Consider the following 42,596-nt stretch of genomic DNA (forward strand, 5'->3'; position numbering starts at 1 on the left):
AATCCGTAGCTGGAGTAATGGGAAACCCAACCAGATAAGCGCTGGATACCGGAGGAACGGTATCATTGGTTCCCGTTAAGGTCAGCCCGACACTCTCCAGGGTTGGCAAGTCAAGAAACACACTGGTAACTCCTGAGGCCAGTTGAAAGGTTGCAGCCTTTGCTGGCGCAGGCATGATCACCGTAGAAACTACGGTTGCGGTCGTTAAACCGAGGACGACAGAAAGCGGACTGAATTTCATGGAAGGCTCCTGATGATTGCGTGAGAACAACGAATCCGTACAATTCCTGGAAGCTTCATCAAGTTTTTAAGCAATCCGGGTGACTTTTTCATAAAACTACAAACTTCCTGGCTGGAGAAATGCCTCTCTCTGTGTCTTTACGGAATCTTTAAACTACTGAAATCCTTGCATAGACTAAGCTCTATGCACTTGAGTAAAACCTTTGGCTTTTAATGCTTTATGAAGAACTGTAAACTGTAACCTTCTTGCAAATTAGAAAAGACCTGCTGCTGACAATTGAGCCTAAATGTAAGAGTTCCTATCTCTTGTCGCTTCTATCAACGATCCTGCTTCAGAGGATTTTTTTAAGGGCCAGCCTCTTTTTCACCCTGGTGACTGAAGTCATGGCTATACCGAGAAAACCTGCCGACGCAGGTTACTGAAAACCTGGATTGTATTGAGTCTGCGTCGGCAGACTGGGTGAGTGTAGTCGCGGTTTTAACCGCCAGATACTTTTAAAACACCCTTTCAGGCTTCCTTTGAAGAATTGGTTGAAGTTGTGGATTTACATCGGCAGTGTAATTCAGAGCTCTTCTGCCAATTATGAAATGGCCAGAAAGGGAGGCCGATTTTGAGATATTCTTCTGTAACTCCGGGGTGTCAATTGTTTTCAGCGATTTCTTGTTGTTTCAACTCCCGACATTTCCCTTCAGCCGCTTGATAGGCCGCTTGATATTCTTCTCCACCTAGCATCAGATCTCCGTAGTATGCATAGGGTGCGGTGCCATAAATGGGTAAGGAAGGATCTTCGGGATAGTCTTCCTTGGCTTCTTCGACGGCAGCTTTTAGTTGTTTCACGCTCAATCGCTGTGCCGGGAAATAATACAAATCCTGACTGCCTCGATTTAAGTAGGGCAGGGAGGGATCAATCAAGCAATCGTCCAGTTCCAACCAGGCGTGTTCTAGAGGTTTTCGTCTCCCTGGAATCACTAAAAAGCCCTGAACATACGTTGCTGTTTTAGTCGCTAAGGCTCCTCGATAGGCATTGTCAAAAGTGGCCTTGGTTTTGCTTTTAACGTGCTGGGCTAATTCCTGCGATCGCGCTTCATCCAGTGGTTTATTCATCTCACTCTATCAACCGGAAAAATACACCGACTCCATAGTTGTAGCATCTCCGCGATCGACCCACACCGGGTTCCCAATCTTCAATCCAAAATCCACCAGCCACTTATAGATCTGTCCCAAGGCGAATAGGCAAACCCTGAAACCAGGACGATGATGAAAAGTGTGAGGAGTGAATATCAAAACACAAAAGCCCCTGAGGTCGAAACACGGACAGACTCTCAGGGGCTTTTGATTGGGATGATCACTAGAGAACAGTAGACAACCTTCTGGTCCACCCAATTGGCTCTGGCATTTTTCAGATTGGTTTGCAAAAAAGGCCAGGATGTAACTTGCAGCCCTGCAGAGATTCCAACCCTGAATTATGTCTTGATTGGGAGAGACAATGTGAGTCTGAGCACCGGCCGCTTCCAAAGCTTGTTTAAAGCCAGTCAGTTCAGTTTATCAACTTATTCGAATCCATCAGCGACCAGAATTGCAACTTTCTTCTGATTAAGCTGTTGTTGATTTTGCTGTTGTTGAGCCATGATTCAGTGATCTCCTGATTACTGTACCTCCAGGGTAAGAAATCATACCGATCATTTACCCTGATGTAAGTGTGAGATCTAGTACTGATAGGCTAAATATGAAATCTTGTAGGCTGTGTTAAGCGTTAGCCGTAACGCATCAAGCATTAAAGCTTAACTGAGTATGTGTAATCATTGCAGCGACTATGTAATACAGCCAAACTTGAAAGATCAGGTGTTACGCTGCGCTAACACGTCCTACGGGAGAATCAGGAATTCTTAAATCTAAGATTCTTAGTACTGATAGCTTAATGCCAGGGGAGAATTTAGGGTTAGGGTGAGATCAGAGTTGGGTTTAATTACAATCACTTCAGCTTTATTCCTACCAAAAATTAGTCCTCCCAGAGCACCTGCTCCAGCACCTGCCAGAATTTTGCCGATCGTAATCCGACGGCTGCCCAGCACACCGGATAAAATCGTTGCAGCTCCTGCTCCGATCGCCGATCCCTTAATCAACGCATCCCCATTTACACCAGGTTGCACTTCCTGAGTACGAGTCACCACGTCGGAAACTGCATTCAATCTCAAACGAGAACCATTCCGCAAAATTAGCGTATCAGCAACAAATTGTGAGCCATCGCCAACAGGGCGCAACTGTCCGTTAATTTGACTGCCAGCCGGAATTAGTAATTGACCGTTCGACGAGCGAATGTTTCTGGCCAAAGTTAAAGTCAGAGGCACCGTCTCGGTTGGAGCCACCACAATTTTTTCCGCTGCATCGTAACGAACCGGCAGCCGCGTTCCCGCCGGAATCATGACATTGTTAGCATAATTGGGCTGAGACGGAAACAGTTGAGCCACCGAGTAGGGCACTATTGCTGTTACTGGGGCCGAGAGCATCAAGGGAGCGATTGCAGTTGAACCAAAACCTAAAGCCATCAGCAGGACAACGCCTGCCCGCGATCGAGTGAGGTAAGCCATAAGTCCATCTCCGGAAACCTGTAGAGGTGAAGATAATAAGTTGGACAAGATCACTAAAATAAAAGTTCCAGTAAATGTCATCGGTCATTGCTCAAGGGACAAATGACCAAGGACTCATCCTTATCTCGATTGCACCGTAGCCGTTGGTTGCGGTTTTGGTTGCGGACTTTGGAGAACAGCAAAGGCGAGACTCCAGCCCAGAATCAAACCCAATCCCCCAAAGCGGACGATTTGCCAGAAGGGTTCTTTGAGGGTGCTGAGGGAGAACAGGCGGCTTTCTAGGGCTACTTCTAATTCATCCAGTTGGTCTTGAATTTGCTGTAATTCAGTTTTCAAAGCAGGAGTTGGCGCATGGCGGAGTTGACGCTTTACCTGCTCCTGACGCCCTTGCAGTTCGGTTTGTCGCTGCTGGTCGTGCTGAATCTGAGCGTGACGGTCTTTTAATGCCTGCAGCGATCGCTCAACTTCAGCCAGCGATTGCTCAAACTCCAACTCTTCAGACTGTTGTCCATTGGTATTCGGTGGAGACATAGTACATTGAGAAATATCAGCACCTCATTAAGGATACTGCCCATTACTATGCTGAACGTTTCTTCTCCCACCTCTACCCCAGATGCAGGTAAGTTCCATCTTCTAGCCCTGCGACAGGCCAGTACCGAGGAACTGGCGCAGGCGTTGATGGAAAAATTAGCGATCACAGATAAGGACTGGCATCGGCTCAAGGCCAATCGCAAGGCCAGAGCCAGCGAGCAGGTGGCCGCTGCACTGGTACTGCTCCTGAAAGATCAACCCGATGCAGCCTTGCCCAGACTGCAACAGGCGATCGGCTGGCTGGATCGATCGATCACGGCTTCTCCTTGCCCAACCCATGGAAAATGACAGAGGACGAATAGTCCAGTGATCTTCTGCCTCTAATTTTCTTCTTCCTGAATCTCGTCTTGCTTAGGCAGGGGCACCAGATGGAAGGCATTCATGGGGTTGCAGGAATGTTGAGTGGTAGTGGTAATGGCTGTACTCACTCCGTTCATGCTACTGGGAGTTTGTAGAGCACTGGCCACGGGATGATACAACACGGTCATTAAACAGGAGCAACCCGCCAGAAGTAGCAGATCTAGTTCTTTACTGGTTGGCTTCCGCCAATGCATGCGACGGGCACAGTGGGGGGAGTTGGCTGAATTGGGGTGTCTACGTGACATTCTCATCCTCTCTTTACAGTGGCCATTGAGGAGCGCAATGGTTCCTTAGTATATCTCCACTTTCCCTTTAGACTTTCCAGAAAAAATCCGGTTCCTGCAAAAGTTCTGCGAGAATTAGGCAGGAGTCAGTCCTTGCTCCGAGCCTTCCCAACGACCAGGACGACTGACTTTAATGCAGAAATTGAATGGACTAGAGAACTATGTCAGAGAATTGGAGAAGCCAGGTTATTACTCAGGGTGTGCAGCGATCGCCCAACCGTGCCATGTTGCGGGCGGTTGGGTTTGGAGATGAGGACTTCACAAAACCGATCATTGGAGTTGCCAGTGCTTACAGCACAATTACACCCTGCAATATGGGGATTGCTGCCCTGGCGGCTCAGGCTGAGGATGGGATACGGGCAGCAGGCGGAATGCCCCAGATTTTTGGCACGATTACCGTCAGCGATGGAATTTCCATGGGCACGGAAGGGATGAAATACTCCCTGGTATCGCGGGATGTGATTGCCGATTCGATCGAGACAGCCTGCAATGCCCAAAGTATGGATGGGGTGCTGGCGATCGGTGGCTGTGACAAAAATATGCCGGGAGCCATGATTGCAATGGCCCGCATGAATATTCCCGCCATTTTTGTCTATGGTGGAACTATTAAACCGGGGCATCTGGAAGGGGAAGATTTGACGATCGTCAGTGCCTTTGAAGCTGTGGGTCAGTACAGTGCCGGACGGATTGATGAAGTGCGCCTCATGTCTGTGGAACGAAATGCCTGTCCAGGAGCTGGATCCTGTGGTGGAATGTATACAGCCAACACCATGTCCTCGGCGTTTGAAGCCATGGGCATGAGTTTGATGTATTCCTCCACAATGGCCGCTGAAGATCCCGAAAAGGCAGAGAACACCGCCCTGGCCGGAAAGGTGTTGGTGGAAGCGATTCGGAAAAACTTGCGGCCTCGCGACATTATTACTCGCAAGTCGATCGAAAATGCGATCGCGGTGATCATGGCAGTCGGTGGCTCTACCAATGCTGTCCTGCACTTCCTGGCGATCGCTCACTCAGCAGGAGTGCCCCTTACCCTGGACGACTTTGAGACGATTCGGGAACGGGTGCCCGTCCTGTGTGATCTCAAACCTTCCGGTAGGTATGTTGCTACCGATTTGCATCAGGCAGGCGGCATTCCCCAGGTGATGAAGATGTTGCTAAATCACGGCTTAATTCATGGCGACTGCATCACCATTACCGGAGAGACGATCGCGGAGCGGTTGAAGGATGTGCCAGATGAACCCCGTTCCGACCAGGATGTAATTCGTTCCTGGAACAATCCCATGTACACCAGTGGCCACCTGGCAATCCTGAAAGGAAATCTCGCCTCAGAAGGGGCGGTTGCCAAGATTACAGGCGTTAAAAACCCGGAAATTACTGGCCCTGCCCGTGTATTTGAGTCGGAAGAGGAGTGTCTGGACGCGATCCTGGCTGGCAAAATTAATCCGGGCGATGTGATTGTGATCCGGTATGAAGGGCCAAAAGGTGGGCCAGGAATGCGGGAAATGCTGGCTCCCACTTCGGCCATTATCGGAGCGGGATTGGGAGATTCCGTGGGCCTGATTACCGATGGCCGTTTCTCTGGCGGTACCTACGGCATGGTGGTTGGTCATGTGGCTCCAGAAGCGTATGTCGGTGGCACGATTGCCCTGGTTCAGGAAGGAGACTCCATCACCATCGATGCCCACGCCCGCCTGTTGCAACTCAACGTTACGCCGGAAGAACTGGAACGTCGTCGCGCCGCATGGCAACCCCCACAGCCTCGCTATACCTCTGGTGTACTAGCCAAATACGCCAGCCTCGTTTCCAGCAGCAGTCTGGGAGCCGTGACGGATTTAAACCTCCAGCTTTAAGGATAGGGAACCGGGTTGCTGTCCTTAAAGCACGGCAACCTCTGCTAAATCATAAGCAACCTGGTTTCTCCAAGGCGATTACGAATTTGAATGCAGTTCATGGGAAGTTCAACATGCAAATCCAGCCATTAGCCAGATCTGGCTGCGTCATTGCGGGCTTAGACAATAAACCTCTTTGCCTGATGCCATTTCTATGCTGGTTTTTCCACTAGTACAGTGACGGCAGCGACCGCGATTAGCATTTCATCGTTTTTGTCATTCAAAGATGCGATCGCTCGTCCCTGAACAATCATCCCCCCGGTTTCTACTTTCAGGCTTTTGCGACCAAAGGGCAGAACGGCTAACACTTCTGCTTCTCTTACCTGCTCCGGGTAGGGCACTGCTACCTGCACTTCCACAATCATGTCATTAGGATCCTCCAACCCTGCCACTTCCCAAATTCCTGGCAGCGCATTGTGAGCGATCGCATTTCTCACGGCCCGTGCCGCCGCGATCGTCGGTTCTTGCCCATGCTGGTCAATCCCCATGCCCATTTCAATAATGAATCGCTTCAGACCCATCACTTTCCCTCCTTCTCCCATTCAGGCCAGGATTGAAACGCTTAATTTTGAATTTTCAATTCCTACTTGCCTTCTCCTGGTGCCCAGTTCTGGAAGCCTTCTAAATGACTCCAGTAGGCCATATATCCTGTCTGTGCCCAAATCAGAGCAGCTACCAGGAGTACAATGGTACCCACAATGCGCCAGGTGCGGTTACGCTGCAGTGGCCAGAGGGTGGGAAAGGTACACACGCCGCCCAATCCCGTCAGGATAAAGCCGATCCCCGTAATTAAGGGTTGTTTGGTCAGTCCCAAGTTCATCAGACGCAGACCGATCACGATCGCCGTCCAACCTGTAAAGAAGGCATAAATCGCCAGGGTGAATAATTCCCAGCCCTGCGCCAGGCTGATTGATGTACCGACAAACAAAATCCCAAACAAAACACTGGTTTCGCCAAATGCGATATTGAAACTACCGGGAACAGGCCAGGTAAAGATCATGTGCAGTCCAGTTGCAAGAGCGATCGCACCTGTGATGCCAGAACCCGGCACCCAGCGAGACGGCTTGGGGTCATCGAGTCCGGCATAGACAAAATAGGCCAGCAGAACCAGGCCTGCGACCATGTTGATGAGCATCAGGGTGATGTAGTCGATGAACATGGGGAATGGGGGTGAATGGTGGATGGTGGATAAACCGGCTGGGTAGGGGCTGAACCCCAACCAGCCTCTAAAAGCTTAAGCCCATTTCACCAAGCAGGACTCTCAGGCGATCGGTATTTTGACGGACAGAATTGGCAGAGGTGTGCAGATCAGCCAGTTCCTGTTCTGTTAAATCCAGTTCCAGAATGCTTTCTACCCCCTTGCATCCCAGGCGACAGGGAACACCAATGAAAATGTCATCTAGTTGATATTGTCCTTGCAGATAGGCGGCGATCGGCAAAATGCGTGGTTGGTTGTAGAGAATCGACTCTACCATCACACACACGGCAGAAGCTGGGGCGTAGTAAGCTCCTCCAGTTCGCAACAGCTCAACAATTTCGGCCCCACCGTTACGAGTACGGGTGACAATTCGGTCGATCGCCTCCGGACTCAAAAAGCGATCGATGGGAATGCCATTGACTGTAGAGTAGCGGGGCAGGGGCACCATTAAATCCCCGTGGCTGCCCAGCACGGTGGCATTAATATCTGTAATGGATACGCCTAACTCCATGGCAATAAAGGTCTGGAATCGGGCAGAATCAAGTACTCCGGCCATCCCCATGACCTGATAGGTAGGCAGACCGCTGACTTTCCAGGCGACATAGGTCATCACATCCAGAGGGTTCGTAACCACAATCAGGATGGCATTCGGCGCATAAGCCATCACCTTTTGGGTCACATCCAGAATGATTTTGCCGTTGGTGAGCAGCAAATCATCCCGGCTCATGCCTGGTTTTCGAGGCAATCCGGCAGTGATCACAACGACATTTGAACCCACGAGATCGGCATAATCATTGGTTCCTCTAATGATGCGATCGTGCCGTTCAACTCCTCGCGCTTCCATCAAATCCAGAGCTACCCCCTGAGGCCGCCCCTTTACCACATCCAGCAGCACAACATCCGCAATATTTTTTTCTGCTAGCCGCTGAGCCAGGGTAGCTCCGACATTTCCTGCACCAACCACTGCCACTTGAGCAGTATCACAAACGATTTTAGAAGGACGTAAAACCATAAAAAGGCACCATCGGTAACGGCTGATTAAAAATGTTGGGCACAGCCACTTCTGGTGCCTTTATTATCGGTCAGAAAACCAGGGGGAAAGGCAAAATGCAGATTTTGGTAATCTTTCGAAATGCGCCTATTCTTGAAATGCTTCCAGTTGCTCTGTCCTGAGCCAGATGTTAGGAGTGGGAGTAATGCCAAATTTTACTAGGGCATAATCTCCACTCAAGTCTACGACCTCACCCTTACTATCAAAAATGTAAGGTGGAAAGCGAGGATCACTGGCTCGCGCTTCCAGGCTTCCCTCCAGTTTCTCTCTCACTGCTCGGACAAAATCACCGCGTTTGATGGGCATAGGGATCTCAATCTGATTCACGTCTTTACAGAATTTTAAGCCCTGATGGGAGCGAGAAAACTACCTCAGGCAGACTATAACGATAGATGTTTTGGAGCCACTTCATAAGCATTAACCACTATCGCAACTGCCAGTATCTCCTAACGCTTCACCCCAAGAAGATGCTTTAAAAGTCTCTTTGTCACCCTGGCGACTGAAGTTGTGGCTATACGGGGAAAACCTGCCGCCGCAGGTTACTGAAAATCTTGATTGTATTGAGTCTGCGTTGGCAAACTTGGTGAATGTAGTCGCGGTTTAACCGCCGGATACTCGAATTAGTTGTGTTAATAAGCTTTTACAGCCGATCGGGCTATTCTGGCTAAATTCACCAGTTGGCTAACCACGGGCACAACGTCAAACCACGCAGGGCTGATGTCACTGCGAGAACTGCGCTGAATTCCCAGGTTAGGAATGCTTATTAGAGCTACTATATCTGGATTTTGGGCACGGAAGGCGTTGTAGGCTCCATCAAGATGCATCGGGCCGCCTTCCGGATGACCGGGAGGACGGTGCTGCAACATTTCGAGAAAATGAATTAGCCGATCGAAAAATTTTCCATTGACTCCATAAAAGTGAGCGGTAAGAATCTCTTCGGAAAAGGGTAAGAATTGCGCGGTTGATGAAGTGGATGGAATATTTTTGTTATGGCCAAAATACGCAAATCCCCAATCTGCCTGTCGCAGTTGCTCGATCAGGCTGTTTTGATCGGCTTGTAGTTGCTTTTTGATCAGCAGATCATCCTCCATGATCAGGACGTTTGACAGTCCTTCCTGGCGAGCCATCTTCAGAATCTGTAAATGGCTCATAAAACAACCCCGCGCCCCGATTCCAGGAAATCCGTTTGCTTCAGTCGGTCGAATGGCAGGAAAAATTTCCAACTTGCCTGGTGTTAGGGGCATTCTAACCGTTTTCAGGTTTTGGGTAATTGCCTGCCGCCGATCGCTGCGCTCCGGTAGGTTAATTATGTAGGCCCGTTCAAAAAAGTCCAGGATGTTCATGGAAATCTTATTTTTTTAAGAACTTCTTAAGAACAATTAAGTTGTGGCACCAGCGTAACCCAGCACTTATTCTCGCTCTCTCTTGCCAAAGGATTAGGAAATTTACGTAAGTAATCACCGAAATTATAACAAGCTTTACAGCTTACATAAATAATAGCCGACACTATACAAAGCTTTACAGTACAATGCTTAATCCTGGCTCTTGTCTGAAATGAGTTTGAATTGAACCGGGATCAGGTACCTATGAGGTTTTTGGGCGTTGATTTAGGGTGGGTTTCGGGAGCCAGTGGGTTGTGCTGTTTAGGATGGCAAGGAAATCAGTTAGAGCTATTGGATTTACAACGGTTGGAGGCGACAGAAGACCTGCTGAATTGGGTCGATCGCTGGTTGCCAGCCGGGGAACCAGGAGGGATTGCTGTGGATGCGCCGACGCTAATTCCCAATGCAACGGGGATGCGATCGCCCGATCGTCTGGCTCATAAGCACTTTGGTAAATACCATGCAGGCTGTTATCCCGCCAACTTAAATTCTCCCTTTGCCCAGCGCACGGTGGCTTTTGGTTTGAGTCTGGCAGCACGAGGATTTGATCACGCTCCCACGATCGTCCCCAAACAATCCCAACGCTTCCAAATTGAAGTCTTTCCCCATCCCGCGATCGTTCACCTGTTCAACCTGGAACGGATTTTGAAATACAAGAAAGGTGTATTAGCAGAGCGGCGATCGGAACTATCCCGCTTACGCCAATATATTCACGAACGGCTGCCCATTCAGGAACCTGCCCTAGATGTGGGTCGGGCAACCATCCCAATCCCCGACATTCCCCAACGAGGAGCCGATGTCAAAGCTGTAGAGGACCAGCTAGACAGCATCATCTGTGCCTACGTTGCGGCTCACTGGTGGTACTGGGGCGTAGAGCGCAATCAGGTTCTGGGCGATCGGGCAGCAGGATACATTGTTGTCCCAAATCCGATTTGAGAGGAGAGCCTGTCTTGGTCATTGGTTATTGCTCACTAGGCAAGAGTTCCATTGATCGGCGGCTGTTCACAAAGAACCAAGAACCAAGGACTATTCAGAATCCAAAATCGCCAATCCAAAATCCAAAACTCTTCAGAAAGAGGATCCCGGTTGCTTCAAGAATTCTGTTTCCTCTAACATATTCTCTCGACCTAAAATTACATTGCGATGGGGCAACCGTCCGAAGCGCTGAATCACTTCCATGTGCTTGATGGCGTAGGGATACTTGAGCGATCGCCCCTTGCGCCACCGCCAGAGCTTTTTCATCCGTAGCAAAGGATTCTGGTTGGCCACGAAACATATTGCGGGGAAACTGATCTAGTAGCAGAATCAGGGCCAGACATCCAGTTGCGGACTCCTGCCAGGAATCCAGTGCTCCGGTTGCCGCTGCTTGATCATCGGCCAGGAAGCGATCGCGCACGATCGCATCAAACTCAGGATCTTTCGTGAACCAGACCTTACGGTTCTTACCCGCCGTCCCGTCCGGTTCTGTAAACCAAAAATTGAGGATCTCGTCAATCTGGGCCATGAGCAGCAAAGGGAGTTGATATAACAATTCCCACAGCGAACCGAAATGCCAGTGTTTGAATACCAGCCATTCCCGTTAACTGTGGGAACTTTGCAGCTATACAGCCGCCAACAATATTGGATAAAAATGTCCTTCGTTCTCTGCAGATAGCCAATCACAGAGGACTAATGACCAATGACAATCCTGAACCAGAAACTGAATTGGATCCACTGACTTACATCAGGACATCCCCTGAATCAGGAAATCAAAGTAGGGAGCGGCTTCATTGGCATCTTCCTCACTCAGCAGGCTAATAGAGGCTTCCTTGAGGCAACGAATCGCTTCTACCATTCCCGGCATGGGAACACCCAGGGCGTTATACATTTCTCTAGCCCCAATCACACCGATGGATTCGATCGGCTCTTTGTCTCCGGCTAACACTCCATAGGTAACCAGGCGCAAATACCAGCCATAATCCCGCAGGCATAAGGCCCGTTGCTTGTCGCCATAGGCATTGCCACCGGGAGCGATAAAATCAGGACGCTTTCTCCACAGTTGTTTGCTGGCTTCCTGAACAATTTTTTTCTCATTTGCAGACAGCGTTTCGGCAATGCGAGTCCGCTGTTCGCCCGTACTAAAGAACTCTTTCATAGCTTGGAGTTCGCCATGGGTGGGATAGCGAAGCTCATCGTCGGCTTGAAGAATGACTTGGCTAACTACGCTCATAGTTATCGAGGTATTTCAGGGTATCAGTTGATAGTTTATCGAGTCTTGGGGACCCTGATAAAGGGATGAAATCGTTTTCCGACAAGTTTTGCCGTCCCCCAAGAGCGTACCGCGCCCGCTGGATGAGAGAACGAAAGGTTTTGTAAAGATTTTCTAGAAGGCAAAAGGCGACATCTCGTAGAGATGTTCTGGCGGAACGTCTTCACTTAAGTTTCTATTTTTTAACGTTGCTCCCGTTAAGTGGATCGAGTGAGGAGAATAGGGGAAATAGGATTTCAGGAGGAAGGACTCCTTGGCGAATGCGGAGCACCTAGCACGGTTGTTGGAATCAGGGGTGGAGCAGTGGAACCGCTGGCGGGCTGAGAATAGCCGCATCCAGATTGATTTGAGCGGTGCTGATCTCAGCTATGCCAACCTCTCAGAAGCCGACCTCTCGAACGCTAACCTGGATAGTGCCTACTTACGGAAGGCCAATTTGCGAGGAGCCAATCTGAAGCGGGCCAATCTGCATGTCGCGAATCTGAGTCGAGCGGATGTCAGTTACGCCAATTTAAGCCATGCCAACTTGCAGGTCGCCAATTTAGACCATGCCAATCTGCGGGGAGCGGATCTCGATTCTGCCAATCTCAGTTGGGCTGGATTAATTAAAGCCAATTTGCTGGATACCAATTTGCACGCCGCTAATTTACATGGAGCCAATTTTAATCAAGCCAATCTCTATCGTGCAGTGTTAATTAAAGCCAATTTAGAAGGAGCCGATTTGCGCGGAACAACCCTTCCAGACGGCACGGTTCACTACTGATGAAATTATGAATTTTGAATTAGGCATCAGGAATTAAGAGGGTGTTTTAAACCTTGTCCAAGTCCAGAACGCTCGTTTCTCTGATCGGAAAACGACCGTTCTCTAGCTGGACTCTAAGAGTTCCATCTTTCCTTCTTGTAATTCCTAACTCCTAATTCCTAAGTTCCTGGTTTCAAGTAGTCCAACAGTCGATCGCCGGAGTCAGCCCGTACCAGTCCCACGGCGATGTCCGGCAACATAGCTCGGCTTTGAAAGACTAAGTAGCGGGGTTCCCAGCGGGGCTGAAATTTTTCTTTGAATTGATGCAATCCTTTGAAATTGTAGAACTTATTCAGATTTTCAAAGAAGTAATTCAAGCCTTTTTCAACTCGCTGAGCATCGGGGCTAGAACCAACTCCCGCTAATGGAGAAAGGCTGAGATTAAAGCTGTCATATTCTAATTTTTGAAAGTGCTGCATCATGGAGGCGAACAAATACTCCATCGTGCCGTTTTCTACGGTTTTGCGATGGCGCATCAAATCAACCGTGACTTCTCTTTTGTTGTAGCCAGAGAGCAGGCTGGAAAAGGCGACGATCGTGCCGTGAGCGTTATACACCACTGCAATATGACATCCCTGCAAGTATTCTCGGTGAAACCAACCAATCGAAAACTGTTTTTCAGATCCATTTTTGGCTTGTAGCCACTCATCACTGACAGGTTTCAGTTGAGCAATCAAATCATCGCTAATAGGGGGTTCAAAGACTTTGAAACTGTGTCCCGTTTTGGTTAAACGGTTAATTGCAGTTCTCAGGTTTTGATTGGCTTTGCCTTTTAAGTTGAATGTTTTCAGGTCGATGATCGCCTCTTCCCCAATCTGCACGTAGCGATAGCCCAGGGATTCGTAAAGGGATAGCTGGTCAGGAACCGCTTCGTAGAAGGTAGGGAACCAGTCATTGCGATCGCAAAAGTGCTGAAATCCCATAATCGCCTCTGCTCGATCTTCGATGGGGCCAATTGGATCTCCCAGAGCGATCGCGGCCCGTCCTTTGGCCACATAAGCTACGACACTCTTCCCCGATGGACTGAAATAGTACACTTTATCGCTGAGTAAAGATAATTGTGCCAACGAGGACTGGCCGTACTGCTCAATGATTTCTCTGGCTCGTTGACGTTCGGCGATCGTGGCTGGACTGCCCCGTAACAGCACTGGACGTAACAGCAAGATCAGCGAAAAAGTCAGGGTAACCGCTCCCACAATGTAGATTGAATTGGCAAAAAATTCCGCAAAGCGGCCCACTGGCTCCAACCCGGCATTATCCTCGGTAAAGAACATAGCCAGGGTTTGCAGGATAGACTCTCTCAGGCTAAAGTTCACAAGCTTGTCATCAACCTTAAACCGCCCGTCCAGAATATAAAACCCTGCCGTCCCGTAGGCCAGGGTAAATAACACAGATCCAATCAATACCCGAATTCCTTGAGCGATCGAGGGACGATCGGACTGGGCCGTAAACACGGGACGCATAATCAGGAGTTGAATCAGTAGCGCTCCGGCCAGAATACATTCTTCATAGTCGAACCCTTTAATCAAGTGGCTGATGATTGACAACACCAGTAGCCCAACGACCAGAATCCAGGCGACTCGCTTGCGGCGCAACAGGTTTGCGGCCAGCACCAGCAACATAAATCCAGCGATCGCGGCAAACACCCGTCCGCTGGCCCGCACCTCAAAGGGCACGAATAACTCCAACCAGTCTCGTCGCTCTGGCAAACTGGGAGTGACCGCTGACAGCACATTCACCAAGCCAATCAACCCGGTTAAAAAAGCGGCTGCCCATAGCCCAATCCGGATTCTCCGAGACAGTTGAGCAGGAGAGGTCTGGGTTTTCCTGCGTCTTTTAGGTTTCAACCTATCTAAAATTCCCATCCATCTATCCTCCTCTACCCCTGTTGTAGCTGGTTGTGACTTTGTTGCATCGGCTGGGATGGCTTCTGTGTAGGTAGGCGGCGATCGGTGGGGGACTGCTGCAGAGACACCTTAAATTGTTTCCCCACATAGGTTAAAGAGTCGTACAGGTGTTTGTGCCAGTAATTCCATCCCACATTCTGGCCGACAATGCCGTGCCCTCCTGGATAAATCCGAAAGTCATTGGCAATACCAAGCTGGCTCAAGGTTTGATGGAATTTTTTAGTGGCCTGTAAGTATTTAGCATCTTCATCCCCCGCATCCAAGTAAGCTCGCAATTGACTTCGTTGGGCCGCTGGAATTTGGTGGGCAAACATCTGGGGACTATTCTCAGGGCCACTGTTGTCCACAAAATAGCCTGTATGACTGAAGAGGATATGAAATTGCTGGGGATAGCGTAGCCCAATATTGAACGCTCCCCAACCGCCGGAGGAATTGCCACCGATCGCCCAGAACTGCGGTTCATGCAAGGTGCGATAGCGGGATTTGATCACCTGCACCAGTTCCGAACCAATCAGGGTGGCAATCTTCCCATTGGGGCCATCGTAATAATCTGGATCCCAGAAGGGACTGCTGCCTCGACTATCGTTACCATCGGGGGTCACTACAATGGAAGGAGGCAGGCGATCGCTCTTGTACAAATCGTGCAGGACGGAGGTTAAGGCGGCTTTATCCTGAAAATCGCGGGCACCGCCATGTCCCCCATGCAGCAAAACGATCACCGGGTAGTGCTTGGCAGGATTTTGAGCATAGCCAGGAGGCAGTACAATACCATAGCTCCGTTCGGTTCCCATGGCCTGACTCATAAATGTTTCCACCCGAAAGCTCAGGCCGGTGTTGGTTTCTGCCGGTATTGGATCAAGTTGGGGGGCACCTGCAATGAACACATACCAGTATCCTCCCGCCGATAAAACCGCCAGGGTGGTTGCCGATGCAATCAGTAGTTGTTTACGGATTCCCTTCATGAATTTGGATGCAGCATATATGGGTGAGAGAGTCAGTCAAATTAAGCGAATGAACCGGTAATTCATAACAGTCTTCATCCATACTGCGATATCTCTCCCTGCACTGGGTTAGAAAAGTCGGTGTTTCCCAATAGTTTTCCACATTCTCCTTCTTGCAAACGATCATGACCTTTGTAGACCAACCCGCCCTTAAAGACCGCACTCCTTGGCAACAGGGCGAACTGATCACCCTGGAAATTTCTGACTTGAGCGACAGTGGCGACGGAGTGGGCCGCTATGACCAGCGAGTTGTCTTTGTCCCCAATACGGTTCCGGGCGATCGCGCTCTCGTCCGTCTGGTGCGGGTGAAACCAACCTATGGTTTTGGCAAATTGCAGGAACTGCTGGAGCCATCCCCCCATCGGATTCGGCCTCGCTGCATTGTGGCGGATAAATGCGGTGGCTGTCAGTGGCAGCAGGTAAGCTATGAGTATCAACTGGAGGTAAAACACAATCTCGTGGTTCAGGCTCTGGAGCGGATTGGCAAGTTTCCCAATCCCCCTGTCGAGCCAGTGCTGGCTTCTGTCTCACCCCTGGCCTATCGCAATAAAGCGACCTATCCTGTAGTGCGATCGCAAACCGGACAGGTGCAGGCGGGCTATTACCAGAAAGGCAGCCACCAACTGATTAATTTGAACCAGTGCCCAATTCAGGATGAACGTTTGAATCCGCTGCTGGCCGAAGTCAAACAAGACATTCAGCAACGGGGCTGGGGGATTTACGACGAAGCTCACCACCGGGGCAAAGTGCGCCATCTGGGCTTGCGAATTGGTCGCCGCACGGGAGAAATACTGCTGACGCTGGTGGTCAAGGATCGCAACCTGGCTGGCATTGAGGAACAGGCGCAAACCTGGCTGGAACGCTATCCGGGATTGGTTGGAGTTTGTCTGAATATTAACGGCGATCGTACCAATGCCATCTTTGGCTCTGAAACTCTCTGTATTGCCGGACAACCCTTCTTGCACGAAACCTTTGCCGGACTCACGTTTCAAATTCGGCCTGATACCTTTTTCCAGGTCAATACAGAAACCACCGAAGCGCTACTCCAGGCGGTGATAGAAGAATTGCAGTTGCAAGGCCAAGAAGTGCTGGTGGATGCTTATTGCGGCATTGGTACTCTGACACTGCCCTTAGCCCAACAGGTGAAGCAGGTGATCGGCCTGGAAGTGCAGCCAGAAGCGGTAGAACAGGCTCAACTGAATGCAGCTTTAAATCAGATTGAAAATGTCAGCTTTCAGGTGGAAGCTGTTGAGCAAGCCTTACCAGCGCTGGATATAAAACCGGATGTGATGATTCTCGATCCACCCCGCAAAGGCTGTGATCCTGCTGTGCTGCAGGCCTTACTGGAGATGCAGGTCGATCGCATAGTTTACATGAGTTGTAATCCCGCCACCCTTGCCCGTGACTTAAAAATTCTGTGTGAGTCCGGCCAATACCATCTGCACCGCGTACAACCTGCCGACTTCTTCCCCCAAAGCTCCCACGTCGAGTGTGTAGCGTTTCTTAGTTTGATACAGTAAGGGTCGGTAATCTACAAACCCTCTGGCAAACTGTCCCTGGAGTCCATGAAATTTAGCGAAGTTATCCAACAGCTCGGTGTTTCCTCTGCCCATACCAGTCTCAGCGATCGCCCTGACCTGGATCCAGAGGTGGCCGGGGTAAATGCGATTGATACAGCTCAGGCTGACCAACTGAGTTTTGTTGAGGGTGCAAAGTTTGCGGCTCAAGTGCAAACCACAGCAGCGAAAGCATTGATTCTGCCAAAAGGGAAGGTATTGCAGCAGGCGGCTCTGGAACGAGACATTGCCTGGGTGGAAGCAGCAGACCCCAAGTTAATGTTTGCCCAGACGCTGGCAATGTTCTACCAACCCTTCCAGCCTGCCCCGGAAATTCATCCCACGGCCATCATTCATCCCACGGCAAAGATCGGGGACGCGGTCTATATTGGCCCCCATGTCGTGATCCAGGCCGATGCGACCATTGGCAATCAGGTTTGCATCCATCCCAACGTCGTAATTTACCCGGATGTCGAGATTGGCGATCGCACCATTCTCCACGCCAACTGTACCATTCACGAACGCACTCGCATTGGGGCGGATTGTGTCATCCATTCCGGTGCCGTGATCGGAGCCGAAGGATTTGGCTTTGTCCCGACGGTGGAGGGCTGGTACAAGATGCAGCAATCCGGCTATGTGGTGTTAGAGGATGGTGTGGAAGTCGGTTGCAATTCGACCGTCGATCGTCCCGCTGTCGGTAACACCCGGATTGGCCGCCAAACCAAGCTGGATAACCTGGTGCATATTGGACACGGCTGTCAGATCGGTTTTGGCTGTGCCTTTGCTGCCCAGGTGGGGCTGGCTGGCGGCGTGGAAGTCGGCAATCGGGCAATTCTGGCCGGACAGGTGGGCGTGGCCAACAATGCCAGGATTGGGGATGGAGCGATCGCCTCTTCCAAAACTGGCGTTCACGGCACTGTGGAACCGGGACAGGTGGTATCCGGTTATCCCTGTGTGGATCACAAAATTTATCTCAAGTCCTCCGCTATCTACAGCCGCCTGCCAGAGATGTACCAGACCCTGAAGCAACTCCAGAAGCGAATCGAAGCGTTGGAGGATTGACTCCTCTGGAATCTCTTGCCATGGAGTGCAACAATGGGCTAAACGATTTTCAACGAGAAACAGTATGACCATGCTTCCAACGCTACAAACCGCCCTGCAACGGGGACGAGCACTGAAAGTCATTAGTGGATTGAATAATTTCGCTCGCGATCGGGTGTCCGCTGTCGTCAAAGCCGCTGCCCAGGGTGGGGCCACCTTTGTCGATATTGCCGCCGATCCTGATCTGGTGCGCCTGGTGAAGCAGTTGATTCACTTACCCGTTTGCGTTTCTGCTGTCGAACCCGAACTCTTTGTTACCTGTGTGGCCGCAGGTGCTGACCTGATCGAAATCGGTAACTTCGATAGCTTCTACGCTCAAGGTCGTCGATTTGAAGCTCCCGAAGTCCTGACCCTGACTCAGGAAACCCGCCGTTTGCTCCCTGACATCACCCTGTCCGTCACCGTTCCCCACATCCTGGAACTGGATCAGCAGGTGCACTTGGCTGAAGAACTGGTGAAAGCCGGAGCCGATATCATCCAAACCGAAGGCGGTACCAGCAGCACTCCCACCCATGCTGGAACTCTGGGCCTGATTGAAAAAGCGGCTCCCACTCTGGCTGCGGCCTATGAAATCTCCCGTGCTGTGAATGTCCCTGTCTTGTGTGCCTCTGGATTGTCGAATGTGACGGCACCAATGGCGATCGCGGCAGGGGCATCCGGTATCGGCGTCGGTTCCGCCATTAACAAACTCAGCAGCGAAGTTGAAATGATCGCTGTCGTTCGTAGTCTGGTCGAGGCTCTGGCTAAAGTTAGTCGCTCTACCGTTGTGGTGTAAAACTGAAGGGCAGGCATGGGTAGCAGCAAACTTAAAAGCTTGCTATTACCTGTGCCAAATTTTCAGGACGACAATAACAACGCAAAAAAGTCTGCGGCTTTCTCAATTGCAACACTTTGATAAAGACAATATAAATTCGCCAACAACGACAAAAAGCGGGTTATTCGAAAACAATTCGACATATGGGCGATACTGGATTTGAACCAGTGACCCCTTCCGTGTGAAGGAAGTGCGCTACCCCTGTGCTAATCGCCCAAGCTTTTTTACCCCTGCAAGACTAACGCTTCTGAGGACTTTGCTGCTCATAATAGCAGATTTTGACTGACATAATTTATTTTCGGGTGCCGCCAAGATTTGTCCATGGGGCACATGGAATGGCCGAATGATGGTAGCAACCATGCTCTCGATGTTGACAGTTGGATGTCACGGCAAGAAACTCGCCCATTGTGTCTGGGGCTACTTCCTGGCCCACCTAAACCAAGTCCAGCCAGAGAACGGTCGTTTTCCGATCAAAGAAACTACGGTTCTGGACTTGGACAAGGCTTATTTAGCCTTCCCCCGCCTTTTCCCAAAAACTTTCCCCTACCTACTAGACATTCTTCATTCGTTTCCGCTATAGTAGGAAGCTGTTGCCTAAAAGGTTGTCGCTGGTTGCTTTCTTTACAAAGAACTGGCTTGAATTTGATTCGGGTTCAGCCACGCCTGCGACCGGGATACTGGGTAGCTTGCTGCTCAAGTCCTTATCTGGCATTTGAAGCGGTTACGTTTAGCCCTGCTTCTAGAAGCAGTCCATCTGAAACTTCTAGAGGCTCAATAACCGGGTTAAGAAGAGTGCGAGCGATCGCGCAAACTTGTACGTCTTGATTGGAAATAATCGAGAGGATTAGGCGGTTGAATAGTCGCTACTGGCTTCAGACTGCCGAAAAAGGTGTGTACGAAAGGGAGACCAATCGCCGTGTCTGTGGGTATTCTCGGCACTAAACTTGGCATGACCCAAGTGTTTGATGAGACGGGTAAAGCTGTTCCGGTGACTGTCGTTCAGGCAGGCCCCTGTCCGGTAACGCAAATTAAAACCGTTGAAACGGATGGCTACTCTGCCATTCAGGTTGGCTTTAAGGAAGTCGCTGAAAAGGCTCTCACCAAGCCCGAACTGGGTCATCTGGCTAAGTCTAACAGTGCACCTTTACGCCATCTACATGAATATCGGCTGGAAGATGCCAGCCAATATGAACTGGGTCAGCAGATTACGGTTGAGCAGTTTTCTGCCGGACAAACCGTTGATGTCATTGGCACCAGCATTGGTCGCGGTTTTGCTGGCTATCAGAAACGCCATAACTTCAAGCGTGGCCCGATGGCTCACGGTTCTAAAAACCACCGCTTGCCTGGTTCTACGGGGGCGGGTACCACTCCTGGTCGGGTCTATCCCGGTAAGCGGATGGCGGGTCAATTGGGCAATACTCGCGTCACGATTCGTAAGCTGACCGTGGTGCGGGTGGATCCTGAACGGAATCTGCTCTTGATTAAGGGAGCCGTTCCTGGAAAGCCCGGTGCGCTGGTGAATGTGGTTCCAGCCAAGGTGGTTGGACGCAGCAAATAGCGAATGAATCCAGGGGAATTCATCGACAGATCACCCTGGAGATAAAAGCGGAAGGCCTTTGAGAGTCGAGCAAGGTTAGCAAGTTATGGTTGATTGTGCAGTAAAAGATTGGGACGGGAAAGAGGTTGGAAGTGCCTCCCTGGACTTGCAGGTAGCGAAGGAAGCCAGTGCGGCTCATATTGTTCACCGTGCTCTGGTTCGTCAGATGGCGAATGCTCGTCAGGGAACTGTTTCCACGAAAACTCGGGCTGAAGTCAGTGGCGGTGGTCGTAAGCCCTGGCGGCAGAAGGGAACTGGTCGGGCGCGGGCGGGTTCAAACCGTTCTCCCCTATGGCGAGGTGGTGGTGTGATCTTTGGGCCGAAGCCAAGAGATTATTCCATCAAGATGAACCGGAAGGAGCGGCGGCTAGCGTTACGGACTGCTTTTCAGAGTCGAGTAGAAGATTTGATTGTGGTTCAGGACTTTGCCGAAAAGTTGCCTCGTCCAAAAACCAAAGATCTGGCGAATGCGCTAAAAGGCTGGGGCGTGGAACCTGGGTCGAAGGTGCTGCTGATCCTGGGAGAGCGGAATGAAATGGTTTACCTGTCTGCTCGTAATATTGCTAACCTGCGGTTGATTTCTGCTAACAACTTGAATGTGTTCGACCTGCTAGCAGCGGATCAAATCGTGGCTACAACATCTGCGTTGACAAAGATTCAGGAGGTATACGGTGGCTGATTTCAATCCTCGTGATTTGATTGATTTGGTGCGCCGTCCCATCATTACTGAAAAGGCCACCCTGTTACTGGAGAAAAACCAGTATACCTTTGAGGTTGCTCCCAAAGCCACCAAACCTGAAATTAAGGCGGCGATCGAAACGTTGTTTGACGTCAAGGTGATGGGAGTGAGTACGATTAATCCTCCTCGCAAAAAGCGTCGGGTGGGCAAGTTTATGGGGCACCGTGCCCTTTACAAGCGGGCGATCGTGACTCTGGCACCCGGAGACTCAATCACGCTATTCCCAGAAGTCTAGGCTTCTGCTTCTGCTGGTAAGGTATTCGAGAGAATTAGAACGCTATGGGCATCCGTATTTATCGTCCTTATACCCCTGGTACTCGCGAACGCAGCATCTCGGACTTCTCTGAGATCACACGCAGCGAGCCAGAAAAATCCCTGACCAAATCGAAGCATCGTGCTAAAGGTCGAAACAATCGCGGTGTAATCACCTGTCGTCATCGGGGTGGTGGACACAAGCGTCTTTACCGGGTGATCGATTTCCGCCGGGACAAACTGAATGTTCCTGCGAAGGTGGCGGCGATCGAGTACGATCCCAACCGGAATGCTCGGATTGCCCTCCTATACTACCAGGATGGTGAGAAACGCTACATCATTCATCCAGCAGGTTTGGAGGTAGGCTCAACCGTTATTTCTGGCCCTGATTCCCCAATCGAAGTCGGAAATGCTCTGCCTCTCGGCAGCATCCCTTTGGGCACGGTGGTTCATAATGTGGAACTCACTGCTGGCCGGGGAGCACAAATTGTCCGAGCCGCTGGAGCTAGTGCTCAGGTGGCTGCAAAAGAAGGCAATTATGTGACGCTGAAGTTGCCTTCTGGTGAAGTGCGGATGATCCGGCGGGAGTGCTATGCAACCATTGGACAGGTCGGAAATGCTGATATTCGCAACACCAGTTTGGGTAAGGCTGGACGGAAGCGTCATCTGGGCCGTCGTCCCGAAGTCCGGGGAAGTGTGATGAACCCGGTAGATCACCCGCATGGAGGTGGGGAAGGACGCGCGCCTATTGGTCGTCCTGGCCCTGTCACCCCCTGGGGTAAACCTGCTCTGGGATACAAGACTCGCAAAAAGAAGAAGCAAAGTGATTCGTTGATTGTGCGCCGTCGCCGTAAATCAGGTAAGCGCGGTCGGGGCGGTCGGGAGTCATAGGTGATAAGGGGGAATTAAAGAAAGATGTCTCGTTCACTGAAAAAAGGACCGTTTGTCGCAGATCACCTTTTGAAAAAGGTAGAAGCGTTGAATGCTAAGGGCGATAAGCAGGTGATCAAAACTTGGTCGCGTGCATCCACCATCCTGCCTCAAATGATTGGTCACACGATCGCGGTTCACAACGGCAAGCAACACGTCCCCGTTTATGTCACAGAACAAATGGTGGGACATAAGTTGGGAGAGTTTGCACCAACCCGTACCTTTAGAGGACATGCGGGAACTGATAAGAAGGCTCGTCGGTAGGGATTAGAGAAATGGCTGTTGATACTGCAACTGAAATAAAAGCGATCGCCCGTTATATTCGGATGTCTCCTCATAAGGTGCGTCGAGTACTCGATCAAATTCGGGGCCGTTCCTATCGGGAAGCACTGATAATTCTGGAATTCATGCCCTACCGCGCCTGTGAGCCTGTGCTGAAAGTTCTACGCTCGGCAGCGGCGAATGCGGAACATAACCAGGGCTACAACCGAGCCGATCTGGTGGTGAGTACGGCTTATGCGGATCAGGGGCCATCTTTGAAGCGCTACCGACCCCGTGCTCAAGGGCGGGCTTATCAGATTCGGAAGCCAACGTGCCACATTACGATCGCTGTGGCTCCAACCGAGACAGAAGATTAGATTGCAGAACTTTCGACGCTGTTATTGAGCTTGTACAGAGGACGCACTCGTGGGACAGAAGATTCATCCAACCGGATTTCGTTTAGGGATCATTCAGGATCACCGCTCTCGTTGGTTTGCGGACACCGATCGCTATCCCGAACTATTGCAGGAAGACTATAAGATTCGCCATTTCTTTCAGAAGAACCCTTTGAAGCTGAAAGGTCTGGAAAGTCCTGGCATCTCACAAATCCGCATTGAACGGAAGGCCGACCAGATTGACCTGGAAGTGCATACCGCTCGACCTGGTGTAGTGGTTGGCCGGGGTGGTCAGGGGATTGAAGAACTGCGGAGCGGTCTGCAAAAAGTTCTGGGTGGGGGCGATCGCCAGATTCGCATCAACGTGGTGGAAGTGGCTCGTGTGGATGCCGATGCGGCACTGATTGGTGAGTACATCGCTCAACAACTGGAACGTCGGGTATCTTTCCGTCGGGTTGTCCGTCAAGCGATTCAACGGGCGCAAAAAGCTGGGATTGAGGGCATCAAGATCCAGGTGAGCGGTCGCCTGAACGGGGCTGAAATTGCTCGCCCGGAGTGGACTCGGGAAGGTCGCGTACCACTTCATACTCTGCGGGCTGACATTGACTACGCCTACTGCACCGCCAGTACCATCTACGGTACGTTGGGCATCAAGGTTTGGGTGTTTAAAGGCGAACGGATTCCTGGCCAGGAAGAGCAGCCTGCGGTCAGTCCGACTCAACCCCGTCGTCGCCAGCAGCGTCGCCGCCAACAGTTTGAAGACCGTTCGAATGAAGGATGAAGGATGTAGAGATTAGGAATTAGATGTTAGGTAAACTTCCTAAATACTTAACACCTGGAACCTAAAACCTAACCCGCCCGCTTTTGAGGTATCAGCATTATGTTAAGCCCAAGAAGAACAAAATTTAGAAAGCAGCAACGCGGACGGATGAAAGGTCTGGCAACTCGCGGAAATTCCCTGGATTTCGGTGAGTACGGCTTACAGGCTATGGAGCCTTCCTGGATCACCGCCCGACAGATCGAAGCTAGCCGTCGAGCCATGACCCGCTACATTCGTCGGGGTGGCAAAATCTGGATTCGCATCTTCCCTGATAAGCCGGTCACCATGCGTCCTGCGGAAACCCGGATGGGTTCTGGTAAGGGAGCACCTGAATTTTGGGTAGCTGTGGTCAAACCCGGTCGAATCCTGTTTGAAATTGCCGGAGTTCCTGAAGAAACGGCGAAGGAAGCGATGCGACTGGCTCAGTACAAGCTACCGATCAAAACGAAGTTCATCACACGTGCAACGGAGGAGTCCTGATTATGGCACTACCTAAAATTGATGAGGTTCGCGACCTGAGCGATCAGGAACTGGAAGAGCAGATTGTCGAAACCAAAAAGCAACTGTTTGAACTGCGCTTCCAAAAGGGCACCCGTCGGCTGGAAAAGCCCCATCAGTTCAAGCACTACCGTCACCGTCTGGCACAACTGATGACCGTTGAGCGAGAGCGGCAACTGCAAAAGGCTGCATCTGGAGATGAATAGCTGTTTTTCTAAATTTTGGTTTTGCAACGGGTTTTGCGTGGAGTAGGTGAGATGGCGGTAAAAGAAAGAGTTGGCCTAGTAGTCAGCGACAAGATGGACAAAACGGTGGTCGTGGCGGTAGAAAACCGCTCTGCCCACCCCAAATACGGAAAAATTGTAGTCCAGACCAAGCGCTACAAAGCCCATGATGAAGAGAACAAGTGCAAGGTAGGCGATCGCGTCCGGATTCAGGAAACCCGCCCCCTCAGTCGCACTAAGCGATGGGCTGTGGTTGATATTTATACCTCCGCAGAAGCGTAAGGGCAGGTGACACATGATTCAAGCACAAACCTACCTAAACGTGGCAGACAACAGCGGCGCTCGCAAGCTGATGTGTATCCGTGTGCTGGGTGGCGGTAATCGTCGCTATGCTGGGATTGGAGACATCATTGTGGCCGTTGTGAAAGACGCGATTCCCAACATGGCTGTGAAGAAATCCGATGTGGTGATGGCTGTTGTAGTTCGTACTCGCAAAACCCTCCGCCGGGAAAGTGGCATGAGTATCAGGTTTGACGACAATGCAGCCGTGATCATCAACAAGGATAAGAATCCTCGTGGCACTCGTGTCTTTGGCCCCGTTGCGCGGGAACTGCGTGACAAAGAATTTACCAAAATTGTTTCGCTTGCTCCGGAGGTACTGTGATGGCGAAGACTCAAACCGTGACTCGTTACAAAATGCACGTTAAAACGGGCGATACGGTGCAGGTAATTACTGGTAAGGACAAAGGCAAGGTTGGGGTAATCCTGAAAACCTTCCCCAAGGAAAGTCGCGTCATCGTTAAGGGAGTCAACATCCAGACCAAGCATGTTAAGCCCCAGCAAGAAGGGGAATCTGGACAGATCGTCACCCGTGAAGCTCCGATTCACAGCTCGAATGTGATGCTGTACTCCGAAAAGCAAAAGGTTGCCAGTCGGATTTGTTATACCTTCAACGCCGATGGCCGTAAGGTACGGATGCTAAAGAAGACAGGCGAAGTGATTGATTAGTATATTTTCCCTGACCAAGCCCAGGGAGCACTGAGGGAAAGATATGGCACAACGACTCAAAGACACGTATCAAGAGAAAATCGTCCCGAAGCTGAAGGAGCAGTTTGGATATACCAATATCCATCAGGTTCCCAAGCTAGTGAAGGTGACGGTCAACCGAGGACTAGGGGAAGCCTCCCAAAACGCAAAAGCCCTGGAAGCATCTCTGGCTGAGATTGCGTTGATTACTGGACAAAAGCCAGTAGTTACCCGAGCTAAGAAGGCGATCGCGGGTTTCAAAATCCGTCAGGGCATGCCCGTGGGAATTATGGTGACACTGCGCAGCGAACGCATGTATGCCTTCCTGGATCGCCTTATCAACCTGGCATTGCCTCGGATTCGTGACTTTCGGGGTGTCAATCCCAAAAGCTTTGACGGTCGGGGTAACTACACCATTGGCATCCGAGAGCAGTTGATCTTTCCAGAAATCGAGTACGACAGCATTGATCAGATCCGGGGTATGGATATTTCAATCATCACCACAGCAAACACCGACGAGGAAGGTCGAGCCTTGTTGAAGGAGTTTGGTATGCCCTTCCGGGATAGCTAAGGCAGATTTATCAAGGGAACACTATGGCGGTTAACGATACGATTGCAGATATGCTGACACGGATTCGGAATGCGAATCTGGCTCGTCACCAAACAACTGAAGTTCCATCCACTAAAATGACTCGCAATATTGCCCGCGTTCTGAAGGATGAAGGCTTCATTACGGACTTTGAAGAAGTGGGCGAAGGTGTCAGTCGGCACCTCGTTGTTTCCCTCAAGTACAAAGGGAAAGGTAAGCGTCCTATCATTACTAGCTTGAAACGGGTCAGCAAGCCAGGACTCCGAGTGTATTCAAACCGTAAGGAATTGCCACGGGTGCTGGGAGGGATTGGCATTGCCATCATCTCCACCTCCAGTGGCGTCATGACAGATCGTGAAGCCCGCCGTCAGGGTTTGGGTGGCGAAGTTCTCTGCTACGTCTGGTAGTGCAGAATTTCAGGACGAGGAATGAGACCCCACAAACCATTCAGCGTTCACAGTAGTAGGAGTAGGCAGTTATGTCGCGTATCGGTAAACGTCCCATTAGTATTCCCAATAAGGTAACGGTCTCCATTGATGGCCAAGCCGTTGCCGTTAAAGGTCCCAAAGGAGAGCTTTCTAGAGTACTGCCTGCTGAAGTGGAGGTGGTTCAGGAAGGTGAAACAATCTTGGTTAAACGTCGGGATGATTCCCGGGTTGCCCGTCAGCGACACGGATTGAGCCGGACGCTGGTGGCCAATATGGTCGAAGGGGTGTCTCAGGGATTCCAACGCCGTCTGGAAATTATTGGTGTAGGTTATCGGGCTCAGGTGCAGGGTAAGAATTTGATCCTGAACGTCGGTTACAGTCACCCAATTCAGATTGAACCGCCCGATGGCATTCAAATGGCAGTTGAAAACAATACCAACGTAATCGTCAGCGGTATTGATAAAGAAATCGTTGGTAACACTGCTGCTCGTATCCGGGCCGTTCGTCCCCCCGAACCCTACAAGGGCAAAGGCATTCGCTATGCAGGTGAAGTCGTCAAGCGTAAGGCAGGTAAGGCAGGGAAGAAATAAGCCATGAAAGTAACTCGTAAAGAATCAACCCGTCGTCGCCATAGTCGGGTGCGTCGCAAGGTTTCTGGAACCGCAGACCGTCCTCGGCTGGCTGTTTTTCGATCGAATCAGCATATCTATGCTCAAGCGATCGATGATACCCAGCATCATACATTGGCATCTGCTTCCACCCTGGATCCATCCCTTAAGGAAGATCTGGATAGTGGTTCCAACTGTGACGCTTCTAGCCAAGTAGGTAAATTGGTGGCAGAACGGTTGCTGGAAAAAGGCATCAAGCAGGTGGTTTTCGATCGCGGCGGTAACTTGTACCACGGTCGCGTTAAGGCACTGGCGGATGCTGCTCGTGAAGCTGGACTGGAGTTTTAAGGATGCAACACTATGGCGAAGGATCGTAAAAAAGCTAAAGCTCGTGAGAAGGAAGCCGACTGGCAAGAGCGGGTCGTTCAAATCAAACGGGTGACAAAGGTTGTCAAAGGCGGTAAAAAGTTGAGTTTCCGGGCAGTTGTGATTGTCGGGAATGAACGCGGACAGGTTGGTGTTGGCGTAGGTAAGGCTGCAGATGTAATTGGGGCTGTGAAGAAAGGTGTTGCCGATGGTAAAAAGCATCTGGTAGATGTGCCTTTGACCAAAAACAATTCCATTCCACACCCCACAACGGGTGAAGGGGGCGGTGCGAAAGTGATGATGCGGCCTGCGGCTCCTGGTACGGGGGTAATTGCGGGAGGGTCGGTGCGCACTGTACTGGAACTGGCTGGCGTGAAGAATGTGCTGGCGAAACAACTGGGTTCTGATAATCCGCTCAACAATGCTCGCGCTACTGTAGATGCACTGGAAACGCTGAGAACTTTCTCAGAGGTTGCCGAAGAACGGGGTATTCCAGTCGAGAATCTGTACGCCTGATTCAGGTTGACTGAAAACTGCTCAAAGCGATCGCCATTCGAGCCATTCAAATTGTTCCATATAAGATTGGAAGGCAAACAACCATGAGACTGAGTGACGCAGTACCACAGGAAGGTTCCAAAAAACGCCGTCGCCGGGTAGGACGGGGGATTTCGGCAGGTCAAGGAGCAAGCTGCGGCTTTGGAATGCGGGGACAAAAGTCCCGCTCTGGCCGTCCGACTCGTCCGGGATTTGAAGGAGGTCAAACCCCTCTGTACCGTCGGTTGCCGAAACTCAAGCACTTTCCGCTAGTGAACCGCACCACCTATACGATCGTGAATCTGAGCGATTTGGCAGATTTACCCGCTAATACCGAAGTGACGCTTGAATCGTTGCTGGAAGTTGGGATTGTCACTACTGCAAAAAATGGGGCATTGAAAGTGCTAGGTGGGGGTGACGTGAGTGTGCCCTTAACCGTGAAGGCGGCTGCCTTTACCGCCACTGCTCGCGCTAAGATTGAGGCAGCAAAAGGCAGTTGTGAGGTCATTGAGGGTTAGTGATGCAAGGCGTGGGATCGCCAGCAATCTTCATCTCTGACCTTTTTGCAAGTGTTCCTTGGCAATTTGCTGAGGAACTTTGATCATTAAAGAATACATAGATTGATTTAAGAGGAATCTTTCATGGTCGTTAGCCGAGATAAGACGCCCAGTGCTCAAGAGACATTTGCCCAGATGGCTCAAGCGGCTGGTCTGCGGGGACGGGTACTGCTTACGATCGGAATTTTGATCCTGGTGCGTCTGGGAATTTTCCTGCCCATCCCAGACATTGACCGCAATGCCTTTGCCAACAGCGTTCAAAACAACCCGGTGATCAGCTTTCTGGATATTTTTGCGGGAGGTGGCCTGCGTTCTCTGGGTATCTTTGCTCTGGGGATTCTGCCTTACATCAACGCCTCGATCATTATTCAGTTGCTGACGGCGGCCATTCCCTCTCTGGAAAACCTGCAAAAAAGTGAAGGTGAAGCCGGACGACGTAAGATTTCTCAAATTACTCGCTACGTCGCCTTAGGATGGGCCGTCATCCAAAGTATTGGTTTGGCCTGGTGGATTGTGAATAGTGGAGCCGCCCGGATCAATGGTGAGCTCATCACCGCTCAAAAAGCTGCCACCGGAGGACTCGCATTTGTGACTCAAAGTGGTGCAGCCCTGAGTCCGACTGCGTTGATTCCCTTTATTGCTGCAACGGCTCTGGCACTGACTGCTGGTTCTATGTTTGTGATGTGGCTAGGTGAGTTGATCACCGAGCGGGGGATTGGCAACGGAGCCTCACTGTTGATTGTGGTCAGCATTGTTTCGGGTCTCCCTCGATCGCTGGGTCAAACCCTGGAACTGGCGCAAACGGGCGATCGCAGTCTGGTGGGTGGCATTATTATCTTGATGCTTGTATTTCTGGTGATGATTATCGGGATTGTGTTTGTGCAGGAAGGCACCCGACGCATTCCTATCATTTCCGCGCGTCGTCAGGTTGGCCGCAAGACTTACCTGGAACGCAGTAGTTACCTGCCTCTCCGCCTGAACCAGAGCGGGGTAATGCCGATCATTTTTGCCTCTGCCGTATTGTTTTTGCCCGTTTACATCGCAGAGTTCACCAAAAATCCCATGCTGGCTCAGGTTGCCAATTACTTGAGTCCCAGAGGTCAAGCTCCTTGGCTGTATGTTGGTTTGTATCTGCTGTTGATTCTGTTCTTCAGCTATTTCTGGACTTCCCTGGTGATTAATCCTGTAGATCTATCGCAAAACCTGAAGAAAATGGGAGCCAGTATTCCAGGGATCCGTCCCGGTAAAGCGACCAGTGATTATATTGAGCGAGTCCTGAATCGCTTAACCTTTCTGGGGGCAATTTTCTTAGGCTTAGTTGCGATCGTGCCGACTGCCGTAGAAAGTGCAACTCGTGTGACTACCTTTCAGGGCTTTGGAGCTACTTCCCTGCTGATTGTTGTGGGTGTGGCGATCGATACTGCAAAGCAAATTCAGACTTATGTCATCTCACAACGTTACGAAGGAATGGTGAATCAATAGTGCCTCGCCTCATTTTTATCGGTGCTCCAGGAGCAGGCAAAGGAACTCAGGCCAAGACATTAGCGGATCTCTGCGGAATTCCACATATCTCGACCGGCGACATTTTGCGATCAGCGGTCGCTAACCAGACCCCTCTGGGTGTTCAGGCTAAAGCCTACATGGATCGGGGAGATTTGGTTCCCGATAGTCTGGTGATGGATCTGATCCGGGAGCGTCTGAATGAGCCAGATGCTCAGAAAGGCTGGATTCTCGATGGCTTCCCCCGCAATGTCTCTCAGGCTGAATACCTGGATACCCTGCTGCAAAAGATTAACCATCATTACGACAACGTGATCAATCTGGAAGTACCGGATGAGGTATTGGTCGCTCGGTTGCTGGGGCGAGGGCGGGCCGATGATACCGAGGAAGTGATTCGCCAGCGGTTGCAGGTTTACCGGGAGCAAACGGCTCCGCTGATTGAGTTTTACCATCAGCGCGAAAAGCTGGTTTCGGTAAACGGTCATCAACCGATAGAGGAGGTGACGGCGGATCTGAAGGCACTGGTCTAAATCTGACAACGGTTGAGTTGAAACGAGCAGAAAGTTTGACCAATTGAAGGCAAACCGTTCTGCTCGTCTCTATGTCAAGAGGTTTTCTAAAGAAATGATCTAGACTCAAAGAGGAGATTGCTTCAAGAAGGTTGTTTTAGTCTAGGTTTGTTTATAGTGTCGCAGCAAAAAGTAGGAGGTTCAATTTGTCAAAACAAGATCTGATTGAGATGGAAGGGACAGTTACAGAGTCTTTGCCTAACGCCATGTTCCGGGTCGATTTAGACAACGGATTCAACGTGCTGGCGCATATTTCGGGCAAAATTCGGCGAAATTACATCAAAATTCTTCCGGGCGATCGGGTCAAGGTGGAACTGACTCCCTACGACCTGACCAAAGGCCGCATCACCTATCGGCTGCGTAATAAGAAGTAGATAGCTTCCCGGATTACCTAAGAAGATTTGACAAAAGGTTTTTAAATTGATAGCATATTGAGTTTGTAGCGCAGTCTAGAGACAATGAAAGTTCGAGCATCGGTTCGTAAAATTTGTGAGAAATGCCGGGTGATCCGACGCAAGGGTCGGGTTATGGTGATCTGTTCTAACCCCAAGCACAAGCAACGTCAGGGTTAGTGTTTTGAGGCTTTACCTTACATTCCAGTAAGTAACTGTCTCTAGAGTTTTTTATAGAAGTGAGCAGAACTAGGGGAGAGTAGCGTGGCACGGATTGCCGGAGTAGACCTGCCTCGAGACAAACGAGTTGAAATTGGTCTGAGATATATCTATGGTATTGGGCCTACCCGCTCTAAAGCGATTTTAGAGGCGACGGGGGTGAACCCAGATACTCGCGTTAAGGACTTAAGTGATGCCGATGTAGCCGCTTTAAGAGCAGAAGTTGAAGGGAACTATGAGGTGGAGGGTGACCTGCGGCGATTGGAATCGATGAACATCAAACGGTTGATGGACATTGGCACCTATCGCGGTCGTCGTCATCGGTTAGGGCTTCCAGTGAGAGGACAAAGAACGCGCACGAATGCTCGAACTCGTCGGGGTGGTCGCCGCACCGTTGCCGGTAAGAAGAAGGCTCCCGGTAAGAAATAAAACCTGACAAAGCTATTTATTCAGAGATTCAGCGATGGCACCAAGACAACCAACCAAGCGCACTGGGCCGCGTAAACAGAAGAAAAATGTGCCCAACGGGGTGGCTTACATTCAGTCCACCTTCAATAATACGATCGTCACGATTTCCGATACCAATGGGGAAGTCATTTCCTGGGCTTCTGCAGGTTCCAGTGGATTTAAAGGAGCCAAAAAAGGAACTCCATTTGCGGCTCAAACCGCTGCAGAAAACGCCGCTCGTCGTGCCTCTGACCAGGGAATGCGTCAAATTGAAGTGATGGTAAGCGGCCCTGGAGCCGGTCGTGAGACAGCGATTCGTGCACTTCAGGGAGCGGGGCTGGAAATTACCTTGATTCGGGATGTGACCCCCATTCCCCATAATGGCTGTCGTCCTCCGAAGCGGAGACGGGTTTAATTGCGATCCTTGTTTAAGCTCTTCATGATATGCGTACAATCTGTGGGCTTAAAGAGTGTTGAATATTGCCTGGTTGGGGTTTTGCGGGTTTGTAAGGTATTTACCTTATTACAGGGAGAGGTGGCTCAGTGGTACAGTTTCAAGTCGAGTGTTTAGATACAAAAACTGACGACAGAGATCGCAGTCAAATTAGTCGGTTCGTGATTGAGCCATTAGAGCGGGGGCAAGGCATAACTTTAGGGAATGCGCTCCGACGGGTGCTGCTTTCCAATCTGGAAGGAGCCGCCATTACAGCTGTTCGGATTGCAGGTGTTAGTCATGAGTTCGCCACCGTTCCAGGGGTGCGGGAGGATGTCCTGGATATTCTCCTAAATATGAAGAAGGTTGTGTTAAAGAGCTATTCTTCTCAACCCCAAATTGGGCGGCTTCTAGTTCAAGGTCCGATGACAGTAACGGCTGAGCATTTTGAGTTGCCCTCAGATGTTGAGTTGGTTGATCCTTCTCAATATATTGCGACTCTTTCTCCGAACTCAGCGCTGGAAATGGAATTTCGAATTGAGAAGGGCAAAGGCTATCGGGCTGTAGATAAAGGGCGGGATGACTCGACGGCTCTGGACTTCATGCAAATCGATTCTGTCTTCATGCCTGTACGGAAGGTCAACTACTCCGTTGAAGATGCTCGTGTGGGCGATGCGATGGAGAAAGATCGCCTGGTTATGGAGGTCTGGACAAATGGCAGTCTGACTCCCCAGGAAGCGCTCAGTCAGGCAGCTAACATTCTTGTAGATCTGTTCAATCCTCTGAAAGAGATTACGATCGAACCTCTCGATAAAGAGGATGACGAAGATAACGATCCCACGAATCAAATCCCGATCGAAGAGTTGCAACTTTCTGTTCGGGCATACAACTGTCTGAAGCGTGCGCAAATCAATTCCGTCGCAGATTTGCTGGATTACAGCCAGGAAGATTTGCTGGAAATCAAGAACTTTGGGGCGAAATCAGCCGAGGAAGTTGTGGAAGCCTTGCAACAGCGCCTGGGAATTACCCTGCCTCAAGAAAAATCTTCTAAGAACAATCATTAATTGCGGGTTGTTCAGCCCCTTATATCCGTTTTTGTCTGCCATATTTTAAGTTAGAAAACTATGCGTCATCGTTGTCGTGTCCCGCAATTGGGCAAACCCGCTGACCAGCGGAAGGCTCTCCTGAGAGCGCTGACCACGGAGTTAATCCGCAATGGTCGGATTAAAACTACCAAAGTACGTGCTCAAGCGGTTCGGTCTGAGGCCGATCGCATGATCACTTTGGCGAAGGATGGTTCTCTGGCGGCTCGTCGTCAGGCGATGGGCTACCTGTATGACAAGCAGTTGGTTCATGCCCTGTTTGAACAGGCCGGATCCCGCTATGGCGATCGCAACGGTGGATATACCCGCATTATCCGTACCGTTCCTCGTCGCGGCGATAATGCTGAGATGGCTATCATTGAGCTAACCTGACATGATTTCTGCGGCATCACAACCCACTCAGCGAGTTGCCCTGGTTCTGCAGTATCGGGGCACTCATTTTCATGGGTGGCAGTGGCAGCCCAAGCATCGGACGGTGCAGGAGGAGTTGGAGAAGGCAATCGCCAATGTATTGGGTCAACCCATTCGGATTCATGGCGCTGGACGAACGGATACAGGCGTTCACGCAGCCGCTCAGGTGGCTCATTTTGATGCTCCCTTGATAGTTCCGGCTCATCGATGGGTCGATATTCTCAATGCTCGTTTGCCAGAAGATATTCTGGTGCGGGCTTCGGCAGCGGTAAGTCCAACCTGGCATGCTCGATTCTCAGCTCTATGGCGGCGCTATCGCTATTTGCTGTATACCGAGTCTCGCCCCAATCTGTTCATTCGACCATTCTCGTGGCATTACTATCATGAGCCCTTGGATGAAAGGTTGATTCAAGAAGCGTTGAATCCTTTGATTGGCCGCCACCATCTGGCCGCGTTTCATCGAGCAGGTTCCAAACGCCCCCATTCCTGGGTGGATGTGCAGGAGGCAGAGTGTAAGCGCCAGGGGCCATTGATCTCCATTGAGGTGCAGGCCAGTGGTTTCTTATACGGAATGATGCGATTATTGGTTGGGTTGTTGGTGCAGGTGGGACGAGGATTACGATCGCCTACCAGTTTTACTGCGCTCTGGGCAGAACAGCGACGAGAAGAAGTCAAGTATGCTGCACCTGCTCAGGGATTGTGTCTCTTGCGAGTGGGATACCCAGAATTTCCTTTCCCTTCAGAGATTTGGTTCGACACTCAACCAACCTTTGTCTTTCCTGCTGTTGAACCCTCCAGTCTGGCCATCTAACGTCTCCTAAAAGTCTGTTTTGTCGATTGATTTTGTCTTTCAAGTACTACGGTCATGAACAAATCCTATCTCCCTCCTCAAGATTCTATAGAGCGCAACTGGTACGTTGTCGATGCAGCGGATCAACGCCTCGGTCGTTTGGCCAGCGAAATTGCCTGTATTTTGCGTGGTAAGAATAAGCCCACATACACCCCTTCCATCGATACTGGCGATTTTGTCATTGTGGTGAATGCCGAAAAGGTTGACATCACGGGCAAAAAGCGGACTCAAAAACTGTACCGTCGTCATTCGGGGCGTCCTGGTGGGATGAAGGTGGAGACCTTTGATAAGCTGCAGGCCCGGATTCCTGAACGGATTATTGAACAAGCCGTTAAAGGAATGCTGCCTAAGAACACCCTGGGACGGCAACTGTTTACCAAGCTGAAAGTTTACGCAGGCCCAGAGCATCCCCATCAAGCTCAAAAACCTCAAACCCTTGAAATTAATACTATTCCTGGAGGACAGGCTTAATGCAAGCAACAGAAGGACGTGTGATGTATATGGGTACCGGGCGGCGGAAGTCGGCTGTTGCGCGAGTGCGATTGGTTCCTGGTAATGGTCAGCTCATCATTAATGGCAAGCCTGGTGATTTGTACCTTCAGTTCAACCCCGATTATCTTTCAGCCGCCAAAGCCCCCCTGGAAACCCTGGGTCTGGACAAAGACTACGATGTTCTCGTGACGGCTCATGGAGGTGGATTGACGGGACAGGCTGATGCAGTTCGTTTGGGGGTAGCTCGTGCCCTGTGCCAGCTTGATCCTGATAATCGCAAGCCTTTGAAGATCGAAGGGTACCTAACCCGTGATCCTCGCGCTAAGGAGCGAAAGAAGTACGGTTTGCGGAAAGCCCGGAAAGCACCTCAGTACTCTAAGCGCTAAATCCTGCTTACCCTGCTGCTATCCTCCTGGGATCGTTAGAATTGATCTAGTTAGAACTGAAATTTGAGAGAAATCCATGCCTAAGTCTGATATTCATCCCCAATGGTATCCGGAAGCCAAAGTCTACTGTAATGGTGAAGTAGTAATGACTGTTGGCTCTACTAAGCCTGAACTGCATGTAGATGTGTGGTCAGGGAATCACCCGTTCTTTACCGGAACTCAAAAGATTATTGACACCGAAGGTCGTGTGGAACGCTTCCTGCGGAAGTACGGCATGATGGAAGGTGATAGCGAGTCCTCTCAGTCCCAAGGGAAGAAAAAGGGTTAGCTGGACGGATCGGCTGAAGCTGGTAATTTCTCTCTGGCTGAGCGTTGATTTTACAGTAGTTCTAACCATCTTTCCGTCCTGACTGAGTACTCCCCTATGGCTGAAGCGTATCTGCTAGATAAGCTGCAATCTGTTGAGCAAACTTTTAATGAGTTAACCCGCCGACTGGCGGATCCTGATGTTGCTAAGGATCCGTCTGAATTTCAGCGGGTTGCCAAAGCTCGTTCTTCCCTGGAAGAAGTGGTTTCGACCTATGAGACCTGGAAGAGTTCCCAGGAAGAGTTAACAGGGGCACGGCAGATTCTCAAGGATGCTGGGAGTGATCCGGAATTGCAGGAGATGGCGGCTCTGGAGGTGCAGGATCTGGAACAGAAGTTGCAGGAACTGGAGAAGCGCTTGAAAATCCTCTTGCTGCCTAGTGATCCCAACGATGACAAAAACATCATGTTGGAAATCCGGGCGGGTACAGGTGGTGATGAAGCCAGTATCTGGGCGGGTGACTTACTCCGAATGTATTCCAAATATGCTGAGAGTCAGGGCTGGCGGGTGAAGCTGGTGAGTGAGTCTCTGGCAGATATGGGGGGCTTCAAGGAAGTCATCCTAGAAGTACAGGGCGATCGCGTCTACAGCAAGCTGAAGTTTGAAGCGGGAGTGCATCGAGTACAGCGAGTTCCCGTCACAGAAGCGCAGGGTCGAGTCCATACCTCTACGGCAACTGTAGCAGTGATGCCAGAAGTGGATGATGTGGAAATTCACATTGATCCTAAAGACATTGAAATGACCACGATGCGATCGGGTGGTGCAGGGGGGCAGAATGTCAACAAGGTGGAAACGGCGGTAGACCTGACCCACAAACCCACCGGAATTCGGATTAAGTGTATGGAAGAGCGATCGCAGTTGCAGAACCGGGAACGGGCGATGCAAATTTTGCGGGCCAAACTCTATGAAATGAAACTGCAAGAGCAGCAGGAAGCTGTGACTTCGGCTCGTCGGATGCAGGTAGGAACGGGTTCCCGATCGGAAAAAATTCGGACTTATAACTATAAAGACAACCGAGTGACTGATCATCGGTTAAACCAAAACTTTTCTCTGGCTCCAGTATTGGAAGGGGATTTGGAAGATTTGATTCAAACCTGCATTTCCCAGGATCAGCAAGAGCGATTGGAACAACTGGCTGCTGAAAGTAGCAATCAACCATCTACCGTTTAGGTATGTTACCCAGGGACGATTTGCTGAAGGGAGTTGAGAATCGCGAAGCTGTAGCGCGAGTGATTGATCAGGCTGAGCAGGCGATTAAAACCTGGGATGTAGTAGCAACAGATTTTTTGTCTCCTCCGGAACTGGCAGAAGTGCGGGAAGCATTTAGCCGATTAACGGAAGTCCACCTGATTGCTTGGGGTGGTTATCCTCAAGCGGAACGACAGCGAATAGCGATCGCCCGTGCTGAACTACTCCTGAATAATGACTCCGTTGCTCTCACGGCCCTGGAAATTGCTGGCAATTTTCTCTTTGATCCCGCCACTCACCGTGACTTTTTGGGGGCTCTGTTGGGAACTGGAATTGTGCGGGAAAAGGTAGGTGATATTCTGGTGCTGGGAGAGCGGGGAGCGCAGGCGATCGTCGTCCCGGAAATAGCCCAATTTTTGGAAATGAATTTGACTCAGGTGCGATCGGTTCCAGTTAAAACCCGTCGCATTGAGTTGAGTGAGCTCAAGATCCGAGAGCCTAGGAAAAAAGAACTGACAACAGTGGAAGCATCAATGCGGTTGGATGCGATCGCGTCGGCTGGCTTTGGCATGTCTCGTAATAAAATGGCTGAGATGATTAATGCAGGGGACGTGCGCGTAAACTGGAAGGAAATCACCAGTGCCAGCCATCCGATGAAATCTGGCGATCTGATTGCCATCCGGGGGAAAGGTCGAGTGGAAGTGGGAGAAGTTGCTGTTACCAAAAAGGATCGTTACCGGGTGCAACTGACTCGCTGGGTCTAACCAAAGATGGAGTTCACCCAGTTGGTGGATAGCTGGCCGGGAATGGATCTGCGAGAATACGAAAAAATTTGTAAGGACTGAAGCCTCGTGGATTTCACCATTCAAAATGCCTTGGTTCCATCCAGGGGTGGGTATGAGATTGTTGATGTTCAGATTGTGGCAGGACGAATTGCTAGCATTTCCCCTGGACTAGACTTGGTGGGGAGCGCAGTAGACGGACGAGATAAGTTACTGCTTCCCGGATTTATTAATGCTCATACCCATTCTTCCGAACTGTGGCAGCGAGGGTGTATTCCTCCCCTGCCCTTAGAACTCTGGTTAGCCGAACTGTATAAATTTACCCCTCTAGATCCAGAGCAAATTTACCTAAGCGCATTAGGAACGGCGGTAGAAACTCTGTTGTCTGGAGGAACCACTGTAGTGGATCACCTGGTTTTGATTCCGGGACAAGAGTTAGAGACGATCGCAGCAGTCGTGAAGGCCTATCGAGAGGTGGGCATTCGCGCCTTTATTGGCCCTTTGCTTCAAGATGAACCTTTAACAGCTAGCCTGCCTGCAAGGGGTAGATCCCTCCTCCAGGAATCATGCCCCTATTCCACCGAATTTCTGATTCAGTTCATGCAAGAGGTTGTGGAACAGTTTCACCGTCCGGAGCAAGGCATTTCCATTATGGTGGCTCCGACCGGGCCGCAGTTATGCTCCGATGCGCTGTTCAAAGGCCTGGTAGAGTTGAGCGAGCGCTACCATCTCTGCCGTCATTCGCATTTGCTAGAAACTAAAGCACAAAAACTGCTAGCCAGTGAAAAGTATGGACGAAGCGCGGTTGAGCATTTGAAAGATTTAGGGTTCCTGGGTTCTCGCACCTCTCTGGCACATTGCGTCTGGTTAGATGAAACAGACATTGCAATTCTGGCTGAGACTCAATCTACCGTTGTCCACAATCCCCTCAGTAATTTGCGGTTAGGAAGTGGTTTGGCTCCTGTTTTGAGCTACCTGAAAGCCGGAGTAAATGTGACGTTTGGGTGTGATGGCGCATCCAGTAATGATAGTCAAGATCTGCTGGAAGCCATCAAACTGGGGACGATGCTGCACAATGTAACCGACCCTGATTATCGCTCCTGGATGACCCCGCGAAAATCGATCGAGATGGCAACTCTAGGGGGGGCAACAGGCTTAGGTTTGGCGAATGAAGTTGGTTCTCTTGGGGTTGGTCAACAGGCGGATCTGGTCTTGTATGACTTAACTCAATTATCATTACTCCCCCGGACGGATCCCATTGGCTTGCTCGTCTTGGGGCGGCCTACTCAGGTTGTGGATAGTGTCTGGGTGAGGGGAGATCGCATTGTAGCGGATGGACAAGTGCTTACCCTGTCAGTGGAGGCTCTACGGCAACAATTGTTTGAGCGTAGCCAGTGGATGGGCGATCGCCCATCCACTCCTAATCCCCTTGAGTACTATTACCGTTCCGTCATGAACCTGTCCGTTTAGAAAAACAGCTTCCGGTGGGAAATTTTTTCCAACTTCAGATTTATCGTCTACTATCGTGTCAATACACAGGAAATGCTTTAACCCGCATGGGTTTGCTTGCTTTGCTTTTTTCTATTTAGCACCTACAATAAATGAAACGAGCGAACTAACATACGGGTGAACTAATCTCTGAACAGAGGTTGTCATGAATATTTTTCAGCGAGTATGGGACTCGTTTGGTTTCAACGAGCAGTTTGATGAAACCGATTACGATTACGAGTACGGGGATGAAGACTATTTGCAGGATCCAACCATGCAGGAACAACCGATGTTATCTCGTGAGCGATCGACTCCACCCGCTAATAATGTGATTGGGATGCCAAACCGGGCCGGTATCTCTGAAGTTGTAATTCTGCAACCTCGCTCGTTTGAAGAAATTCCTCAGGCCGTCAGGCTTTTAAGGGAACGGAAATCTGTCGTACTCAATATGATGCTCATGGATCCCGACCAAGCCCAACGATCGGTAGATTTTGTTGCGGGCGGTGTCTTTGCGATCGATGGCCATCAGGAGCGCCTGGGAGAAAATATTTTCCTGTTCACTCCTAATGTGGTGCAGATTAGCTCTCATGCTCCATCACAGCCTGCCTTTAACCCACCCATGTCCGCTCCTGCTCCTCCGGTCGGGATGCCTGTTGTTTCGCCTACGGCAACCTCTGGGAACCCTCAATCATTTCATATTCAATGAGTTTCACATACAATACCCGTCCTGGGTACTTGCTGGCTCTCTTTCATTAATGAGCATTTCTCTTTTCTTAATAAATATTAAAAGGTTGCCTCTTAATTCCTAGCCCTTAACTGTCCAGGGCTTTAGCCATTCGGTGTAACCCTCCCGCACGGGTCATTCGCTCGAATCGATCCGTTGTTTTGCTGCAAACTACTTTGTAACCTCTACCTTTCAATAACACCTGGGCCGCATGATTATTGAAGGTTACGTCCAGGCAAATCGATCGACAGGATGTTTTGCTGGCCTGTAATTCAGCCTGTTTAAGAAGTTGCTTACCTAACCCCTGATTGCGAAACTCTGGCAAGACCCCCAGACTTAAGACGTAATAGTCCTGCATCCGCACATCTTGTTTGATCCGGCTAAGGTCGGCCACATTGACCAGGATTTTAGGTAACTTCATTAGCGGGAGAATCCGGGCCATGACAAAGTGTACTTTTTCATCCACCTGGCGCTTGAGAGTACCGGAATAACCCACCATTAATCCAGCAGGCTGCCCTTCGACTTCAACCACCTGCGTATACTCGTAGCTAAAGGCATGATCAGGTTGCTTGAAGGCTTCGCTCAAAATTTCCTGGGTCTGATCCGGTGGCGAGGCAAAAATGTAGCTGAAGAGGGCTGGACCAGAGGAAAACAATAGAGGGGCAGCCCAGGTGATATCGCTGGTCATTGCCTGACGCAGGGTAAATTGCTGGGGAAGTTGAGAGCGCATGGGTAAATAGTCTTCTATGCCCACGTTTAAGACATTTTCATCAAGTGTAAAGGCTTTTGCCCGTACTGAATTGTCGGCAAACGACTAAAATTCCAAAAACTCCCAATGGGTACACCTACAACGGACGAATTTGAGGCATGATAGGTGGATAGCGCCGTTATTCCATCCAGTGAGATGTCGCTAGACTATACCGTTCGAGAAAGCTCCAAAGCAAAACACATCTCCTTAAAAATGTCTATTAAAGGAGATTTGGAAGTTGTTGTTCCTAAGGGATTTGATCAGAAGCGTATCCCTGAGATTTTGCAAAGAAAGCAGCGCTGGATTGAGCGAGTCTCCCGGCGCATGGCGACTCAGCAAGCTTTAGTCGGAACTGATGTGCTGGTTGAGCAGCCACAGCAGATTGTACTGCAGGCGATCGCTGAAACCTGGCAAGTGGAGTATCACCCTACCCGACGGAAGGGAATTGCTATTCAAGAGCGGCCCAACTCAGTGCTAATCCTGCAGGGTAATACGGCAGATGCCGATTACTGCAAAGCCGCACTTCAACAGTGGATCGCTCACAAAGCCCGGTTGCATCTTCCCCCCTGGTTGCAAATGGTGAGCAAAAAACTCAAATTACCATTTGATCAGGTTTCAATTCGGCAGCAAAAGACAATTTGGGGAAGCTGTTCAATTCGCAAGACAGTGAGCTTAAATTGTAAACTTCTGTTCCTACCCAGCGAGTTGGTGCATTACGTCCTGGTGCATGAACTGTGTCACACAATTCACCTCAACCATTCCAAGGATTTCTGGGAACTGGTGGGCCGTCATGAGCCGAGTTACAAAGCTCTGGATGATAGCCTGCGGGATGCCCGCTACTTCGTTCCTTGGTGGATGGAGCAGTAATGGCTCTGGCTCCCTGGCGATCGCCTCTGGCGCGTGCCTTACACCGTAACCGATCGCTGGTCTATGCCCGCTATGTGCAACTGGCAACGGTTCGGCCTGATGGTTCTCCAGCAAACCGAACGGTAGTTTTTCGGGGATTTTTGGAAAAGACGGATCAGTTACAGTTTGTTACGGATGCCCGCAGCGAGAAGGTGGCTAACATTGATCACCATCCTTGGGGAGAAGTGTGCTGGTATTTTCCCCATACTCGCGAACAATTCCGCCTTTCCGGATCACTGATTTTGGTGTCAGAGGCTCATCCCGATCCAGGTTTGCAGCAGGCTAGACAGCGATTGTGGCAGGCACTATCAGATGCTGCCCGGACTCAGTTTACCTGGCCTCATCCTGGTAAGCCCAGAAACGCCGATGGCTTTAATGCTCCACTTCCTGACCCTGCTACACCCTTATCCCACTTTTGCTTGCTACTGTTGCAGCCTCACCAGGTTGATCATCTAGAACTGCGGGGCGATCCGCAAAATCGCTATCTGTATTGTTTGAATGATGCCTTAGAATGGTCCATACAAACGATCAACCCATAGATCACGACGATGTTTGAAGCAAGCACTAGAACGCTATCTGGGTATCAGATGGAAGCATCACCATGAAATTGTCACCACACTTGTGACTCTATCTCGTCTCTATCACAGTCATAGCAAACCCCTATTCTTGCTTGGTGAAGCTTGTTGCCATAGTATGCGAGACTATAGAAAACTCGCGTGAGAACCCCGGTCTTTTAAGCCGGGGATGAAACGCA

General features: G+C 50.4%; 58 protein-coding genes and 1 tRNA gene. 43 read left to right on the top strand and 16 right to left on the bottom strand.

Annotated elements, in window-relative coordinates:
• From ACUVQO_RS08910 to ACUVQO_RS08925, 4 genes are all read right to left on the bottom strand, one after another.
• On the bottom strand, positions 1–241 hold a 241-nt coding region (locus ACUVQO_RS08910; RefSeq protein WP_445925536.1), incomplete at its 3' end, for a hypothetical protein.
• A gap of 639 nt (positions 242–880) precedes the next feature.
• Positions 881–1,345 (bottom strand): hypothetical protein, encoded by a 465-nt coding sequence (locus ACUVQO_RS08915; protein ID WP_445925537.1) that lies wholly within the window; start codon positions 1,343–1,345, stop codon positions 881–883.
• Between the two features lie 797 nt (positions 1,346–2,142).
• Positions 2,143–2,829 carry a hypothetical protein gene (locus ACUVQO_RS08920; RefSeq protein WP_445925538.1) on the bottom strand — a complete coding sequence of 229 codons (687 nt, stop codon included), beginning with the start codon at positions 2,827–2,829 and terminating at the stop codon, positions 2,143–2,145.
• A 120-nt stretch (positions 2,830–2,949) separates the two neighbouring features.
• A complete protein-coding gene (locus tag ACUVQO_RS08925; RefSeq protein ID WP_445925539.1) occupies positions 2,950–3,360 on the bottom strand; it encodes a hypothetical protein in 411 nt (136 codons plus the stop codon).
• A 48-nt stretch (positions 3,361–3,408) separates the two neighbouring features.
• Between ACUVQO_RS08925 and ACUVQO_RS08930 the strand changes: the two genes are divergently transcribed.
• Positions 3,409–3,708 (top strand): DUF6439 family protein, encoded by a 300-nt coding sequence (locus ACUVQO_RS08930; RefSeq protein WP_445925540.1) that lies wholly within the window; start codon positions 3,409–3,411, stop codon positions 3,706–3,708.
• Between the two features lie 32 nt (positions 3,709–3,740).
• Here the strand turns inward: ACUVQO_RS08930 and ACUVQO_RS08935 are convergent, their stop codons facing one another.
• Complete coding sequence (locus tag ACUVQO_RS08935; protein ID WP_445925541.1) at positions 3,741–4,025, bottom strand: hypothetical protein; 285 nt, start codon at positions 4,023–4,025, stop codon at positions 3,741–3,743.
• A 200-nt stretch (positions 4,026–4,225) separates the two neighbouring features.
• Here ACUVQO_RS08935 and ilvD point away from each other — a divergent pair, with 200 nt between their 5' ends.
• Complete coding sequence (gene ilvD, locus ACUVQO_RS08940; RefSeq protein WP_445925542.1) at positions 4,226–5,914, top strand: dihydroxy-acid dehydratase; 1,689 nt, start codon at positions 4,226–4,228, stop codon at positions 5,912–5,914.
• A gap of 191 nt (positions 5,915–6,105) precedes the next feature.
• Here the strand turns inward: ilvD and ACUVQO_RS08945 are convergent, their stop codons facing one another.
• The 5 genes from ACUVQO_RS08945 to ACUVQO_RS08965 all read right to left on the bottom strand — a co-directional run bounded on the left by ACUVQO_RS08945 (position 6,106) and on the right by ACUVQO_RS08965 (position 9,545).
• Positions 6,106–6,474, bottom strand: coding sequence for a Lin0512 family protein (locus ACUVQO_RS08945; protein WP_445925543.1), 369 nt, complete (start codon positions 6,472–6,474; stop codon positions 6,106–6,108).
• Between the two features lie 62 nt (positions 6,475–6,536).
• Positions 6,537–7,112 carry a DUF981 family protein gene (locus ACUVQO_RS08950; RefSeq protein ID WP_445925544.1) on the bottom strand — a complete coding sequence of 192 codons (576 nt, stop codon included), beginning with the start codon at positions 7,110–7,112 and terminating at the stop codon, positions 6,537–6,539.
• A gap of 67 nt (positions 7,113–7,179) precedes the next feature.
• Positions 7,180–8,163: a malate dehydrogenase gene (mdh, locus tag ACUVQO_RS08955; RefSeq protein ID WP_445925545.1), complete on the bottom strand. Its 984-nt coding sequence runs from the start codon at positions 8,161–8,163 to the stop codon at positions 7,180–7,182.
• Positions 8,164–8,289: 126 nt separating this feature from the next.
• On the bottom strand, positions 8,290–8,508 hold the full coding sequence (locus ACUVQO_RS08960) for an NAD(P)H-quinone oxidoreductase subunit O (RefSeq protein ID WP_445925546.1): 219 nt from the start codon (positions 8,506–8,508) through the stop codon (positions 8,290–8,292).
• 323 nt (positions 8,509–8,831) lie between these two features.
• Complete coding sequence (locus tag ACUVQO_RS08965) at positions 8,832–9,545, bottom strand: glycosyltransferase family 25 protein (RefSeq protein ID WP_445925547.1); 714 nt, start codon at positions 9,543–9,545, stop codon at positions 8,832–8,834.
• Positions 9,546–9,788: 243 nt separating this feature from the next.
• Here ACUVQO_RS08965 and ACUVQO_RS08970 point away from each other — a divergent pair, with 243 nt between their 5' ends.
• The gene (locus tag ACUVQO_RS08970) at positions 9,789–10,520 is read left to right on the top strand and encodes a DUF429 domain-containing protein (RefSeq protein WP_445925548.1); all 732 of its coding nucleotides are present in this window, start codon (positions 9,789–9,791) and stop codon (positions 10,518–10,520) included.
• Between the two features lie 94 nt (positions 10,521–10,614).
• Here ACUVQO_RS08970 and ACUVQO_RS08975 read toward each other — a convergent pair whose 3' ends face one another.
• Both ACUVQO_RS08975 and apcD read right to left on the bottom strand, forming a co-directional pair.
• Positions 10,615–11,088, bottom strand: a complete 474-nt coding sequence (locus ACUVQO_RS08975; protein WP_445925549.1) for a DUF924 family protein — start codon at positions 11,086–11,088, stop codon at positions 10,615–10,617.
• 219 nt (positions 11,089–11,307) lie between these two features.
• The gene (apcD, locus tag ACUVQO_RS08980) at positions 11,308–11,793 is read right to left on the bottom strand and encodes an allophycocyanin subunit alpha-B (RefSeq protein WP_428362784.1); all 486 of its coding nucleotides are present in this window, start codon (positions 11,791–11,793) and stop codon (positions 11,308–11,310) included.
• 292 nt (positions 11,794–12,085) lie between these two features.
• On the opposite strand from apcD, the gene ACUVQO_RS08985 reads away from it, so the two are divergent.
• Entirely contained in the window at positions 12,086–12,595 is a 510-nt protein-coding gene (locus tag ACUVQO_RS08985) for a pentapeptide repeat-containing protein (protein WP_233745432.1), read from the top strand.
• Positions 12,596–12,753: 158 nt separating this feature from the next.
• Here ACUVQO_RS08985 and ACUVQO_RS08990 read toward each other — a convergent pair whose 3' ends face one another.
• Positions 12,754–14,499 carry a phosphatidylglycerol lysyltransferase domain-containing protein gene (locus ACUVQO_RS08990; RefSeq protein WP_445925550.1) on the bottom strand — a complete coding sequence of 582 codons (1,746 nt, stop codon included), beginning with the start codon at positions 14,497–14,499 and terminating at the stop codon, positions 12,754–12,756.
• Between the two features lie 14 nt (positions 14,500–14,513).
• The gene (locus ACUVQO_RS08995) at positions 14,514–15,503 is read right to left on the bottom strand and encodes an alpha/beta hydrolase (RefSeq protein WP_445925551.1); all 990 of its coding nucleotides are present in this window, start codon (positions 15,501–15,503) and stop codon (positions 14,514–14,516) included.
• A gap of 164 nt (positions 15,504–15,667) precedes the next feature.
• Between ACUVQO_RS08995 and rlmD the strand changes: the two genes are divergently transcribed.
• The 3 genes from rlmD (at position 15,668) to ACUVQO_RS09010 (ending at position 18,974) form a co-directional block, all read left to right on the top strand.
• Complete coding sequence (rlmD, locus tag ACUVQO_RS09000; protein WP_445925552.1) at positions 15,668–17,062, top strand: 23S rRNA (uracil(1939)-C(5))-methyltransferase RlmD; 1,395 nt, start codon at positions 15,668–15,670, stop codon at positions 17,060–17,062.
• 45 nt (positions 17,063–17,107) lie between these two features.
• On the top strand, positions 17,108–18,160 hold the full coding sequence (gene lpxD / locus ACUVQO_RS09005; RefSeq protein ID WP_445925553.1) for a UDP-3-O-(3-hydroxymyristoyl)glucosamine N-acyltransferase: 1,053 nt from the start codon (positions 17,108–17,110) through the stop codon (positions 18,158–18,160).
• Between the two features lie 64 nt (positions 18,161–18,224).
• Positions 18,225–18,974 (top strand): DUF561 domain-containing protein, encoded by a 750-nt coding sequence (locus ACUVQO_RS09010; protein WP_445925554.1) that lies wholly within the window; start codon positions 18,225–18,227, stop codon positions 18,972–18,974.
• 183 nt (positions 18,975–19,157) lie between these two features.
• Here the strand turns inward: ACUVQO_RS09010 and ACUVQO_RS09015 are convergent.
• Positions 19,158–19,229 (bottom strand) — tRNA-Val (locus ACUVQO_RS09015).
• Between the two features lie 700 nt (positions 19,230–19,929).
• Between ACUVQO_RS09015 and rplC the strand changes: the two genes are divergently transcribed.
• The 34 genes from rplC to ACUVQO_RS09185 all read left to right on the top strand — a co-directional run bounded on the left by rplC (position 19,930) and on the right by ACUVQO_RS09185 (position 40,170).
• Positions 19,930–20,571, top strand: coding sequence for a 50S ribosomal protein L3 (gene rplC, locus ACUVQO_RS09020; RefSeq protein ID WP_445925555.1), 642 nt, complete (start codon positions 19,930–19,932; stop codon positions 20,569–20,571).
• Between the two features lie 85 nt (positions 20,572–20,656).
• Complete coding sequence (rplD, locus tag ACUVQO_RS09025; RefSeq protein WP_445925556.1) at positions 20,657–21,289, top strand: 50S ribosomal protein L4; 633 nt, start codon at positions 20,657–20,659, stop codon at positions 21,287–21,289.
• Positions 21,282–21,584, top strand: coding sequence for a 50S ribosomal protein L23 (locus ACUVQO_RS09030; RefSeq protein WP_445925557.1), 303 nt, complete (start codon positions 21,282–21,284; stop codon positions 21,582–21,584). The genes rplD and ACUVQO_RS09030 overlap by 8 nt, the downstream gene beginning before the upstream one ends.
• Positions 21,585–21,628: 44 nt before the next feature.
• Positions 21,629–22,492, top strand: coding sequence for a 50S ribosomal protein L2 (gene rplB, locus ACUVQO_RS09035; protein ID WP_445925558.1), 864 nt, complete (start codon positions 21,629–21,631; stop codon positions 22,490–22,492).
• Between the two features lie 24 nt (positions 22,493–22,516).
• Complete coding sequence (rpsS, locus tag ACUVQO_RS09040) at positions 22,517–22,795, top strand: 30S ribosomal protein S19 (RefSeq protein WP_233745514.1); 279 nt, start codon at positions 22,517–22,519, stop codon at positions 22,793–22,795.
• Positions 22,796–22,806: 11 nt separating this feature from the next.
• On the top strand, positions 22,807–23,169 hold the full coding sequence (gene rplV, locus ACUVQO_RS09045; RefSeq protein WP_445925559.1) for a 50S ribosomal protein L22: 363 nt from the start codon (positions 22,807–22,809) through the stop codon (positions 23,167–23,169).
• Between the two features lie 49 nt (positions 23,170–23,218).
• Entirely contained in the window at positions 23,219–23,968 is a 750-nt protein-coding gene (rpsC, locus tag ACUVQO_RS09050; protein WP_445925560.1) for a 30S ribosomal protein S3, read from the top strand.
• Positions 23,969–24,067: 99 nt separating this feature from the next.
• Positions 24,068–24,487 (top strand): 50S ribosomal protein L16, encoded by a 420-nt coding sequence (gene rplP, locus ACUVQO_RS09055; RefSeq protein ID WP_445925561.1) that lies wholly within the window; start codon positions 24,068–24,070, stop codon positions 24,485–24,487.
• Between the two features lie 2 nt (positions 24,488–24,489).
• On the top strand, positions 24,490–24,711 hold the full coding sequence (gene rpmC / locus ACUVQO_RS09060; RefSeq protein ID WP_233745536.1) for a 50S ribosomal protein L29: 222 nt from the start codon (positions 24,490–24,492) through the stop codon (positions 24,709–24,711).
• Positions 24,712–24,762: 51 nt separating this feature from the next.
• Positions 24,763–25,011, top strand: coding sequence for a 30S ribosomal protein S17 (gene rpsQ, locus ACUVQO_RS09065; RefSeq protein WP_233745543.1), 249 nt, complete (start codon positions 24,763–24,765; stop codon positions 25,009–25,011).
• Positions 25,012–25,024: 13 nt separating this feature from the next.
• Positions 25,025–25,393 (top strand): 50S ribosomal protein L14, encoded by a 369-nt coding sequence (rplN, locus tag ACUVQO_RS09070; RefSeq protein WP_445925562.1) that lies wholly within the window; start codon positions 25,025–25,027, stop codon positions 25,391–25,393.
• On the top strand, positions 25,393–25,737 hold the full coding sequence (gene rplX, locus ACUVQO_RS09075) for a 50S ribosomal protein L24 (protein ID WP_445925563.1): 345 nt from the start codon (positions 25,393–25,395) through the stop codon (positions 25,735–25,737). The genes rplN and rplX overlap by 1 nt, the downstream gene beginning before the upstream one ends.
• Positions 25,738–25,780: 43 nt before the next feature.
• A complete protein-coding gene (rplE, locus tag ACUVQO_RS09080) occupies positions 25,781–26,326 on the top strand; it encodes a 50S ribosomal protein L5 (RefSeq protein ID WP_445925564.1) in 546 nt (181 codons plus the stop codon).
• Positions 26,327–26,349: 23 nt separating this feature from the next.
• Positions 26,350–26,751: a 30S ribosomal protein S8 gene (gene rpsH / locus ACUVQO_RS09085; protein WP_445925565.1), complete on the top strand. Its 402-nt coding sequence runs from the start codon at positions 26,350–26,352 to the stop codon at positions 26,749–26,751.
• Between the two features lie 71 nt (positions 26,752–26,822).
• Positions 26,823–27,362 (top strand): 50S ribosomal protein L6, encoded by a 540-nt coding sequence (rplF, locus tag ACUVQO_RS09090; protein ID WP_445925566.1) that lies wholly within the window; start codon positions 26,823–26,825, stop codon positions 27,360–27,362.
• 3 nt (positions 27,363–27,365) lie between these two features.
• Positions 27,366–27,728 carry a 50S ribosomal protein L18 gene (gene rplR, locus ACUVQO_RS09095; RefSeq protein ID WP_445925567.1) on the top strand — a complete coding sequence of 121 codons (363 nt, stop codon included), beginning with the start codon at positions 27,366–27,368 and terminating at the stop codon, positions 27,726–27,728.
• A 12-nt stretch (positions 27,729–27,740) separates the two neighbouring features.
• Positions 27,741–28,262, top strand: coding sequence for a 30S ribosomal protein S5 (gene rpsE / locus ACUVQO_RS09100; RefSeq protein ID WP_445925568.1), 522 nt, complete (start codon positions 27,741–27,743; stop codon positions 28,260–28,262).
• Between the two features lie 83 nt (positions 28,263–28,345).
• Positions 28,346–28,798: a 50S ribosomal protein L15 gene (gene rplO / locus ACUVQO_RS09105; protein ID WP_445925569.1), complete on the top strand. Its 453-nt coding sequence runs from the start codon at positions 28,346–28,348 to the stop codon at positions 28,796–28,798.
• A gap of 123 nt (positions 28,799–28,921) precedes the next feature.
• Positions 28,922–30,319: a preprotein translocase subunit SecY gene (gene secY, locus ACUVQO_RS09110; RefSeq protein ID WP_445925570.1), complete on the top strand. Its 1,398-nt coding sequence runs from the start codon at positions 28,922–28,924 to the stop codon at positions 30,317–30,319.
• Entirely contained in the window at positions 30,319–30,867 is a 549-nt protein-coding gene (locus ACUVQO_RS09115; RefSeq protein WP_445925571.1) for an adenylate kinase, read from the top strand. The genes secY and ACUVQO_RS09115 overlap by 1 nt, the downstream gene beginning before the upstream one ends.
• Positions 30,868–31,052: 185 nt before the next feature.
• Entirely contained in the window at positions 31,053–31,280 is a 228-nt protein-coding gene (gene infA / locus ACUVQO_RS09120; protein WP_009767978.1) for a translation initiation factor IF-1, read from the top strand.
• An 84-nt stretch (positions 31,281–31,364) separates the two neighbouring features.
• Positions 31,365–31,478, top strand: coding sequence for a 50S ribosomal protein L36 (gene rpmJ, locus ACUVQO_RS09125; RefSeq protein ID WP_233745597.1), 114 nt, complete (start codon positions 31,365–31,367; stop codon positions 31,476–31,478).
• An 84-nt stretch (positions 31,479–31,562) separates the two neighbouring features.
• Complete coding sequence (rpsM, locus tag ACUVQO_RS09130; RefSeq protein ID WP_445925572.1) at positions 31,563–31,946, top strand: 30S ribosomal protein S13; 384 nt, start codon at positions 31,563–31,565, stop codon at positions 31,944–31,946.
• 34 nt (positions 31,947–31,980) lie between these two features.
• A complete protein-coding gene (gene rpsK, locus ACUVQO_RS09135; RefSeq protein WP_233745608.1) occupies positions 31,981–32,379 on the top strand; it encodes a 30S ribosomal protein S11 in 399 nt (132 codons plus the stop codon).
• A 128-nt stretch (positions 32,380–32,507) separates the two neighbouring features.
• Entirely contained in the window at positions 32,508–33,461 is a 954-nt protein-coding gene (locus tag ACUVQO_RS09140; protein WP_445925573.1) for a DNA-directed RNA polymerase subunit alpha, read from the top strand.
• A gap of 60 nt (positions 33,462–33,521) precedes the next feature.
• Positions 33,522–33,872, top strand: coding sequence for a 50S ribosomal protein L17 (gene rplQ, locus ACUVQO_RS09145; RefSeq protein WP_233745613.1), 351 nt, complete (start codon positions 33,522–33,524; stop codon positions 33,870–33,872).
• 1 nt (position 33,873) lies between these two features.
• Positions 33,874–34,722: a tRNA pseudouridine(38-40) synthase TruA gene (gene truA, locus ACUVQO_RS09150; RefSeq protein ID WP_445925574.1), complete on the top strand. Its 849-nt coding sequence runs from the start codon at positions 33,874–33,876 to the stop codon at positions 34,720–34,722.
• A gap of 54 nt (positions 34,723–34,776) precedes the next feature.
• The gene (rplM, locus tag ACUVQO_RS09155; protein ID WP_445925575.1) at positions 34,777–35,232 is read left to right on the top strand and encodes a 50S ribosomal protein L13; all 456 of its coding nucleotides are present in this window, start codon (positions 34,777–34,779) and stop codon (positions 35,230–35,232) included.
• Positions 35,232–35,639 (top strand): 30S ribosomal protein S9, encoded by a 408-nt coding sequence (gene rpsI / locus ACUVQO_RS09160; RefSeq protein WP_445925576.1) that lies wholly within the window; start codon positions 35,232–35,234, stop codon positions 35,637–35,639. Before rplM ends, rpsI begins: the two co-directional genes overlap by 1 nt.
• A gap of 76 nt (positions 35,640–35,715) precedes the next feature.
• Positions 35,716–35,967, top strand: a complete 252-nt coding sequence (gene rpmE, locus ACUVQO_RS09165; protein WP_445925577.1) for a 50S ribosomal protein L31 — start codon at positions 35,716–35,718, stop codon at positions 35,965–35,967.
• 96 nt (positions 35,968–36,063) lie between these two features.
• Complete coding sequence (gene prfA, locus ACUVQO_RS09170) at positions 36,064–37,176, top strand: peptide chain release factor 1 (protein WP_445925578.1); 1,113 nt, start codon at positions 36,064–36,066, stop codon at positions 37,174–37,176.
• Positions 37,177–37,178: 2 nt separating this feature from the next.
• Positions 37,179–37,958, top strand: a complete 780-nt coding sequence (locus tag ACUVQO_RS09175) for a photosystem II S4 domain protein (protein WP_445925579.1) — start codon at positions 37,179–37,181, stop codon at positions 37,956–37,958.
• Positions 37,959–38,045: 87 nt separating this feature from the next.
• Positions 38,046–39,446, top strand: coding sequence for an amidohydrolase (locus ACUVQO_RS09180; RefSeq protein WP_445925580.1), 1,401 nt, complete (start codon positions 38,046–38,048; stop codon positions 39,444–39,446).
• Between the two features lie 184 nt (positions 39,447–39,630).
• Positions 39,631–40,170, top strand: coding sequence for a cell division protein SepF (locus ACUVQO_RS09185; protein ID WP_445925581.1), 540 nt, complete (start codon positions 39,631–39,633; stop codon positions 40,168–40,170).
• A 106-nt stretch (positions 40,171–40,276) separates the two neighbouring features.
• Here ACUVQO_RS09185 and ACUVQO_RS09190 read toward each other — a convergent pair whose 3' ends face one another.
• Positions 40,277–40,942, bottom strand: a complete 666-nt coding sequence (locus ACUVQO_RS09190; protein ID WP_445925582.1) for a GNAT family N-acetyltransferase — start codon at positions 40,940–40,942, stop codon at positions 40,277–40,279.
• Positions 40,943–41,062: 120 nt separating this feature from the next.
• Between ACUVQO_RS09190 and ACUVQO_RS09195 the strand changes: the two genes are divergently transcribed.
• On the top strand, positions 41,063–41,803 hold the full coding sequence (locus tag ACUVQO_RS09195; protein ID WP_445925583.1) for a M48 family metallopeptidase: 741 nt from the start codon (positions 41,063–41,065) through the stop codon (positions 41,801–41,803).
• Positions 41,803–42,381: an Npun_F5749 family FMN-dependent PPOX-type flavoprotein gene (locus ACUVQO_RS09200; protein WP_445925584.1), complete on the top strand. Its 579-nt coding sequence runs from the start codon at positions 41,803–41,805 to the stop codon at positions 42,379–42,381. The genes ACUVQO_RS09195 and ACUVQO_RS09200 overlap by 1 nt, the downstream gene beginning before the upstream one ends.
• The last annotated feature ends 215 nt before the right edge of the window (positions 42,382–42,596 follow it).

The organism is Leptodesmis sp., from assembly GCF_052746595.1.

Bases quoted from the DNA above. Each gene is read 5' to 3' on its own strand.
- ACUVQO_RS08915 (WP_445925537.1), bottom strand. From the start codon at position 1,345: ATGAATAAACCACTGGATGAAGCGCGATCGCAGGAATTAGCCCAGCAC.
- ACUVQO_RS08920 (WP_445925538.1), bottom strand. From the start codon at position 2,829: ATGGCTTACCTCACTCGATCGCGGGCAGGCGTTGTCCTGCTGATGGCT.
- ACUVQO_RS08925 (WP_445925539.1), bottom strand. From the start codon at position 3,360: ATGTCTCCACCGAATACCAATGGACAACAGTCTGAAGAGTTGGAGTTT.
- ACUVQO_RS08930 (WP_445925540.1), top strand. From the start codon at position 3,409: ATGCTGAACGTTTCTTCTCCCACCTCTACCCCAGATGCAGGTAAGTTC.
- ACUVQO_RS08935 (WP_445925541.1), bottom strand. From the start codon at position 4,025: ATGTCACGTAGACACCCCAATTCAGCCAACTCCCCCCACTGTGCCCGT.
- ilvD (WP_445925542.1), top strand. From the start codon at position 4,226: ATGTCAGAGAATTGGAGAAGCCAGGTTATTACTCAGGGTGTGCAGCGA.
- ACUVQO_RS08945 (WP_445925543.1), bottom strand. From the start codon at position 6,474: ATGGGTCTGAAGCGATTCATTATTGAAATGGGCATGGGGATTGACCAG.
- ACUVQO_RS08950 (WP_445925544.1), bottom strand. From the start codon at position 7,112: ATGTTCATCGACTACATCACCCTGATGCTCATCAACATGGTCGCAGGC.
- mdh (WP_445925545.1), bottom strand. From the start codon at position 8,163: ATGGTTTTACGTCCTTCTAAAATCGTTTGTGATACTGCTCAAGTGGCA.
- ACUVQO_RS08960 (WP_445925546.1), bottom strand. From the start codon at position 8,508: ATGCCCATCAAACGCGGTGATTTTGTCCGAGCAGTGAGAGAGAAACTG.
- ACUVQO_RS08965 (WP_445925547.1), bottom strand. From the start codon at position 9,545: ATGAACATCCTGGACTTTTTTGAACGGGCCTACATAATTAACCTACCG.
- ACUVQO_RS08970 (WP_445925548.1), top strand. From the start codon at position 9,789: ATGAGGTTTTTGGGCGTTGATTTAGGGTGGGTTTCGGGAGCCAGTGGG.
- ACUVQO_RS08975 (WP_445925549.1), bottom strand. From the start codon at position 11,088: ATGGCCCAGATTGACGAGATCCTCAATTTTTGGTTTACAGAACCGGAC.
- apcD (WP_428362784.1), bottom strand. From the start codon at position 11,793: ATGAGCGTAGTTAGCCAAGTCATTCTTCAAGCCGACGATGAGCTTCGC.
- ACUVQO_RS08990 (WP_445925550.1), bottom strand. From the start codon at position 14,499: ATGGGAATTTTAGATAGGTTGAAACCTAAAAGACGCAGGAAAACCCAG.
- ACUVQO_RS08995 (WP_445925551.1), bottom strand. From the start codon at position 15,503: ATGAAGGGAATCCGTAAACAACTACTGATTGCATCGGCAACCACCCTG.
- rlmD (WP_445925552.1), top strand. From the start codon at position 15,668: ATGACCTTTGTAGACCAACCCGCCCTTAAAGACCGCACTCCTTGGCAA.
- lpxD (WP_445925553.1), top strand. From the start codon at position 17,108: ATGAAATTTAGCGAAGTTATCCAACAGCTCGGTGTTTCCTCTGCCCAT.
- ACUVQO_RS09010 (WP_445925554.1), top strand. From the start codon at position 18,225: ATGACCATGCTTCCAACGCTACAAACCGCCCTGCAACGGGGACGAGCA.
- rplD (WP_445925556.1), top strand. From the start codon at position 20,657: ATGGTTGATTGTGCAGTAAAAGATTGGGACGGGAAAGAGGTTGGAAGT.
- rplB (WP_445925558.1), top strand. From the start codon at position 21,629: ATGGGCATCCGTATTTATCGTCCTTATACCCCTGGTACTCGCGAACGC.
- rpsS (WP_233745514.1), top strand. From the start codon at position 22,517: ATGTCTCGTTCACTGAAAAAAGGACCGTTTGTCGCAGATCACCTTTTG.
- rplV (WP_445925559.1), top strand. From the start codon at position 22,807: ATGGCTGTTGATACTGCAACTGAAATAAAAGCGATCGCCCGTTATATT.
- rplP (WP_445925561.1), top strand. From the start codon at position 24,068: ATGTTAAGCCCAAGAAGAACAAAATTTAGAAAGCAGCAACGCGGACGG.
- rpmC (WP_233745536.1), top strand. From the start codon at position 24,490: ATGGCACTACCTAAAATTGATGAGGTTCGCGACCTGAGCGATCAGGAA.
- rpsQ (WP_233745543.1), top strand. From the start codon at position 24,763: ATGGCGGTAAAAGAAAGAGTTGGCCTAGTAGTCAGCGACAAGATGGAC.
- rplN (WP_445925562.1), top strand. From the start codon at position 25,025: ATGATTCAAGCACAAACCTACCTAAACGTGGCAGACAACAGCGGCGCT.
- rplX (WP_445925563.1), top strand. From the start codon at position 25,393: ATGGCGAAGACTCAAACCGTGACTCGTTACAAAATGCACGTTAAAACG.
- rplE (WP_445925564.1), top strand. From the start codon at position 25,781: ATGGCACAACGACTCAAAGACACGTATCAAGAGAAAATCGTCCCGAAG.
- rpsH (WP_445925565.1), top strand. From the start codon at position 26,350: ATGGCGGTTAACGATACGATTGCAGATATGCTGACACGGATTCGGAAT.
- rplF (WP_445925566.1), top strand. From the start codon at position 26,823: ATGTCGCGTATCGGTAAACGTCCCATTAGTATTCCCAATAAGGTAACG.
- rplR (WP_445925567.1), top strand. From the start codon at position 27,366: ATGAAAGTAACTCGTAAAGAATCAACCCGTCGTCGCCATAGTCGGGTG.
- rpsE (WP_445925568.1), top strand. From the start codon at position 27,741: ATGGCGAAGGATCGTAAAAAAGCTAAAGCTCGTGAGAAGGAAGCCGAC.
- rplO (WP_445925569.1), top strand. From the start codon at position 28,346: ATGAGACTGAGTGACGCAGTACCACAGGAAGGTTCCAAAAAACGCCGT.
- secY (WP_445925570.1), top strand. From the start codon at position 28,922: ATGGTCGTTAGCCGAGATAAGACGCCCAGTGCTCAAGAGACATTTGCC.
- rpmJ (WP_233745597.1), top strand. From the start codon at position 31,365: ATGAAAGTTCGAGCATCGGTTCGTAAAATTTGTGAGAAATGCCGGGTG.
- rpsK (WP_233745608.1), top strand. From the start codon at position 31,981: ATGGCACCAAGACAACCAACCAAGCGCACTGGGCCGCGTAAACAGAAG.
- rplQ (WP_233745613.1), top strand. From the start codon at position 33,522: ATGCGTCATCGTTGTCGTGTCCCGCAATTGGGCAAACCCGCTGACCAG.
- truA (WP_445925574.1), top strand. From the start codon at position 33,874: ATGATTTCTGCGGCATCACAACCCACTCAGCGAGTTGCCCTGGTTCTG.
- rplM (WP_445925575.1), top strand. From the start codon at position 34,777: ATGAACAAATCCTATCTCCCTCCTCAAGATTCTATAGAGCGCAACTGG.
- rpsI (WP_445925576.1), top strand. From the start codon at position 35,232: ATGCAAGCAACAGAAGGACGTGTGATGTATATGGGTACCGGGCGGCGG.
- rpmE (WP_445925577.1), top strand. From the start codon at position 35,716: ATGCCTAAGTCTGATATTCATCCCCAATGGTATCCGGAAGCCAAAGTC.
- prfA (WP_445925578.1), top strand. From the start codon at position 36,064: ATGGCTGAAGCGTATCTGCTAGATAAGCTGCAATCTGTTGAGCAAACT.
- ACUVQO_RS09175 (WP_445925579.1), top strand. From the start codon at position 37,179: ATGTTACCCAGGGACGATTTGCTGAAGGGAGTTGAGAATCGCGAAGCT.
- ACUVQO_RS09185 (WP_445925581.1), top strand. From the start codon at position 39,631: ATGAATATTTTTCAGCGAGTATGGGACTCGTTTGGTTTCAACGAGCAG.
- ACUVQO_RS09200 (WP_445925584.1), top strand. From the start codon at position 41,803: ATGGCTCTGGCTCCCTGGCGATCGCCTCTGGCGCGTGCCTTACACCGT.